General features: G+C 55.0%; 63 protein-coding genes and 2 tRNA genes (2 of these 65 only partly in view). 38 read left to right on the plus strand and 27 right to left on the minus strand.

The genetic code is table 11. The features are described 5' to 3' along the window. Positions 1-212, minus strand: the 5' portion of a protein-coding gene (locus tag LB462_RS02590; protein ID WP_224505826.1) for a hypothetical protein. It extends 94 nt beyond the left edge of the window; the window shows 212 of its 306 coding nt (coding positions 1-212); the start codon lies at positions 210-212; its stop codon lies off the left edge, out of view. A gap of 58 nt (positions 213-270) precedes the next feature. On the opposite strand from LB462_RS02590, the gene LB462_RS02595 reads away from it, so the two are divergent. The 13 genes from LB462_RS02595 to LB462_RS02655 are packed head-to-tail and all read left to right on the plus strand — an operon-like array spanning position 271 to position 11684. After that, positions 271-2814, plus strand: coding sequence for a phage tail length tape measure family protein (locus LB462_RS02595; protein ID WP_224505827.1), 2544 nt, complete (start codon positions 271-273; stop codon positions 2812-2814). Further along, positions 2814-3467 (plus strand): hypothetical protein, encoded by a 654-nt coding sequence (locus tag LB462_RS02600; protein WP_370637053.1) that lies wholly within the window; start codon positions 2814-2816, stop codon positions 3465-3467. Before LB462_RS02595 ends, LB462_RS02600 begins: the two co-directional genes overlap by 1 nt. After that, positions 3464-4060, plus strand: coding sequence for a DUF2163 domain-containing protein (locus tag LB462_RS02605; protein WP_224505829.1), 597 nt, complete (start codon positions 3464-3466; stop codon positions 4058-4060). Before LB462_RS02600 ends, LB462_RS02605 begins: the two co-directional genes overlap by 4 nt. A 2-nt stretch (positions 4061-4062) precedes the next feature. Further along, positions 4063-4458 (plus strand): DUF6950 family protein, encoded by a 396-nt coding sequence (locus LB462_RS02610; RefSeq protein ID WP_224505830.1) that lies wholly within the window; start codon positions 4063-4065, stop codon positions 4456-4458. Positions 4459-4464: 6 nt separating this feature from the next. Further along, positions 4465-7050, plus strand: coding sequence for a phage tail protein (locus tag LB462_RS02615; protein ID WP_224505831.1), 2586 nt, complete (start codon positions 4465-4467; stop codon positions 7048-7050). Beyond that, the gene (locus LB462_RS02620; protein WP_224505832.1) at positions 7051-7446 is read left to right on the plus strand and encodes a hypothetical protein; all 396 of its coding nucleotides are present in this window, start codon (positions 7051-7053) and stop codon (positions 7444-7446) included. Continuing rightward, on the plus strand, positions 7447-7848 hold the full coding sequence (locus tag LB462_RS02625) for a hypothetical protein (RefSeq protein ID WP_224505833.1): 402 nt from the start codon (positions 7447-7449) through the stop codon (positions 7846-7848). A 7-nt stretch (positions 7849-7855) separates the two neighbouring features. Then, the gene (locus LB462_RS02630; RefSeq protein WP_224505834.1) at positions 7856-8308 is read left to right on the plus strand and encodes a hypothetical protein; all 453 of its coding nucleotides are present in this window, start codon (positions 7856-7858) and stop codon (positions 8306-8308) included. A 10-nt stretch (positions 8309-8318) separates the two neighbouring features. Beyond that, the gene (locus tag LB462_RS02635) at positions 8319-8798 is read left to right on the plus strand and encodes a hypothetical protein (RefSeq protein ID WP_224505835.1); all 480 of its coding nucleotides are present in this window, start codon (positions 8319-8321) and stop codon (positions 8796-8798) included. Further along, positions 8795-9094, plus strand: a complete 300-nt coding sequence (locus tag LB462_RS02640; RefSeq protein ID WP_224505836.1) for a hypothetical protein — start codon at positions 8795-8797, stop codon at positions 9092-9094. Before LB462_RS02635 ends, LB462_RS02640 begins: the two co-directional genes overlap by 4 nt. Before the next feature lie 54 nt (positions 9095-9148). After that, positions 9149-9382: a hypothetical protein gene (locus LB462_RS02645; protein WP_224505837.1), complete on the plus strand. Its 234-nt coding sequence runs from the start codon at positions 9149-9151 to the stop codon at positions 9380-9382. After that, complete coding sequence (locus tag LB462_RS02650) at positions 9382-11295, plus strand: hypothetical protein (RefSeq protein ID WP_224505838.1); 1914 nt, start codon at positions 9382-9384, stop codon at positions 11293-11295. The genes LB462_RS02645 and LB462_RS02650 overlap by 1 nt, the downstream gene beginning before the upstream one ends. Further along, positions 11292-11684: a hypothetical protein gene (locus LB462_RS02655; protein WP_224505839.1), complete on the plus strand. Its 393-nt coding sequence runs from the start codon at positions 11292-11294 to the stop codon at positions 11682-11684. Before LB462_RS02650 ends, LB462_RS02655 begins: the two co-directional genes overlap by 4 nt. Positions 11685-11695: 11 nt before the next feature. Here LB462_RS02655 and LB462_RS02660 read toward each other — a convergent pair whose 3' ends face one another. Next, entirely contained in the window at positions 11696-13225 is a 1530-nt protein-coding gene (locus LB462_RS02660) for a hypothetical protein (RefSeq protein WP_224505840.1), read from the minus strand. A gap of 133 nt (positions 13226-13358) precedes the next feature. On the opposite strand from LB462_RS02660, the gene LB462_RS02665 reads away from it, so the two are divergent. The 5 genes from LB462_RS02665 (at position 13359) to LB462_RS02690 (ending at position 15669) form a co-directional block, all read left to right on the plus strand. Continuing rightward, on the plus strand, positions 13359-13580 hold the full coding sequence (locus LB462_RS02665) for a DUF7940 domain-containing protein (RefSeq protein ID WP_224505841.1): 222 nt from the start codon (positions 13359-13361) through the stop codon (positions 13578-13580). Further along, positions 13570-14049, plus strand: a complete 480-nt coding sequence (locus LB462_RS02670; RefSeq protein ID WP_224505842.1) for a lysozyme — start codon at positions 13570-13572, stop codon at positions 14047-14049. Before LB462_RS02665 ends, LB462_RS02670 begins: the two co-directional genes overlap by 11 nt. Further along, positions 14046-14498 (plus strand): hypothetical protein, encoded by a 453-nt coding sequence (locus LB462_RS02675; protein ID WP_224505843.1) that lies wholly within the window; start codon positions 14046-14048, stop codon positions 14496-14498. Before LB462_RS02670 ends, LB462_RS02675 begins: the two co-directional genes overlap by 4 nt. Before the next feature lie 210 nt (positions 14499-14708). Beyond that, on the plus strand, positions 14709-15074 hold the full coding sequence (locus tag LB462_RS02685) for a DUF1515 family protein (RefSeq protein ID WP_224505845.1): 366 nt from the start codon (positions 14709-14711) through the stop codon (positions 15072-15074). A 391-nt stretch (positions 15075-15465) separates the two neighbouring features. Next, positions 15466-15669 carry a hypothetical protein gene (locus LB462_RS02690; RefSeq protein ID WP_224505846.1) on the plus strand — a complete coding sequence of 68 codons (204 nt, stop codon included), beginning with the start codon at positions 15466-15468 and terminating at the stop codon, positions 15667-15669. Positions 15670-15748: 79 nt separating this feature from the next. Here LB462_RS02690 and LB462_RS02695 read toward each other — a convergent pair whose 3' ends face one another. Genes LB462_RS02695 through LB462_RS02710 form a run of 4 tightly spaced genes read right to left on the minus strand, consistent with a single transcriptional unit; the run spans position 15749 to position 17138 of the window. Continuing rightward, positions 15749-16069, minus strand: coding sequence for an addiction module antidote protein (locus LB462_RS02695; RefSeq protein ID WP_224505847.1), 321 nt, complete (start codon positions 16067-16069; stop codon positions 15749-15751). A gap of 6 nt (positions 16070-16075) precedes the next feature. Beyond that, the gene (locus tag LB462_RS02700; RefSeq protein WP_224505848.1) at positions 16076-16372 is read right to left on the minus strand and encodes a type II toxin-antitoxin system RelE/ParE family toxin; all 297 of its coding nucleotides are present in this window, start codon (positions 16370-16372) and stop codon (positions 16076-16078) included. Between the two features lie 57 nt (positions 16373-16429). Next, a complete protein-coding gene (locus tag LB462_RS02705; protein WP_224505849.1) occupies positions 16430-16759 on the minus strand; it encodes a DUF982 domain-containing protein in 330 nt (109 codons plus the stop codon). Positions 16760-16817: 58 nt separating this feature from the next. Continuing rightward, complete coding sequence (locus LB462_RS02710) at positions 16818-17138, minus strand: hypothetical protein (RefSeq protein ID WP_224505850.1); 321 nt, start codon at positions 17136-17138, stop codon at positions 16818-16820. 183 nt (positions 17139-17321) lie between these two features. Here LB462_RS02710 and LB462_RS02715 point away from each other — a divergent pair. From LB462_RS02715 to LB462_RS02730, 4 genes are all read left to right on the plus strand, one after another. Beyond that, positions 17322-17398, plus strand: a tRNA-Pro gene (locus LB462_RS02715). A gap of 76 nt (positions 17399-17474) precedes the next feature. Beyond that, positions 17475-17780, plus strand: a complete 306-nt coding sequence (locus LB462_RS02720) for an ETC complex I subunit (protein ID WP_112527958.1) — start codon at positions 17475-17477, stop codon at positions 17778-17780. Between the two features lie 53 nt (positions 17781-17833). Next, positions 17834-17910 (plus strand) — tRNA-Arg (locus LB462_RS02725). Between the two features lie 181 nt (positions 17911-18091). Beyond that, a complete protein-coding gene (locus LB462_RS02730) occupies positions 18092-18961 on the plus strand; it encodes a LysR family transcriptional regulator (RefSeq protein ID WP_224505851.1) in 870 nt (289 codons plus the stop codon). A 968-nt stretch (positions 18962-19929) separates the two neighbouring features. Here the strand turns inward: LB462_RS02730 and LB462_RS02735 are convergent. Both LB462_RS02735 and LB462_RS02740 read right to left on the minus strand, forming a co-directional pair. Further along, on the minus strand, positions 19930-20139 hold the full coding sequence (locus tag LB462_RS02735) for a hypothetical protein (RefSeq protein ID WP_224505852.1): 210 nt from the start codon (positions 20137-20139) through the stop codon (positions 19930-19932). A gap of 137 nt (positions 20140-20276) precedes the next feature. Next, complete coding sequence (locus LB462_RS02740; protein ID WP_224505853.1) at positions 20277-20516, minus strand: hypothetical protein; 240 nt, start codon at positions 20514-20516, stop codon at positions 20277-20279. A gap of 221 nt (positions 20517-20737) precedes the next feature. Here LB462_RS02740 and LB462_RS02745 point away from each other — a divergent pair, with 221 nt between their 5' ends. Continuing rightward, positions 20738-21391, plus strand: coding sequence for a phytochelatin synthase family protein (locus LB462_RS02745; RefSeq protein ID WP_224505854.1), 654 nt, complete (start codon positions 20738-20740; stop codon positions 21389-21391). Positions 21392-21403: 12 nt separating this feature from the next. On the opposite strand, the gene LB462_RS02750 is transcribed toward LB462_RS02745, so the two are convergent. Further along, a complete protein-coding gene (locus LB462_RS02750; protein ID WP_112530790.1) occupies positions 21404-21913 on the minus strand; it encodes a GNAT family N-acetyltransferase in 510 nt (169 codons plus the stop codon). 87 nt (positions 21914-22000) lie between these two features. Beyond that, positions 22001-22633 carry a LysE family translocator gene (locus LB462_RS02755; RefSeq protein WP_224505855.1) on the minus strand — a complete coding sequence of 211 codons (633 nt, stop codon included), beginning with the start codon at positions 22631-22633 and terminating at the stop codon, positions 22001-22003. A gap of 178 nt (positions 22634-22811) precedes the next feature. Between LB462_RS02755 and LB462_RS02760 the strand changes: the two genes are divergently transcribed. After that, positions 22812-23798: an MlaD family protein gene (locus LB462_RS02760; RefSeq protein WP_224505856.1), complete on the plus strand. Its 987-nt coding sequence runs from the start codon at positions 22812-22814 to the stop codon at positions 23796-23798. A 1056-nt stretch (positions 23799-24854) separates the two neighbouring features. Here LB462_RS02760 and LB462_RS02765 read toward each other — a convergent pair. The 3 genes from LB462_RS02765 to LB462_RS02775 form a co-directional block, all read right to left on the minus strand. Beyond that, positions 24855-25370, minus strand: a complete 516-nt coding sequence (locus tag LB462_RS02765; RefSeq protein ID WP_224505857.1) for a hypothetical protein — start codon at positions 25368-25370, stop codon at positions 24855-24857. Between the two features lie 122 nt (positions 25371-25492). Further along, positions 25493-25819 carry a hypothetical protein gene (locus LB462_RS02770; RefSeq protein ID WP_112530792.1) on the minus strand — a complete coding sequence of 109 codons (327 nt, stop codon included), beginning with the start codon at positions 25817-25819 and terminating at the stop codon, positions 25493-25495. A gap of 102 nt (positions 25820-25921) precedes the next feature. Further along, positions 25922-26764 carry an FkbM family methyltransferase gene (locus tag LB462_RS02775; protein WP_224505858.1) on the minus strand — a complete coding sequence of 281 codons (843 nt, stop codon included), beginning with the start codon at positions 26762-26764 and terminating at the stop codon, positions 25922-25924. Between the two features lie 335 nt (positions 26765-27099). Here LB462_RS02775 and LB462_RS02780 point away from each other — a divergent pair, with 335 nt between their 5' ends. Continuing rightward, a complete protein-coding gene (locus tag LB462_RS02780; RefSeq protein ID WP_210002175.1) occupies positions 27100-27438 on the plus strand; it encodes a BRA0787 family protein in 339 nt (112 codons plus the stop codon). A gap of 62 nt (positions 27439-27500) precedes the next feature. Here LB462_RS02780 and copM read toward each other — a convergent pair whose 3' ends face one another. The 3 genes from copM to LB462_RS02795 form a co-directional block, all read right to left on the minus strand. Next, on the minus strand, positions 27501-27887 hold the full coding sequence (gene copM, locus LB462_RS02785) for a CopM family metallochaperone (RefSeq protein WP_224505859.1): 387 nt from the start codon (positions 27885-27887) through the stop codon (positions 27501-27503). A gap of 81 nt (positions 27888-27968) precedes the next feature. Beyond that, positions 27969-28322: a hypothetical protein gene (locus LB462_RS02790; protein WP_224505860.1), complete on the minus strand. Its 354-nt coding sequence runs from the start codon at positions 28320-28322 to the stop codon at positions 27969-27971. Positions 28323-28378: 56 nt separating this feature from the next. After that, positions 28379-29554: a cystathionine beta-lyase gene (locus LB462_RS02795; RefSeq protein ID WP_224505861.1), complete on the minus strand. Its 1176-nt coding sequence runs from the start codon at positions 29552-29554 to the stop codon at positions 28379-28381. A 244-nt stretch (positions 29555-29798) separates the two neighbouring features. Between LB462_RS02795 and LB462_RS02800 the strand changes: the two genes are divergently transcribed. From LB462_RS02800 to LB462_RS02830, 7 genes are all read left to right on the plus strand, one after another. Further along, a complete protein-coding gene (locus LB462_RS02800) occupies positions 29799-30593 on the plus strand; it encodes a phosphatase PAP2 family protein (RefSeq protein ID WP_224505862.1) in 795 nt (264 codons plus the stop codon). 238 nt (positions 30594-30831) lie between these two features. Beyond that, entirely contained in the window at positions 30832-31860 is a 1029-nt protein-coding gene (locus tag LB462_RS02805) for an amino acid ABC transporter substrate-binding protein (protein ID WP_112530963.1), read from the plus strand. Between the two features lie 102 nt (positions 31861-31962). Continuing rightward, the gene (locus tag LB462_RS02810; RefSeq protein WP_224505863.1) at positions 31963-33159 is read left to right on the plus strand and encodes an amino acid ABC transporter permease; all 1197 of its coding nucleotides are present in this window, start codon (positions 31963-31965) and stop codon (positions 33157-33159) included. Positions 33160-33161: 2 nt separating this feature from the next. Beyond that, positions 33162-34319 (plus strand): amino acid ABC transporter permease, encoded by a 1158-nt coding sequence (locus LB462_RS02815; RefSeq protein WP_112530800.1) that lies wholly within the window; start codon positions 33162-33164, stop codon positions 34317-34319. Between the two features lie 12 nt (positions 34320-34331). Further along, complete coding sequence (locus LB462_RS02820) at positions 34332-35135, plus strand: amino acid ABC transporter ATP-binding protein (RefSeq protein ID WP_304610438.1); 804 nt, start codon at positions 34332-34334, stop codon at positions 35133-35135. Positions 35136-35243: 108 nt separating this feature from the next. Next, positions 35244-35537, plus strand: coding sequence for a hypothetical protein (locus LB462_RS02825; protein ID WP_114429193.1), 294 nt, complete (start codon positions 35244-35246; stop codon positions 35535-35537). Beyond that, entirely contained in the window at positions 35537-35698 is a 162-nt protein-coding gene (locus LB462_RS02830; protein WP_181872376.1) for a hypothetical protein, read from the plus strand. Before LB462_RS02825 ends, LB462_RS02830 begins: the two co-directional genes overlap by 1 nt. A 3-nt stretch (positions 35699-35701) precedes the next feature. Here LB462_RS02830 and LB462_RS02835 read toward each other — a convergent pair whose 3' ends face one another. From LB462_RS02835 to LB462_RS02845, 3 genes are all read right to left on the minus strand, one after another. Further along, positions 35702-36979, minus strand: a complete 1278-nt coding sequence (locus LB462_RS02835; RefSeq protein ID WP_224505864.1) for an FAD-dependent monooxygenase — start codon at positions 36977-36979, stop codon at positions 35702-35704. Continuing rightward, positions 36976-37221, minus strand: coding sequence for a zinc-finger domain-containing protein (locus LB462_RS02840; RefSeq protein ID WP_224505865.1), 246 nt, complete (start codon positions 37219-37221; stop codon positions 36976-36978). Before LB462_RS02840 ends, LB462_RS02835 begins: the two co-directional genes overlap by 4 nt. Before the next feature lie 185 nt (positions 37222-37406). Beyond that, a complete protein-coding gene (locus tag LB462_RS02845) occupies positions 37407-37658 on the minus strand; it encodes a hypothetical protein (RefSeq protein WP_224505866.1) in 252 nt (83 codons plus the stop codon). Positions 37659-38149: 491 nt separating this feature from the next. Here LB462_RS02845 and LB462_RS02850 point away from each other — a divergent pair, with 491 nt between their 5' ends. Both LB462_RS02850 and ppx read left to right on the plus strand, forming a co-directional pair. Beyond that, the gene (locus LB462_RS02850; RefSeq protein ID WP_224505867.1) at positions 38150-40381 is read left to right on the plus strand and encodes an RNA degradosome polyphosphate kinase; all 2232 of its coding nucleotides are present in this window, start codon (positions 38150-38152) and stop codon (positions 40379-40381) included. Continuing rightward, complete coding sequence (gene ppx / locus LB462_RS02855; RefSeq protein WP_224505868.1) at positions 40378-41886, plus strand: exopolyphosphatase; 1509 nt, start codon at positions 40378-40380, stop codon at positions 41884-41886. Before LB462_RS02850 ends, ppx begins: the two co-directional genes overlap by 4 nt. Before the next feature lie 197 nt (positions 41887-42083). Here ppx and purQ read toward each other — a convergent pair whose 3' ends face one another. From purQ to purC, 4 genes are read right to left on the minus strand one after another with little or no spacing between them, the layout of a single operon-like run. Beyond that, a complete protein-coding gene (gene purQ, locus LB462_RS02860; protein WP_112530808.1) occupies positions 42084-42752 on the minus strand; it encodes a phosphoribosylformylglycinamidine synthase subunit PurQ in 669 nt (222 codons plus the stop codon). Further along, entirely contained in the window at positions 42749-43006 is a 258-nt protein-coding gene (locus tag LB462_RS02865; RefSeq protein WP_224505869.1) for a hypothetical protein, read from the minus strand. Before LB462_RS02865 ends, purQ begins: the two co-directional genes overlap by 4 nt. A gap of 20 nt (positions 43007-43026) precedes the next feature. Further along, positions 43027-43266, minus strand: a complete 240-nt coding sequence (purS, locus tag LB462_RS02870) for a phosphoribosylformylglycinamidine synthase subunit PurS (protein ID WP_106716990.1) — start codon at positions 43264-43266, stop codon at positions 43027-43029. A gap of 19 nt (positions 43267-43285) precedes the next feature. Then, entirely contained in the window at positions 43286-44050 is a 765-nt protein-coding gene (gene purC / locus LB462_RS02875) for a phosphoribosylaminoimidazolesuccinocarboxamide synthase (RefSeq protein ID WP_112530810.1), read from the minus strand. Positions 44051-44359: 309 nt separating this feature from the next. Between purC and LB462_RS02880 the strand changes: the two genes are divergently transcribed. After that, the gene (locus tag LB462_RS02880; RefSeq protein ID WP_224505870.1) at positions 44360-44683 is read left to right on the plus strand and encodes a DUF1476 domain-containing protein; all 324 of its coding nucleotides are present in this window, start codon (positions 44360-44362) and stop codon (positions 44681-44683) included. Positions 44684-44749: 66 nt separating this feature from the next. On the opposite strand, the gene LB462_RS02885 is transcribed toward LB462_RS02880, so the two are convergent. Continuing rightward, complete coding sequence (locus LB462_RS02885; protein ID WP_370637054.1) at positions 44750-45709, minus strand: GGDEF domain-containing protein; 960 nt, start codon at positions 45707-45709, stop codon at positions 44750-44752. A gap of 331 nt (positions 45710-46040) precedes the next feature. Here LB462_RS02885 and LB462_RS02890 point away from each other — a divergent pair, with 331 nt between their 5' ends. Next, on the plus strand, positions 46041-46805 hold the full coding sequence (locus LB462_RS02890) for an HpcH/HpaI aldolase family protein (protein ID WP_224505872.1): 765 nt from the start codon (positions 46041-46043) through the stop codon (positions 46803-46805). 279 nt (positions 46806-47084) lie between these two features. On the opposite strand, the gene LB462_RS02895 is transcribed toward LB462_RS02890, so the two are convergent. Further along, a complete protein-coding gene (locus LB462_RS02895) occupies positions 47085-49298 on the minus strand; it encodes a family 20 glycosylhydrolase (RefSeq protein ID WP_224505873.1) in 2214 nt (737 codons plus the stop codon). A 547-nt stretch (positions 49299-49845) separates the two neighbouring features. Here LB462_RS02895 and LB462_RS02900 point away from each other — a divergent pair. Beyond that, positions 49846-50859: a serine hydrolase domain-containing protein gene (locus tag LB462_RS02900; protein ID WP_224505874.1), complete on the plus strand. Its 1014-nt coding sequence runs from the start codon at positions 49846-49848 to the stop codon at positions 50857-50859. Positions 50860-50862: 3 nt separating this feature from the next. On the opposite strand, the gene LB462_RS02905 is transcribed toward LB462_RS02900, so the two are convergent. Continuing rightward, a complete protein-coding gene (locus LB462_RS02905; protein ID WP_224505875.1) occupies positions 50863-51783 on the minus strand; it encodes a DMT family transporter in 921 nt (306 codons plus the stop codon). Positions 51784-52106: 323 nt separating this feature from the next. Then, the gene (gene rnd / locus LB462_RS02910) at positions 52107-53306 is read right to left on the minus strand and encodes a ribonuclease D (protein ID WP_224505876.1); all 1200 of its coding nucleotides are present in this window, start codon (positions 53304-53306) and stop codon (positions 52107-52109) included. A 149-nt stretch (positions 53307-53455) separates the two neighbouring features. Between rnd and aspS the strand changes: the two genes are divergently transcribed. Next, positions 53456-54202, plus strand: the 5' portion of a protein-coding gene (gene aspS, locus LB462_RS02915) for an aspartate--tRNA ligase (RefSeq protein WP_224506036.1). The gene runs 1044 nt beyond the window's last position; only the first 747 of its 1791 coding nucleotides appear in the window; the start codon lies at positions 53456-53458; its stop codon lies beyond the right edge, outside the window.

Below are 54202 nucleotides of genomic sequence, written 5' to 3' on the forward strand. Positions count from 1 at the left end.
TTCACCTGACCGCAAAGAGCACCGTCTGGCTTTTTGACCAGTCGCCGAAACTGAGTTGAAACAGGGTCGGTGAAAGCATCAGAAACAGCATTCACGGCATGAATGACCAATATCTCGTCAATGCCGGTTGCGGAATCATCCACAACGGTCTGACCCATCGCCGGTAGCGTTGCGACCAGCAGCGCCAAAGCAGCATACCGAACCTGTTTCATGCAAACCCCCGGTGAAAATCGGGCGGACGATAGCTTGCGGCCTTCAAAGGATCAATAGATGACGATTGCTAATCTAGGCATTGCCGTTGATAGCGGCCCGGCCGCGCGTGCCGCCGTCGACCTGGACAAGCTTGTCATCAGTTCAGCAAGCGCAGATGCTGCCGTAACCAAGCTTGGCACGTCCAGCACGGTTGCCTTTGCTAAGGTCGGGACCGGTGCGGGTGCTATCTCTCAGCAGCTCCGGCAGGCTGCCAATGATGCCGAGAGCCTTGCAGGTCGCATCAACAAGGCTTTGAACGTCAGGACAGACTTCGGCGGCTTGGGCAGGGGTGCTGATATCGCGGCTTACGGCATGGAACTGGACAAGCTGCGCGGCAAGTTCAATCCGTTGTTCACGACCATTACACAGTACAAAGCGGTGCAGGCTGAAATCCGGCAGGCGCATGCCATTGGTGCGATATCCGTCAACGAAATGACGGCTGCGCTCGATCGGGAACGTACCGCTGCCCTTGCCAGCATTGCCGCATTGCGAGGCCGCCAAAGCGCTATGGGAACGGCTCGCCCTGGTGGCACTGGCGCTTTCCAGACAGCCAATATCGGCGCGCAGTTTCAGGACATCGCCGTCACGGCGGCTATGGGGCAGGGTATAGGCACGATTGCGCTTCAGCAGGGAACGCAGCTCGCAGCCGTCCTGAACACGATGGGCGGTGCGCGTGGCGCGATTACTGGCCTTGCGACTGCTTTCACGTCCATCATCAATCCGGTATCTCTGCTCACGATCGGCCTCGTAGCCGGCAGTGCCGCACTGATTCAATATTTCATGACGTGGAAGTCCGATGCTCCCACGATGGAAGATGCATTGAAGCGTCACGCCGAACTGATCGAGAAGATAGAGGCACAATGGCCCGGTGCGACTGATGCCCTTAAGCGATATAGCGCAGAAAGCGCCGCTGTTCTTGAAGCATCCGCGCGAACCAACATCGCCACGTTTCAGACGCTGGCTGATGAGGCCAACAAGGCGCTGCTTGATGTATTCGGCAGCGGTGGAACCGGCACACGTCGCGGCCTTCAGGTCGATGATGAGTTCAAAGCCTTTGCCGCTCCTATCCTTGAGCTTCGCAATCAGATCAAGGCCGGCAATCCCGACTTTGCAGCGTTCCAGCAGCAAATTGCCGAGATCGGGCGCTCCGATCCAACCAACTTGCAGAAGACTGCCGACGCTATCCTGAAGGCAGGGACCGAATCCTTTACCGCAGATGGCAAGCTGAAAGAGGTCAAAGCCACTCTCAGCACCATTGGCGGCACGGCAGCGGCACAGCTTGAAGGATTGTCGCAGTTCACGGCAGCCATGCGCGAACTCTCGGGCATCGGCTTGCCTGACATTTCTGACCAGCAAAAGGCTCTGGATCAATACACGATCGCATCCAATCGCGCGACGAACCGAGAAGATAAGGACAGCGCGTTCTTGAACTATCAGGATGCCTTGGCACGTCTAGATGAGCAGACGCGTCTCAAGAATATTCCGAAGCCAGACGACAAGCCGAACCTTGAGAGCCAGGCGCTTCCCAAGGACAAAGACGCAGCAAAGGCTGCATCCGAAGCGACCCGCACTGCCAATGCTTACCGGGATCTCATCAAGTCAGTCGATGACCGTATCGGCCAAATGGAGCTTGAGGCTCAACTGGTCGGAAAAACCGGTGTCGAAGCAGATGCTTACCGGCTGAAGCTGGAGTTGTTGCAGAAGGCCGAAGACAAAGGCCGTCATGCCAGCCCCGCCCAGGTGGCAGAGATCGAGAGCAAGGTTGCTGCTTATCAGAAGCTTGCCGAGGCCACTGCAAAGGCCACGCTACAGGCTGATCTTCAGTTCGAACGCGATCAGATGTTCCGGTCGCAGACCGACCAGACCATTGCGAACACGCTCAAGGGCGCAGGATTGCCCGTTGACTTCGATTCTTACGAAGCCGGTCTGATCCGGACCAATGAGCAGTTGAAGGAAGCGCGTGAACTTGCCGGTGACTTCGCCAGCACGTTCATTCAGGGCATTGAGCAGGGAAAATCCGTGTTCGAATCCTTGGGTGACGCGGCATTGTCAGTCCTCGACAAGATCACTGACAAGCTGCTGAACGAGGTTCTCGACGCCATGTTCCAAGTCGGCGGTGCATCAGGCGGCAGTGGCGGGGGACTGCTTGGTTCTCTCTTTGGCATGGGCGGTGGATCATCGTTCAAGGTCACGCCTGGCGCAGGATTGTTTGCCAAGGGTGACGCCTTCGCGGATGGCGTCAGCGGTTTCAGCAACTCGATCGTGAACACGCCGACTTTGTTCAAGTTCGCAAAGGGCGCCGGAATGATGGGAGAAGCCGGTCCTGAAGCTATCATGCCGCTCAAGCGTGACAGCTCCGGCCGGTTGGGCGTCTCAGCCGGCGGAACGGGTAGCGCCGCGGCTAATTCCAACCAGCCACAAGAGGTGACACTTCGCGTCATCACTGAGGAGGGCCCGATGTTCCGGACCACGATCCGAGCCGAGAGCCAGGACGTGTCGGTCCAAGTGGTTCAACAGAACAACGAAGATCAGAAGAACTTCAAGCAGAACGGCGGGGAATGATGGTCACAGTTGTCCCACTTCCCGCCGTTGGCTTCACACAGTGCGATTTCGATCCTATCCGGCCTCGCGACACCAATCGCATGGAAAGCCGCCGTACGGAGGCGCAAAGCTTCGGTACGCCCTATTGGGTGGCGAAGTACACCGCAGCCCGAATGAGCTATGTGGAGTTTGGTCTACTCGACGCCTTCATGATGTCGGCCGGAGATGATGGCGAGGTGTTTACCGCTTATGACGTGTTCCGTCCGCGTCCGGTCTTGATGGATACAGGCGCTCCGCTGTCCGGCACAAAGGCAGCCGGCGGCGCGTTCAACGGTGATGGCGGGCTGCAGTCGATAACGGATGCACTGACAATCGTCGTCAACGGTTTACCAGCCGGGTTTCAGCTATCGCCGGGTGACTATGTCGAGATCCGCAAGTCTGCTTCGATCCGTTCGCTGCACCGCATCAAAACGGCGGCAACGGCTAACTCAAGCGGCATTGTAACTCTGTCCATCAAGTTTGCCCTCGACCTGCAGAACTTCACGCTGCCTTGTACAGTCCATTTCGAAAAGCCGTCGTGTCTAATGCAGATCGATCCCGGCAGTTGGTCAGGTCCGAAGTCATGGGCGAACCGGTCGCCAAGCTTTTCGGCAACTGAGGTGTTCTTCTCATGAGTGTGGTTCTTGATCCGGCCGTTGACGCTGCGGTTGAATCCGGTCAAATCCGGCGGCTCGATCTTATCCGCTTCGATCTTCCTGGTAAGACTGTCGGCTATCATCGGGGAGGGCGACCGTTTACCTACAACGGTCTGGTGTATCTGCCGAACCGGTTTCTGTCTGGTGGCCAGATGAGCAGCGCGCTTGGCATCGCTGTAACGACACGAACGATCACGTTTTCCAATGTTCCGACCACTGATGTTGATGATGCTATCGCGAAGATCGAGGAATATGACTATCCCAACTCTCCCGTCATTATTGCCCATCTCTGCGGTGATCCGGCGACTGACCAGGTGTTGGGCGTTCTCGCGTCCAGCATCTATGAAATCGACAAGGTGAGCTATAACAAGGGTGCGATCACTGAAGGTGGCGAGCGTTCATTGACACTCTCGATAGACCTGCAACCGCCGGGCCGGTCTGCTCGGGGTTCGACACAGGTCAAACGCTCCCAGGAAGAACAGCAGTTTGATAATCTCCTGACCGATACCTGTCTTGAATTTGCGTCGGTTGTTGGAAGTCAGCCCATCGAATGGGGCCAACGGACGGGTTGACCATGACACGATTTCAGATTGTTGAGGCTACGCTCACCGCGGAGCTTGCAAAGCCATATGAGTATGGCATCGCCGATTGCTTCTTTCTCGGTATCGCCATGATTGATGCTCTGTCCTGTTCCGATCTGCGGAAGAAGTATTCCAAGGATTATCGCACGATCCTCGGCGCACAGAAGGCGCTACGCAAGCGCGGGCATAAATCGCTCGTCACGTTCTTCGAAACGATTGCAGAGCCTTGTGCGCCCGCGCAGGCCCGTCTCGGCGATATCGTCATTCTTCAGCTTGGCCCGCATGAGCATGTCGGCATCTGTCTCGGTACCCGGTTCGTCACCAAGACTGACGCCGGCAAGTCCTATCACCCGTTAAGCGACTGCATCGCAGCGTTCCGCGCAGGATAATCATTCATGCCCATTTTCACGGCCATCGGCACTGCGATTGCGGGCGCGCTCTTCGCTGGCTCTACGATTGCGGCTTCGCTCATCTCTGCGGGTCTCGCATTCGGCGCGCGACTAGCTGTCAGCTACCTTAATCGCCCCAAGAAGCGCAAATATTCAGCCGTTCAGGGTGAGGTGCAGTACGGCGCCGATATTCCCGTCGGCGCGATGTTCGGCACCGGTATGACCAAGGGCCATCGGGCTTTCTATGGCAAATGGGGCAAGGGCAACAAGTTCAATGCCGATGTTTTCCTGCTTGCGAACGGCTGGTGTGATGGCCTTGAAGCACTGTTTTTCTATGGCGAGCAGCAGACACTTGTTCCGGTCGCAACAATCGGCGGTGAAGCTGCCCGGTTTGAAACAACAGGGTTCGGCAACAATCTCACGATCCGATTTTATGATGGACGTCCGGGGCAGACTGTCGACGCCAAGCTCGTCGCCGATACCGCCGGTTCCGGCCGGACATGGAAGTCAACGAGCCGTTGCGCCGGGATTTGCTACGTCATTGTCGAGCGTGAGTATGATTCACGTTTTGCAAAGGGCACGCCTGAGTTCAGTTTCGTGCTGCGCGGCCTTCGTCTTTATGATCCTCGCAAGGACAGCACGATAGCCGGTGGCTCGGGCGCTCATCGCCTGGACAACCCTGCAACCTGGGAATACAGCGGTAACCCTGCATTGCAGCGGCTGAATTATCAGATCGGCCTTAAAGGCTTGATTTCCGGACGGACCTTAATCGGTGAAGGCAAGTCGATCGGTCAACTCGATCTATCTTCCTACTTCGCTGCCATGAATGTCTGCGATACCATCAAGAACGGCAAGCCGACATACCAGAGTGCAATGTATGTTGAGAGTGAGGATGATCACACCGAGATCCTCAAAGAGTTCGATGATGCGATGGCAGGCTATGGCCTAAACCGTCGTGGCCTGTCCGGTGTCATTCCCGGCGCTCCGCAAATACCCGTTCTTGAAATTACCTCTGCGGACATCCCCGTTGACCGCGCCCAAGATGTGAGCCTGCGCAAATCCGCCTTCGACATGTACAATATGATGTCGGGGCAATTCACCTCTATCGAGAGCCAATGGGGCGCCGAAAGTCTCAAGCCCATCATTGTCAATCAGGACATTGAGGATGACGGCCGCCGCCGGCAGACTTCGAACGATTTCCTGCAGGTGTCAGACCCGGACATCGCGCAGTACCTACTGAACATCCGCTATCGGCAAAACCGCAAGGGCGGTCAGGCGACCGTTCCTGTTAGTCGTCGTGTCGGGCTTAAGGTTCAGGAGGGAGAGTGGGTAAGCTTTCAGGGCAAGACATGGCTGGTCACCGAATGGCGTTGTGATGAGCAGTTCCGGTTTACGCTGGTTCTCTCGGAAACAGGAGCAGATATCTATTCGGATGGCGATATCGAGCCAGGTCCGGTCATTGTTCCGCCGTCGCCGCCGATCAACCCATCCATCCTTTCCACGATTCAGGATTTTAAGGTTGAGGTCGGATTAATAACCGGGTCCGCCGGGTTTGAAAGGCCCGCCCTTCGCTTCGACTGGCTTGCGCCGGATGATCCAACCATCACGGAAGTTCGGGTATTCTATCGCAAGGCTGGAACATTCGAGGAGTTTGAGGACAAGTCATCACAGCCAGAGGCTGCCCTTCACGGATCGACTGAGCCGGGCAGGGCTGGATTCATCACTGGTAAGAATGTCCAATCCGGCGCGTTTTACGAAGCGCGGGCAACGATCACAACCGTTCCGGACAGGTTCAAGACGTTCACGCCTTGGCTGACGACGCTCAATGAGACCGGCTTTGAAACGATCTACAACCCCGGCATCGTCGATGAAATTAACCAAGCCATCGGCGACCACCTCGAATGGGGCGGCGGCACAACGAGATGGTTGACTGAGCAAATCGAACGGATCAACGCGCTTGTCGCGGCTACGGGCTCTCAGTCGTCTCAAGACAAAGTTGAGCTAAAAGCTGTTGTCGGCAACGTCTCTGCACGTTTCTCAAGAGAGATCACGGTCGTTGCAAACGCCACTGAAGCCGCCGTTATTCGTGTAGAGACGCTCGAAGCCACGGTTAACAACCCGGTCACAGGTGTTATTGCTACCGCCACTGCTGTTGATAGTTTGTCGACCACGGTCAGCACGCTGAACGGTGTCGTCACAGCGCAAGCCACAGCGATAACAAACCTGACCTCATCGGTCGGGGCCGTCTCTGCCAACGGACTGTTCCGCGTTGAAACTGTTGCCACTGAGGCAGGCGCTTTGTCCACGATCGGTCTTTCAGCTTCGACCACTTCCGGATCCGGCACCAACACGGCGGCGCTCTTTTTGAGTTCACAGTCTGGCGGACTGTCTTCGGTAACCATCATCGCTGACCGGCTCGTTATCTCAAACCCTGGTGAGACGGCGCAGTTCCCGTTCATCTTCCAATCGGGAATTCTCACCATGAACGCTACTCGCGTTAACACGATCACAGCAGGAATGCTGCGATCTACGGATAGCAAGATGCAGGTCGATCTAAGCAACCGGCGCATTCTGGTTGCGGATAACACCTAAATGGCAAACAGAACGCTCATTGGCGACTTTGGCAGCGGTGACTATCGACTTCGGGTGTCAAAACCTGGCTTCGATGTCACCGCCGCGCTAGACCGAGAACGGCTGGCATTTGACAGCAGTTGGCCGGATGCAGCTGTTGTCTACAAGACGGGGATTATAAACGTCACCTCCTCGCCTGTAACCGTACCCTTCGGAGAGACATTGCCGACTGTCCCGTTTTGCGTGGTTTTCCGTGTCATAGACGCCAACAATTACATGATGGGGCAGACATTCAATCAAGGCCCTAACAGCTTCAATTGGATGGCGGAATGCACCACGACTTACCTGCGCTTCTTTGAGTTTCACGGTGGGGGTGGATACTTAGGTGGGTATGTCATTCTTCGGGGGCCGCTATAAATGGTCAATCGAATCCTTATCGGTAATCACCCAACCCACGGTTTGGGTGGCTTTGTTTCAGTGCCAGGCGTTGATGTACTCAGCGCCAACAAGTTTCAGATGATGTGGTCGTCGCAGCAGGAGCAATTGCAGATCGTTTCGTCTGGATCGTTTTTGGTGACTGCAGGCGGCCCAGGAACCGATGACGGTGGCGCGTTCGTCCCGATCAGTTGGACGCCTTTGGGTTTCACGCCGATGATACTCTTGGGATGCGATCAATTCGAACTCTATCTGAATTATACGTCCGCGAATTCAGCACAGGTCAGAAGCTGTTCGTACAACGAATCGAGGTTCCCTGTGAACTACCCGACCGGCAATACAACCGGATATTACATGGTGACGAGAACGCCAAAGCCGTTTTGAGGACTTCATGGTAAATCGCATACATATTTCACCTGGTGTCTTTGACGTGTCCAGACCGGGGGTCGATGTCCTTGTGGCCTCGCAAGTAAACCTTCTTTTCAGCGCTGACAGGGGAACTCCTGCTCGCTTTATACGCGGTTCCTTTTCCAGCAGCGTTGGCGGTGGTGGCGGCGGCAGTAGCGACAGCCGCACGATCATGTTCGGTAAGACGTTCTCTGTCGTGCCGTTCGTTATGACGCAATGGTTCGAAGGTACGGGCGCATCGCGACCGGGTAACTGGGTGCCTCAACGGGGTTTTGGAGGTGGACGCACCAGCTATGGCGATTTCGCCTTTAACTTTGTCGCAATCAACGTCGATGTGTACACCGATCGCATCTTTCTCGAAATTAAAAACGCAGGGTCTCCAGGGTTCGATTACGCCGTCGATTATCTGGTGTTCGATTACAGATTGGGATTTTAGGAGAGACAGCATGACGATCATCAACCACGATGGGCGCGGCTTCATCTATCACATTTGCAGTGAGCCTGGCGATGCAGAAACGCTGGCCAACTTATTGGCAATGGAGGGTGCGCTGCATCTGCCTGGCGTACCTTTGCCGTTTGTTCCAGTCCGCGATGTGGACGGAAAACTCGTAATCGAGGATGGCAAAGTTAAGAAAGAAAGTCCTGGCTTTACACAGCCAGAAGTTTCCCACGATCGCCACATGGTTGTAGACGGCGCCGTAGTACTGCGCCCCACGTTGCCCTCTGGTGACGTTGAGATAAAGGCTGATGGAATTGACGCCTATGTCATTGACGGCCTTCCCACAGGCAGCGTGCTGCGGCTGGATGGCGCCGAGATTGTTATTGACGACGGCACGTTGGAATTTACGACAGACGAGCCTGGCATCTATGTCTTCGAGGCGAGCTTCCCGTTCGTCGACTGGCAAGTGAAAGTGACGGCGCGATGAAGATTGAAGGCAAAAAAGACATTGCGGCCGAACGGTTGCGCGGCAGGGCGGCTGTCGATGCTGTTTATGTGCCGCGGATTAACGCTGCGATGGGTCCGAAGTTCGCGCTGTACATCGTAAAGGGCATGGATTCATCCCGCTTTGGTGGCGAGGACGAGGCACTTGAGATAGAGAAGAACTATCGAACGATGATTGATCGTCTAGCCACCATCGAATCCGAACGCCAAGCACTACAAGCACGCATCGACGCAGCCACCACGGCAGCCGAAATCGACGCCATCATAGCCTCGATCTAGCTTAACCCATCACATCCCAATCGTTATCACCCGCCTCGGCGGTGAGGAGAACCTATGTCCGATCAGCCAGCACAACAGTCCGAACCGAAGACGATCAACGTGCACCCGCAAGCCGCGTTGGGCGAGTATGCCGCTATCAAGGTGTTCTACGAGAACCGCGTCATGCTTCTTGCTCAAGAGGTGTTCAAAGTCACGTCAGAGAACGAAACCCTGCGTGCGGAGATCCTTAGCATTCGCGCTGCGCTGGAGGCTGAACTTGCGCCCAAGGCTCCCGAGGAGACTGCATAATGGCTATCAAACCAGACTATCAGGCTGGCACGGTCTCCCTAACTGCAGGTGCCACGGCGCTTGTTGGTGCGGGCGGTGCTAATTGGCTCGCTGCGGACATCCAGCCAGGCGACACGTTCAAGGTGCAAAACCTTGACGCCGTCGTCGCTTCGGTAACTGACGCAACGCATATTGTTTTGGCCGAACCATGGACCGGAACGACCCTTGCTGCAGCTCCTTACCGTCTGCGTTATCAGCCAGACGGGTCGCGACTGTCAGCTGCTACCCGCGCTCTGATTGATTTGCTCGGCAACGGCAATTTGCAAGCATTCGCCGCTCTTGCTGGCGAGCTCGATATGATTCCCGTCTTCACGGGTGCCGGCGCACTTGTGCTGATTAGCAAGACCGACCTCACCAACGGTGTGCAGACTGACGAGAAGGTTGAGACGATAGCAGACCGCGCTGCCTTTGACGGGCAGGCGGAGGGCTTTTCCGTACTCGTTGCTGATGTTGGCGACGGGCGATCGGCTATCTACTTCAAGCTCTCTTCGTCGCTTGCTGACTGGTCTGATCCTGCGTTCCTGACTGGTGCTAACGGCACCTTCCAATCGAAGGGCGCATACAGCGGAGCGACTTCTTATGTTGTAGGTGATGTTGTCCTGCAAAACGGCTCATCGTGGATTGCTCGCGTCAACACGACGGGCAATGCGCCTCCGACACTTCCAACAACATCGAACACTCAATGGTTCCTGCTGTCCGCTGCTGGCAATGGCTTCGTGTTCAAGGGCGCTTATTCCGGCGCGACGGCCTACGTCAAAGATGATGTGGTTCTCTATAACAACTCGTCTTGGATCGCTCTTATATCCACGACAGGGAACACTCCTCCCGCACTTCCGACGACGGTCAACACTCAATGGCAGTTGCTTGCAGCGCGCGGTGCCGGCGATGTGAGCGGGCCTGCGTCAAGTGGTGCTGGGCGTCCCGCTGTGTTTGCCGATGCGACCGGCAAAGTAATTGGCGTCGCTGCCACAGATCGAAACATATTGTCAAATGGCGCAATGCAAGTTAGCCAAGAAAATGGCAACACGCTTGGCAGTACCAGCGGTTATTACGCCGTCGATCAGTGGCTGCAAGGATTCGTTGGTCCTGTTGTTTCTTTTCAACAAATTGCATCTGTAACCCCCAAGAAATCGGCAAATCGTATTCGACAAATCATCACGACCGCTGATGCCTCGCTCACAGGAACAGAGTTTTTTGGTATCGTTCAGACCGTAGAGGGGCTTAGGATATCAAGCCTCGGCTTTGGTTCGGCGGGAGCGATTCCGGTGCTCTTGAGTTTTGGCCTTAAAGCGCCGATCGGCACTTATTCTATTTGCATTCGGAATGCCGCGCTGAACCGATCTTACGTGAAGACCTTCGCTGTAACAGTCGCAAACGTGGATACTTATTACAGCATACCAATCCCCGGCGACGTGACGGGAACATGGGTGTCGTCTTCTGCGCTTGGAATGTTTATTGGATTTTTCTTTGGCCTAGGGCCGACATTTCACGGCACCGATGGCGCGTGGCAAGCGGGTGACATTCGTGGGACGGTAGCAAATACAAATGGTGCCGCTACACTCGGGAACACATTCGATCTATTCGACGTAGCGCTCAATGCTGACCCGTACAGCACAGGCATCGCACCAGAATGGAAAGCACCTGATTTCGGCGATGATTTGCGCGATTGCCAGCGTTATTTTCAGCGTCATCAAGTGGTAGTCGAGACGGGCGCGTTGTTTCAATCATGGGCATATCCAGTACAGTTCAGGCTGTCTCCTACAATATCAGGGGGTGGCGCTGGTTTTTCCGTGCAAGTTGCGAATCCCGATGTATGCAACGTGAGTCAAACCGCAAGATCGTTTCAAACTCTAATGTTCAATGCGAGACCATGATGAAATTTGTCAGCGCACAATATGTCGGTGTCGACAAGATCAAGGCTGTTGACGAGCAGGGCGTTGAATATTTCATTCCCGCCCAAAGCGATGTCTCACCGTGGCCGGAATATATTGCTAGTGGTGGCGCAGTCGATCCATACATTGCGCCCGAACCGGTCATTCCTGATGTCGTATCCAGTCGACAGTTCTTCCTGCAGTTAGCAATTGCTGGCATATCAGAGCAGGTCGAAGAATGGATAGCGCAACAGGATGCGCTCGTGCAGATCGCATTCAACAAGTCAGCGACGTTCCGCCGCTCGGATGAAATGCTTCAGCACGGGTTCACCGGCCTCGGTTTCACGGTCGAGCAGGTTGATGGCTTCTTTGCCCAGGCGTCGTTGCTTTGATTCTGCGCACTTTATCTGTCGAATGGGCCAGGGACAACTTTCGCAGGAACTCCAAGGCAGACAACAGCTAAATCGTCTTTGCCGAACACCGATCCTTGATCTGGCCACCTATGCCCGTCGCACGACACCTCAGCCCATGCTTGTTGTTCTCGGGTGGCTACGAAGACTGTTAGGCCAGTAACTTCATTATATAACTGCGCAAGATAGCCTGGCCACCAAACAGCGAAGATCGAAAGTGTCGTGCCGTACGTATGCCATCCGGTGGAAAAATCCGCGCCAGTATGGATGTTGGCGAGGCTTGAAACTGTCGTTCCTATGAATGCGATTTTTCGGATTTTATCTTGGTTATCAAGATGCCCGATATCTTGGGCTATCCGGTTCATCATCAACAGGTCGCGCCGGTTGACGCGCTGTTGATCGCTGAGAACTTCATTGTTAGATCCAATAAATCCCAAGAGTATCAAAGCGACGGCTGAAACTGCTATCCTCCTGTACACTCCGGTGGCAAGAGAAACAGAAACTGCGGCAATGCCAGCCCAAATAACTTCTACTGATAGCAAGTTTCTGAACGCAGGCATCCACGACAAAGGCACGATAGTGAGTGAGATTGCGAACACAAAGGCCGCTGCAACGGAGACGGCAAGAAGAATGACCAGCAGCACTCTATCACGCACACTAAACTCAGTTCTCCTTGCAATCCCGAAAACGCCAAAGATCGCCAAACCGATAAACAGAACTCTGGTCAACCATCCGGTTAGCGGATCTTGAAGCGAAACCACAGAAAGTAGTTCCCGCGCACGAGAAAAAACAAGTCCCGGATCAGAAAGCAAGATGATCGATTCTCTGCCGAGAGACTCCAGATGTGTGGTGTAAGAGATCGCAAACTTTGCGGCCACCACGTACAAGGCAGTAGCAACGCCAAGAGCGAGACCTCGCATCACCCATTCGCGTAGGTCAAACCGGTTCCTCAAGATTGTTACGATAGGCTCAAACGCGAGCACGCATGCCGCCATCTCCAAAGGGATTTGGTGTATCGCTAACGCAAGTACGATCACTGCTGCTGAAAGCGCAAACCATGCCGCGCTTCTGCTGCAAACGAGTAGCGCCCAAAACGTCATTACGAACGGTACGCCACCAGGAAACTGCGCAATTTTCCACGTCGAAATGTCGGCTTGATACGGATGGAGCACCAACACTGCGACAACAACTGCGGAAATACGCCAGTCATCGTTCACCTTCCACAGCCGACAGACCATTAACGCGCCAATAGACTGACATAGTAGAAGCGCAACGGCGGAGAGCGTGAAAGTTCGAGCAACATTGATTCCGAGTGCCGTCAGGACCTCAACTATCACCGGACCAAAGAACCTGCCCTCTCTAAGAGCAGTATTTCCGAGTGTTTGGAAATCGAATTTTCCCGGCCAGAACCAAAGATCATCGACGTTGAATGTTGCGGTGTAAAGTGATGACCCGCGTGCAATCAAACATAGAACTACCGCGAAAACGAATAATCGCGCCTCGTCTCTCTCCCAATATTTCATGCCGCTCAACTATTTCTTAGAAGTACATCGATCAGCGACATTCGCCTCACCCCAATGAATTCTCGACGCCAGCAGTAATTGATGACGAGATTCATGTCCATATCGCACCCATCCTACAAACAAGGAAATGACCATGCGTCTCATAGACGACTGGCGATCTGTGCTGCGCAAAGCGTGGTCAGTGCGCTTGATCCTGCTCGCCGGCCTACTGGAGGCGCTCGGATCACTGATGCCTTACCTCGGCGTCGTTCTACCAATTCCAGAAGGTGTTTTCAACGTTTTGTCCTCGCTCACCCTCGGAGGCGCGGTCGTTGCCCGCCTCATCGTTCAGAAGGAAATCTCAGATGGCAAGTAGAATACGGAACGCGCTCGTTGGCGTGACTGCCCTTGGCGTGGTTGCTGTCGGGTATGTCGGCGGCAAGGAAGGGCTCAAGCTGGTCACCTATCCGGACATCATCGGTGTCTGGACCGGGTGCTATGGCGAAACCAAAGGCATGCACAAAGGCATGAAGTTCACCAAAGGCCAGTGCGATTCGATGCTGGTCGATAGCCTTGTCGACCATGAAACCGGAATGCGGAAGTGTCTGAAAAATCCCGATGCGATCCCGGACAAATCGTATCTCGCCTTTCTCTCCGGAACCTACAACATCGGGGTAGGGGCGTTCTGCCGGTCGAGCATGGCGCGCCTGGCGAACCTCGGGGATCTTCGCGGCGCATGCAATGCGCTGATGCTCTACGTCAATGCGGGCGCAAAGAAAAACGTGCGCGGTTTGGTGCTCCGCCGAACCGATGAAAAGGCAATGTGCCTCGAAGGTCTGAAATGAACATCCTCATTGCGATCCTTCGCGCGCTCGGCATTCCGCTCTGCATATTCCTCTTCATGCTCGGCTATTACGAGGGCGTGCCGGTCCTTCGTGACATTCCTTATATCGATCATATCCCGGTCGCACGCGAACTGATCGCCGGACGTGTTCCGACGGAACGTGCGAAAGCGGCTGATGCCGCTCGATCGGGGTATGTACTCGAAGCCGAAAAGAAAACTGCAGAAGCCAAAGCGGCGAAGATGGAGAAGGATCGCGCCGCCGCTCAAATCGTCATCGACGCGTACCAGGTCCAATTATTGAATCGCCAAACACTCGACGCTCTGGAGAACGAACAGCATGAACAGGAGATTGCTGATTATGAAAAGAAGTTATCGGCTGCTGGCCGTACCTGTCATGTTACTGATGCTGACCGGAGCTTCCTGCTCAACCCTTCAGGATCGGCTCGATAAAGCCGCTACGACGCAAGGGGAATTGCAAGCCGGGCTCAATCTTCCAGATTTGCCGCCGGACTGTCGTGTCATGGAGCCTCATGCTCCGGTTGTAGTGGGTGGCGAGGCGATGTCAGGATGGAAGCGCGAGCGTGGCGCGACAGACAGAGCAAACGCCCGCGTAGGACGCTGTGCGGGGTTTTATGACCACGCAACAGGAAAGACTCGATAATGGCCGCGACAAGTCTCAATGACATCTACAGGGCCATAGGAACACTTTCCGAACAGGTAACCAGCCTTCGCCGCGATATTGATGCGTCAGAGCGACGGGCGGGCGCTGAGAACCGGGAAGCGGACGAAAAGCGCGCGCAAGTGCATCGCCGCATGGATGATCTTATTTCCGAGGTTGGCGACATCAAAACCGACATCGCGATCATCAAGGATGACGTTGGTGACGCCAAGGCTGTCACCGATGACGTAAAAAAGTGGAAGTTGATGGGGATTGGCGCTCTTGGCGTCGTGGGTATCGGTGGCGCTGCGCTTGGGGTCAGCCTTGCCAATTCATTCGAATGGCTCGCTCGCTTTCTGCACAAATAGCAATCGCCCTGCCGGTCAGGGCTGCCGGGAAAGGGGCTTGTTTCATCACTGCCCGAGTAGAAAGCTTGTCTCGACTATAGGAAGCCTTACACCCTTATTTTGACATTCAATTTCGCGCCGTGCTGTCCTTCGGGATGGTACGGCGCTTTTTTTGCGTTTTTGGGGTGATGCCCAATGCCTCTCATCACCGCCTAAAACAGGCCAAAACGCCAGCAACTACGGGCTTCCGGAGGTGATCGCTTTGCGATAGGTCACCGCCTCAGTAATGTGCAAAAAGTTCACATTACTATGACCCTCGCTTGGGCTTGCCTAGGGTGAATTCTACAATTGACGGACGAAGGTTTGGTGGTGATGACTTTCCGCTTAAGCAAAGGAAAGGATGCCACGGAGCATGAATATCCAAGTAGAGATCATCGACAAGATCAACCTCGTTCGAACTCAATTGAGCCTGGTCTCTATGGCAGTACAGTCGATAGAGGATCGAGAACAGAGCGCTGCGCTCGACGAAGGGATTTGCATCGTGCAAGCCTCTCTCAAAGAGCTCAAAGATCTGGCAAAGGATGCATTAGCGTCAGAGGATGCATCCAGCGAGTAGTGGACATCGGCAGATGATATAGGCCCGCCGCCGGTTCTCCGGTTGGCGGGCTTTTTTGCGTTTAGGGATTCAAAAGCGCTTAGGCGCACTCTTCCAAATGGGAGTCGTTTTCCCCGTGGGAAGGCTCCGCTTTTAGCTGGATGCCAAGAACATGAAGAACTTTAAGTACGGTTGCGAATTCAGGATTGCCACCAACGCCTAGCGCACGATAAAGGCTCTCACGTGAAAGTCCGGCCTCTCTCGCGATTTTAGTCATGCCTCTAGCTCTGGCAACGTCGCCAATAGCGGCCGCGATGAGGGATGGATCACCATCTTCAAAAGCAGCGTTCATATAGGAGAAGATGGCCTCTTCGCTTTCGAGATGTTCGGTGACATCCCATTTGTTGATTACTACAGCCATTTTCAGTCACTCCTTGATTTCAGATGCCATCTGCTTTGCGGTTTTTATGTCGTCGTCTTGTGTGGATTTATCGCCGCCGCATAGCAGGATGATAACTGTATTCCCCCGGTTAATATAATATACCCGATAGCCAGGTCCGTAGTTCACTCTGATCTCGCTAACGCCTTCCCCAACGGCTCTAACGTCTCCCTGGTTCCCTAACTCCAGCCGACGCAGCCGAACGAGTATCCTCGATTGAGCGTTTTGGTCTTTGAGTTTTGAGAACCATGTAGAGTAAACATCGGATTGTCTTACCTCAGGCATGTGTCATACGTATCTTATAGGCTACAGCTTTACAAGGTGTGAATTTGGATTACTCGATCACGCTTTGCGGCGCGGCTTGCTCTTGCGCCATCTCGGGGAGGGCCTTCCAGCCGTAACCGGATCTATCTCTGCCGGCGGAACATAGATATTCGCCTGTCGCGCCGCTTCGATAAACGCCACCCGCGCGATCGCTGGAGCAAGCTGGCCCGCAAGGCAATCGTGAAGGGCCTGCATAGCGACAAGCACGAGAGGACCTCCGCGCTCCGGTGGCCACTCTTCCAACAGGAACTTTGCAGCATCGTATGCGGTGCCGATGTTGATCATCTGACCGGGTCTGCGGCTCATAACGGTGACGGGCGAGAACGCTCTATAGGTTTCATATTCCATCGCAGGCTAACGACTCTCTTTGCTACTCAGTTCCGCGCGTCCGGATAATCAAATTTCATTATCCGCCCTTTGCTTTGACATAGGCGTTTGGCTCGGGCCTCAATCCAAGTCCGCCGCCTTTGTCAGCGGGATATTCAAGATAGCGCGCGTAGGCTGCCTTGATCTTGTCGGCTGCCTGCTGCTTGTGGTCCTCGATACCATCCGTATCGCCGTGCCGGAAATCGCTATGGCCAAGCAGGAACGACCATTCCCATTTTCCCTTCTGCGGTCCACCGTCGATCTTCTTCACCCGGCCAATGGTCACGCCTTCAGCCTCGGCAACAAAGTCGCCGGGTGCAGTCTCTCCGCCGATGACGGTCTTTTTCCATGTAATGTTCATTGGGGAATGATAATCACAGCCAATCCGGAACGTCTAGAGAACATCCGGTGGGACAAATGGTGGGACTTTTGGTGGCGAAGGGTCCCACCGGATGCCTAATTTTCCATATTTGTTCTTTTTGTTGATTTAGGCCCTTGCGTTTGCAGAGCGAAAACAATAGTGAAACCAACGTCTAACAAAGGACGGAGCGTAGCGCAGCCTGGTAGCGCATCTGGTTTGGGACCAGAGGGTCGCAGGTTCGAATCCTGCCGCTCCGACCACTTTCCCAAGCAAATGCTGCTGGAACTGAATTGAAGCCTGTAATATATCGGGATTGCAGACAAAGGAATCTCTTCAATGGCAGCACGCATCTTCCGCCCGGCAAAGACCGCAATGCAATCCGGCAAGGCAAAGACCGATACCTGGACGCTTGAGTTCGAGCCGGAGCAGCCGCGCAAGATTGAACCGCTGATGGGCTATACCTCATCGCGCGACATGAAGAGCCAGATCCGCCTGACTTTCGAGACGAAGGAAGAGGCGATCGCTTATGCGCAGAAAAATGCCATTGACTATGTCGTGCTGGAGCCCAAGGAAACACGCCGGCGTATCGTGTCTTATTCGGAAAACTTCCGCTTCGACCGCAAGCAGCCCTGGACGCACTAAAATAGCGTTTTCGATTTTTCCCGGGAAGATCGCTCTCCACGGGAACTCATATTGGTCCCGTAGCTCAGCTGGATAGAGCACCGGCCTTCTAAGCCGACGGTCACTGGTTCGAATCCAGTCGGGATCGCCACTACCCTACTTAACTAATTGATTTCATTACTAGGTGCGACGCACTCATTTGTAGGGTGCGACGTTATCGTGTTCGCTATGCGTTCGGCTGCGCCTCTTGCGAGCTTAGCTTTGTCAGCCTCCGGCTATCTTATGCAGCTACTCCACTTCCGTGGCATGTTGGCACGTTCACGCGGCCCGTGATGTGGCGGGCGGCGCGAGGCAAGCGCCTTCAGTTCCGTCATACAGCAGATCGCCTGTATGAACACAAGAATGCTGCTTCCAGCATCCAGCTTGAAGACCGGCTGGGTGTTCGCCTGCTCCTGCGCTCGACTCACGGTCTGACGCCGACAGAAGCCGGACGGAGCTTCTATGAACACGCGAGGCGCTCTATCGCGGCGGCGGACGAAGCCGATATGGCGGCCCGCGGCGCGGGCGCTAATTTGTCGGGCCGCATCCGCATCTGTGCGGCCGTGACCTTTGCGCGGCTGCATGTGGTGCCGCGCCTTGGCGCTTTCCTGGCCGAGTATCCGTCCCTCGACGTCGACATTATCCTCGACGATCGGAACACCGATCTGATCGAGGGTGGCATAGACATAGCCTTGCGTATGGGACAACTCACGGATTCGAGCCTGACCGCCAGGAAACTGGCCCAGTGCAAAAGATTGGTTCTTGGCGCGCCGTCTTATTTAGAAGCAGCAGGCGAGCCGCTTATACCGGCAGATCTCGCCGGGCATCAGACGATCGTCTACGACCAGCGCGGGGGCGGGGCAGCCTGGACGTTCCAGCAAAACGGCAGGCAGGCATCCGTTACAGTGGGCGGCCGTGTCCGCGTCAACGCGGCAGAGGGCATCCGGGAAGCCGTGCTTTCCGGACTTGGGCTCGCCATCGCATCCGAGTGGATGTTCTCGCCGGAGCTCGAATCCGGACGGGTACGGCCTGTGCTTCAGGATTGGTCATTGCCCCTGCTTGACCTGTGGGCAGTATTTCCAACCGGGCGGCAGGCAAGCGCCAAGGCCCGGGCCTTTGTCGACTTCATCGAAAGGCAGCTGGTGGAAGCTGCACCCCTGTAGCCAGACGTTGTCTCACGACGATCCAACGCCAAGCTCACTCAGCAATAATCCATCAGTTGAGTCTTAATTTCTGCATCAGACCGCACCAATGATTGGGGGTGACAAGGTCTCTTCCGGACTGATGCAGAACGGCCATGCCTCGGCCGACATTTCACCCGCTGCGATGCTTAAAAAAGAGGCTCGGCGGAGTACATTCTGGTCGCACACTTCAACGCCGAGCCTCATGCCACTTAGGGTGGATGGCACAAGCGAATTATGTAATGATTTCCAAAAGATAACAATTAATCCGGGGCTCGACAAATTTGATTATGACCAAAGACCTGAAGGATAAGTGACCTTCGACTATATCCGCCGTTCGGCCATTGCGCTTGGACTGGATTACGTCAGGCCGTTGATTTGCAACTGAACAAAGCCCGACCCTCCGGAACGCAAATAACCGGAGGATCGAGCGTCGGTTTGGTCTGCTGTGAAAAAGAAGCGGTATCCTTTAGCAGGCCTTGCCGGCCCGGGGGAGGTGCCGGCGCTCCTAAAATACTCTCAAAATGGCAGTGGCAATATGGACCAAATGCCTACGAGTGATCAGACTAAGGTCCGGTTTTGCACATTCTAAGGTCTGACGCTGATCGGGGGCTGGTGAGGCCCGGCGCCCTCCTTGGGCTCGGATGATGGACGCCGGGTCCTCTGTCGACTTGGCGGTCGACTCCCCTACACAACACATCATTCAGGGATCGGTTCTACAGGAAAAGCGATGTGATTTGTTACTGTAGCGGACGGTCTCGGGGCCAGTGAGGCTCGGCCCTCGAAGTGTGCCACATACGACCGAACCTCACCTGCGGATCTGTGACCCGACGATGAATTGTCCGCCCGCAGACAATACGTGTCAAGCTGGGTCTGGCGGAGAGATCACTAGCCCCTTGGAGTGATTAGCGCCCGGCTACTAGCCAGAGAGATAATTGAACAAGATGAAGTTATTTGATCGCCGACTTGGTGCTGGTTTCGACGCCCTGTGCCGCCAACTGCTCATGAGCGCTGGGCTTGAAGCGGGCTTCAATATCCAGGTAAGTCGAGTAGCCGACGCCGATCAACAACATTATGGCCACGCCATAGTCGCAGACCTTTACCAGGAATGACCGCGTGCGTCTTTCTTCAAAATCATAATAGTTTCGAGCTCTTCTCATGGCCCCACCCGGTCTTTTTCTTATTATTGGGCGAGGATTCTACTCCTGAGGATAGTCCCAAGCAATTCACCACCGGCTAATCAGTTGGAATGACGATCCTGCTGACCGAGAGCTATAAAAAGAGTTTTAGGCTGCAATCAATGATATGTGGCTTTGCGATCCAGGACGATTTCGTGATGGGCCGCAATCGTCGCAATAATCTCAAAGTCGCGCACGCCCGCATCGAACAGTTTCATGATGTGGCGTGCCAAGCGATCCGCATTTTTGTATGACACCGGCGGCTCGCCGAGAAGGTCGCAAGCCCTGATGTGAGCGTCCTCCAAAATGCACCAATCGTCTTCGTCATAGGTGAGTTTTTCAAAGAGATGCAGGGACATGATGGCTCCTCCTCTCACCATCAATGGCGGGAGCACTTGTGCGTCTCTCAATCGCTGGTGTGCCGTTGACAGACCCCTCGACGGACACATTAAAAAACTCGCTTGAGCCGGCGTCAATAGTATGTCTGCCGGTAGACAATTACATCAGCAGCGCTGGTGACGTTGCTGCGTCGGGCTCCATGCGGTAACCTTCATCCTTGCTCAATCTGCGAGTGCCGGTGATGAAACGTGGCCTCATTTTCGGTTTAGCCCTGTGCGGCGGTCTGCTGGGCGGCGCTGTTTTTATTGCCGGCCAATCCAGTGTTTCACCCAAGGCAATAGAGACATCGGTCAATCGTACACCGGAACTTCTAGGGCGTGCATGGCGCCTTCCGGTCGCCGCTACATTCAACTCAGACGTCACCTGGCAGACCAATGGTTCCCGCTGTGGCCCGGCAAGCATCGCAAATGCCTTCCGCTCCATCGGCGAGGAGGAAACCACGGAAGCGCAGGTCCTCGAAGGCACGGGCAAATGCTGGACAGGCTTCTGCATCATCGGGCTCACGCTGGACGAGCTCGCCGAAGTCGCGCGCGCCCATACCGAGCGAAAAGTCTCGGTCATTCGCGACCTGACCGCCGAGCAGTTTCACGAGCATATGAAACACGCCAATGATCCGGATCGCCGCTACATCATAAACTTTACCCGGGAAGAGATTTTCGGCGGCGGCGGTGGTCATCATTCGCCCATCGGTGGATATCTGGAGGCGGAGGACACGGTTTTCGTTCTCGACGTGAACGAAAATTATAAGCCTTGGCTGGTCAAGAGAGAACGTTTGTTCAAGGCAATGGATACGTTCGATGGCGACAGGAAACGCGGGCTGCTACTGATACAATAAACAAAACTTGCTCTATGCCCATTCAACCCACAGCGTTTCGCGTTTCGACATGTCGAGAACCGTTGCGTGACGGTCGAGTATTGCCCGCAGACAAGGACCGATCCGCTCTTCCGGCATAGGTTCAAAGCCATATTTACGAAACCACGGGCCGTTCCAGCGCGGTGCCCGGAAGGTTGTCAGCATAACGCCGGATAGTTTTAACTCCCTGGCTCTGGATTTGGCCATATCGAGGAATGCTGCGCCGATGCCGTGCCCGGAGAAATCGGCAGCCACCATGATATTGGCAATGTACATCATGCCGTCCAGCGGTTGCATCAGGACATAGCCAACACATTCACCGTCAACTTCGGCGACGACTGTTTCACCACTCAGAAAACGTTCTGCGGCGATAGACGGAGCGTCCACCACCATCTCGAGACCGTCCCATCCGGCATAACGCAAGCGCGCGGATTTCTCGATCGATCGCAACGTTTCGATCTCTTCAAAGCGAAATGGTCGCAGGTTGAGGTCGTGATGGTCCATTGTTGAATTTCCCGACGCGCAGAATCATCGGAATCATAGGACTCGTTCATGACAGCTGCGCGTCGGGTAATTATTTTGGTGTAAGTTCTATGCGTTCGCCCGTCGATAGAACGCGAGCGAACCGGCGAGGGCAAGCAATGCACCGCCGCAGATCCTGTCGAGCCAGAGCGCGCCGGATTTCTTCAGCAGGCGCACTGCACGCGAACCCAGAACGGCGTAACCGAACATGACGGCGAAATCGATCAGCGCGAAGGTCACCGCCAGTGCCAAGTACTGCGGAAACTGCGGCAATTCCGGCCTGACGAACTGCGGAAGAAACGCCGAGAAAAACAGATATCCCTTCGGATTTGTCACGGCGACAAAGAAACTCTTCAGAAATATTGCTCGCAATGACGAGCCTGCGCTGCTGCGTCCCGTATGCAAGACATCGAGCGTTCCCTTGGACCGCAACAGCATGATACCGAGGAAGGTGAGGTAGCCGACGCCGATCCACTTGACGATGGTGAACCAGAATTCCGATGCGGCAAGGAGTGCGCCGAGCCCCAGCGCCACCGCACCGATGAGGACGAAATCCGACAGCACCGCACCGGCCATACCGAGACAAGCGGCCTTGATTCCGAAACGCGAGCCGTTCGTCAGCGCCAGCAGCACGGTCGGCCCCGGTGTCGCAATGCCGATGAATGACACCAATGCAAATGCCAAAATCGTCAAGTTCGTCATGACCCGCTCCCGATCAAGTGCTGTTTGCCAGTCCACTAGCGTCAAACATCATTCTCTTTTTTCAGTTGTCAACTCAAGGCGGTGGTCGCGGATTATTGGTTCGCCATTGATTTGCCGTCCCTTGAGGCGGTAATGAATGGATCACTCATACAATCGCGGAGTCGCCTCAAAAGAATCGATGGAAACCAAAGCCAACTATCTTCTCGTTACGGTTTTCAGCCTTGTGGTCTGCGCGCTGGCGTTTGGTTTCTTTTACTGGGTCGGTCGTTATGGCGATACGCGGGAAACGTCGACGCTGGAAATCAGGGTTCCAGGTTCCGTCACGGGTCTGGCCGCGAACAGCCCGGTATTCTTCAACGGCCTGAAGGTCGGTGAGGTGAAGCGTCTCTTTATCGATTCGACCAATCCGGACGCCGTTATCGTTCAGACCGCGATTGACTCGACTACGCCGATCACGCGCTCGACCGTGGCAACGCTTGCCTTCGAAATATTGGCCGGACAGGCGCGTATCGAGTTGACGGGCGGTAAGGCCTATGAGCCCAGGCTTTTGGAAGAGGCGGACAAGGAGGACACAATCGCGCGTATGGACGTCGATCCATCGTCGCTGAAGACGCTGGTACAGACTGCGCAGGACTGGATCGACCGTGTCGACAAGGCGACGACCGCCACCGAGGAATATGTCGCGAAAACGCGTGGGCCGCTGCTTGCGAGCATCCAGCAGGCCAAGGAATTTACCGACGGCCTTGCCGGCAAAACCGAAATGATAAACGAGTATGGCCAAAAGGCTCGCAGCGTCGGAGAACTCATGAATGACGCGCGCGACGTCATCTCGCGGGTGAACAAGTCCTCTGTGCGCGTCGATGAAACACTGGCCAAGGTCGACAAGCAGCTTTCGGACGACAAGGACAGCACGGCCAGCGAAATACGCTCCAAGCTTCAATCCTATCAGCAGCAAGCCAAGAACTTGAATACCCAGCTCGTCGCCGTCCTCAACAATCTCGGCAATTTGACGGGTCAACCGCTAAAAAATGCGCAGCGCTTCATCTCGAATAGCCGGCGCACGGTCGAAGGCATTGATCGCAGCGTTTCCGAAATCGCGGAGGATCCGCACAATTATTTCTTCGGGCCCACCCGTACTGCCCCCGAATACGAAGCACCGCGATAGGAATTTTAGGAAAAATACATTCCCACAGCATAGCTGCCGACGGCCAGGAGAACCATGATCATCGCTGGCGGCCAGTACAGATAGAACTTCATTCCATTGTCGGCTGCGTACCCGTTTTCATCATTCGATGGGGCATATGTCATTGTTGCAGGGGACTTCGCCCTCTTATTGAAGCTCGTTAACGACACAAGAATTCACCTTCCGAACTGACGGCCTAAATACAAGACAATTGGTATGATGATCAAAAAGATTATGAGATAGCCCCAGATGGACGTCATGTAGGGCGCATAATCCTCCTTTTCTTTTTTTTCATCCTCTTCCATTGGTGCCTCCCACATCTGCCAATGAAAACAGTGATTAAGAGGACTTCGAGCCGCGATAAACTACGGCTTTGGTCGCATCAGGCCATAGCGGCGGTGCGAAAACAACTTAGTAATAATGGCTATATAACTAGCTCGAAAGCACTTCATAGGATCAATCCCCATCGATGAGCCTCGATAATGATGCGGCGAGTCCGCCATACAGGCAAGCCGTATGAACTGATGCGTCCTTCAGCAGACAAAAGTGACAAGGTAAACACAGAAAGATCGCTGTAGCCCGGCCACGGCGATCTTCATGTCAATTCTACCGTGACTTCCGTCGTGGGCTATTTAGTATGCTGCTTAAAACGCCGATGCGCAAAACCGCCTTTGGCTCGTCTCAAAATATCCGAAAGCCTGTTGGGGCTGGTAGGCTTGTTTGGCATTTCTTCGCGGACTTTTTGTAGAATCTGCGGTGTAGCGCAGCAGGCATTGTGGGGGGTATGAAGCGTCACGTCTCCCATTTGTCACTCCCTTAGAAGAACAATTGACCTAGCGGGCTTATCCGAAAGGCTGAAAGCAAACTATTCGCTTAAGCTAATAGGTGTACGCTTAGTTTTGCGGTTATTCAACTGGATTTGCAGCGTCGGGTGATCGTGTCTGCGTTTGCAGATCATCAACATGCTGTGAAACAAGCGGCGTTGCTTGAAAAGGGCGCCGCTTGCACCTGTTTTCGCAGGTCTGAAGGCTTCAGCTCTTAGGCGTAAATCGGGCGAAACCGTCGCAACGAAAGAAAGCCCGCGATGACGAACAACACCAGCAAAATACCCTGCGCAATCGCGAACGGAGGTTCTGACCCTGTCGGAGCAAGTGCGTTGAGTGCGGGTATTTTCTGGAAAGACTGTGCAATGAGAACAAAGCAATTCAGATAGAGCGACACAATGGCGCTGACCACATAGACCCAGCGCCAGGAACCGGCGAGACGGTAAACATAGAGCGCAGCGATCGCCGCGATGAGGAAGATCATAGATATGATACCCACCCCTATGGCCGGCGTGAAGCCGCTATAGGGAAACAGGAAGCCGGTTACGCTCGTGGCTACTGTCGTTATCAGGAAGATCAACGTCCAGCTTTCCTTCCTGTCGGAGCCAATAAGACCCGCCAGAACAACCAGCCCTGAAACAATACCGATCAGGCTTAGAATCACATGGAAAAGTGTAAACGGCGTCATACCGAAGATCATGATCGTGCCCCCAAGTTGCGATCCGTCCATATGTTCAATCCGGACGTGGCAACACGAAACAACGTTTGCGGCCGATTGTAAATCCGTCTGCCAGATGAGAAAATATGAGAAAATTATTCAATAATTCTTCAAGCAAATCAACGAATGGTGGGTTATCCGGTGCATTTGCGGCGATCTATAGACCGCGTCATTGAATCGGCCTGTCCCTGCAAGGCGCCGGCCTGTTTCTGGTTGGCCGTGCGATAATCGGGCAGGAAGGGACCGAAGCCGGTGACCACGTTCGGGTCCTGGTAGCCGCGGCCATTGGTAAGCCGGCTGATCTCGGCCACAGCCTGGTTGCGCTGCGCCACAAGTGCGGGGCAGGCGACATTGTCATAACGCAGGGATGAAATTTTTTCATTATCAAGCTGGCTTTGAATGCCTGCGCAGCCCGAGAGCAGTGCGGAAAGAATGATCACCTGAAGGTGCCTTGTCGTCATGTGCCAATATCCTCGATAACGAATAGGGGACATGAATGCGGCAATGGCGCCAGTTTGGCAAGATGGATGCGAAAAATGCAGCATCCACTTAGTGATTCGACGTCAGTCGATCAGCAGGACGCGCACGCTTCCCTGGTCGAGGGGGATGTCCAATACGTTGACGATTCGTGGCTCGGCGTCAGTCAGCAAGACGCAGCGGCGATAATATGTGGCGAGATAGCGGACGAAGCTCGAACCATGATCGCGGTGATAGAGTTCCGGCGAAAGCACTGCATAAATTGGAATATTGCGCTCCATGAGCCCGGTCATGGACAGGCAGGCGATCGCCTCATAGCCTTCGATATCGATCCATACGAGACCGATCTGTTCCAGCGGAACGCATGCGTCCTGCAGGATGGTTTCGACCGTACTGATCGGAGTTCTGGTCTTGGTATCGTTGGGCCGTTGCTGTTTCATGCCGCTTCGCTGCCTGTCGTCGCGGCCCACGTAGAAATTGGTCATTCCATCTATGACGCCAGCTGCACATGGATAGCAGGAAACCGTGTCCCGCAGATCATTGTCGTCGACATTACGTTTCAAGGCCGCAAAATTGCCCGCCTCCGGTTCGACGGCGAGTACGCGCGCAAATACGCCGCATGTTGCCATCTCGACGGTCTGCACTCCGGATCCGGCACCGAGTTCCAGCAATGTCGCATTATCGCGAAATGTGCCCGTTGTGCTCAGGATATGACAAACTTTCGCGACTTCGCTTTCGGGGAGCTCACCAAAGTCGATACGCCTGTCCGAGGCACTGCTGAGCTCGCTCCATGCGGCTGCTTTGAAAGAACGAAAACGCCCCGCAAGCGGCTGGATGCGAGCGGTCAAATAACCACCGAGACGTTGTACGAAATTACCCGAAAAGTCTGGTCGCGGCTCAAATGCCGCTGTGCGTTGGAAATAGGTCATTGAAAAAGTCCAGTTCAAAACAATGATCGATAAAAGCAATATGTGGTTCTTGTTAACGTTACAGGTCGTGTCAGTCAAACCAGCGCAGCTCAATAATTAGAGCTATATGAAAAATTCTAACAAAAAATACAGTATATTCAACGGTATGGCCGACTATTCGCAGTTCTTGGTTGAATGAAAGAGCTTAAAACTGTAGCGAAAACTCGATTTAATCAAGAATGACTAGTAAAATGGTATGGTATAGCAGTTTAGGCTTGCGATAAGTGCCTACTCGCCCTTATGATTCCACTTCCGGGAGCCCCCGGCAGTTGCAACACAAGAGTGAGGAGACAGGAATGCCTGGTTTGCTGCACCCACTTCATGAGGGCCATGCGCCCATCATATTGCACAATGCCTTTCAGGATGCGATTGACGCCTTGGAGGATTGGGAACTCGGCAGTGACGAGCCCCAGATTGACGTCAACGAGAAACGGGTCCCGATCAGTGCTGTGTTCCGGCGTCTATGGACCTGCACGGATATCCTTCCCGCACGCACGCTTGCCGTCGTGGAGGATTTGTTGCCTTTGCGTTCAGCCGAATTCAGAATCGGATCATCGACCTATGCCGATGCCGCCCATAGTCTTTGGCAGTTGAGCATGCAGAAACGCGCTGCAACTAACGAGATACGCCAGTAAACTGGAAAATGGTTTTGTGAAAATCACCCGCCGGCCAAAACCGGCGGGTGATTCTTGTTTGTTTAGCCGCCGTTCTTGGCCAGCCAGGCTTTCATTTGTTTGATCTCGCTTTCCTGTGCTGCGATGATCGTTTCGGCCAGTTTGCGGATCTCCGGATCCTTGCCGTATTCCAGCTCGACCTTGGCCATGTCGATGGCGCCTTGATGATGCGCGATCATACCCGACACAAAATCCTTGTCGGCATTGCCGGTAAAGGGAATTGCCATGTCCTTGTGCATTTTCGCATTGGCCTCGGCAAACGCCTTGGAGGATGCGCTTTGATCGCCTTTGGGCATCGCCATCATGTCATGCTGTTTGGTCTTGTGCGTTGTGTGATCCTGCGCCAGCACCGGTGAGGTAAAGGCGAGGGCGCAGACCAGCACCGCACTGTGAATATATGTGATTTTCATCGTTGATCTTTCCATGGGCCAGTCAAACCGGCGCAGGCTGTGGCCCGCTCACCTGCGCGTAAAAACGAAAGGAATGATCAATTATATGCGGGGAGGACGCGGGAGCGGCGCATTGTCGAGCGCGACAAGCGGCAATTCTCCGGCTCGCGGAATGACGATCTTGGGTTGCGGGATAACCGGGACCACAAACGAGATTGCCGGTACGCCGATACAGGCCGCACACACCGCTGGATGCTGTTGTTTGGCGTCCCCCGGGCAATGATGTTTGCCGGCGCAGTCATTGGAATGATCAACATGGCCAGACGCCTGCGAGGACTCGGTCGCAACATCCTGCGAACCCAGTTCTGCAGCCAGACGGGCGGGCGCCGCAAACACCGGAACCCAGCCAATGCTGAGCGCGGTCAGAAGAGCGAGGATTGCGGCGAGCCTTTTCATTTGCCCCTTATAGCGGTCAAGTCACCGGGATTGAAATCACCTTGTATTTATCCGCGTCAAACCGTCTTTGCTGCGGCCAGTCCGTTTTCAATGTCGGCAATAAGATCGGCCTTGTCTTCAAGTCCGATCTGCAGCCGGATGACCGGTCCTGCATAGTTCTTGCCCGTAATCTCCCGGCCGCCGAGATGGACATGCAATGCGAGACTTTCATATCCACCCCAGGAATAGCCCAGGCCGAAAATCCTCAATGCGTTGAGGAAGGCTTGTGCCTGTGCAACTCCGCCCTGGATGACAATCGAAAACACGCCGCCCGCACCACAAAAATCGCGTTTGAACAAGGCGTTTCCCGCATGGCTCTCAAGACCGGGATGCAGCACCTCGATGACACCGTCCCGCGCCTCGAGCCATCTGGCGATTTCCAGCGCGCTCTCCGCATGCCGCTCCATGCGCACGCCCATGGTGCGCAGCCCGCGCAAAACCTGATAGGCATCGTCACCGCTCACGCAAAGCCCGAGTGCGGAATGCGCCGCATCCAATGTCTTGAAGCATTTCTCATTGGCCGAAATGGTTCCCATCAGGATGTCGGAATGACCGGCAGGATATTTGGTCGCCGCATGGATCGAGATGTCGACGCCATAGTCCAGCGCCTTGAAATAGATCGGCGTCGCCCAGGTATTGTCCATCATGGCGATGGCATCTGCCGCATGGGCCTTTTCAACGATGGCCGGGATGTCCTGGATTTCGAACGTGTTGGAGCCCGGTGATTCGGTGAAGACGACACGGGTGTTCGGCTTGATCAGTTTCTCGATGCCAGCGCCAACCAGCGGGTCATAGAATTCGACCTCGATACCCAATCGCTTCAACATGGTTTTGCAGAAATGGCGGGTATTGCCGTAGCAGCTGTCGACCATCAGCAGATGATCACCCGGCGAGAGGAAAGCCAGAAGCGGTACCGTCACTGCCGCAAGACCCGAGGGAACGAGAACTGTTCCGGCAGAGCCCTCCAGTTCATCGATCGCGCGGCACAAAGCATCGGTGGTCGGTGTTCCATGCGTGGCATAGGTATATTGCTGGCTGTGATTAGCCATGGTTTGCGCATCCGGAAACAGCACAGTCGACGCATGCACGACCGGCGGATTGACGAAGCCGTGATAGTCGCGTGGATCATAGCCACCATGGGCAAGCCTCGTATTGATTCCGGCTTGCGCCACCTTGCCCGGTTGCTTCTCCATGAGATCGTCTCCATATTTTGTGTGCCTTGTCAGAGACCGTTTGAAAATTCATCCCTGATGTGTCAGCTGAGGTGGTTTTCGAGAACCGGAGCGCAGCGTACACATCGTACGTCAGCACCGGAAGCGCAGAAAATCGTATCAGATGATCGTCGGGGGTGAATTTGCAGACGGTGTCGCAGACGTCGATAATGCCACCGCGTGCTTGTTGCAACAGGAGAGCAGGCTGATTGACTGGAAAGACAAGATGACGAAGCCACGCAATCAGCGGCAAACGCAATCCGCCTTGGGCCGGGTCGGTCAGTCCGTTGTCCGCTTTCTGCGCCGCATCAATTCTCCCGCTTATCCGGGTTCTCCGCCCGCGTGGACGAACGGCATGTTTATGGCTGTCGTTCTCATCTTCTTCCTCATTCTGCTGATTCATCCCTATGACGCGCTCCTGTCGCGCACGCTGTCGACCTATGAGCCCCTTAATGGTGTGCGGCATCTGACTGATATCGGCCTGTCGCAATGGTATCTCATTCCGGCTTTCGTCATCGGCGTGTGCCTGATCGGCATCGATTGGGGGAATATTGCCCGAGACCGGCGTATCCGCTTTGGCCTCGTCTATGCACAGGCGACCTTCGCTTTCTGGGCCATCGCTTTATCGGGGATCCTGACCAATATTGCGAAGTTTCTTATCGGCCGGGCGCGCCCAAAATTCATCGATACGCTGGGGGCCAATAGTTTTTCACCGTTCGAAGCCGGATATAATTTTGCGAGTTTTCCATCTGGTCATTCAACCACGATGGGCGCGGTTGGTGGTGTACTGGCTCTGTGGTTCCCGCGCTGGCGCATACCAATCATCCTGGCGACGATGTTCATCGCCTTGACCCGCGTCTTTGCCCGCGCTCATTATCCGACAGACGTCGTGGCCGGTTATACACTCGGCTTTCTGTTCACGATTGTGCTCGCCAGATTCCTGGCCGGACGCCGTACAGCCTTCGTCTTCGGGAAAAGCCAATTCTGGCCGGATATGCGGTTCAGCGAGCGTTTTTGGTAACAAAACGCAGGTCTGAACAACAAATGATCCAAAAATCTCTTCGAGAGCAGTCGAAAGTCTAACATTGCTATAATATTGAGCAAAGATTACCGCTTGACCAAAGCGTCAGAATGGCCTTCGATAGCTGCGTGAATGGGAGACATATTGGGCCCTTTTTTTGGGGGCGTGGGGAGCGATCCGCCAATATGATTTTTCCTCTGTGGGAACTATGGGCACCAACCTAAAGGGTCAAATCGTTATGAAAAATCTTGTTTTGAAGGGCGCTCTGGCAGCCTCGGCGTTCGTCCTTCTGGCGAATGCGGCCTCGGCTGCCACACTGGACGACGTCAAGAAGAAGGGCTTCCTCCAATGCGGCGTAAATACCGGCCTTCCAGGCTTCGCTTCGCCTAATGATAAAGGCGAGTGGTCGGGTTTTGACGTCGACTATTGCCGCGCAGTTGCTGCTGCCGTTTTTGGCGATGCGACAAAGGTCAAATTTACGCCACTGTCCGCGAAAGACCGCCTTCCCGCGTTGCAGTCAGGCGAGATCGACGTTCTCATCCGCAACACAACCTGGACTCTCAGCCGCGATACGCAGGGCTTTGATTTCACTGGCGTCAACTATTATGACGGCCAAGGGTTCATGATCAACTCCAAGAAGCTTTCCGGTATCAATTCCGCGCTTCAGCTCTCTGGCGCGTCTGTTTGTGTGCAGGCTGGCACGACGACAGAGCTCAACCTTGCCGATTATTTCAAGGCCAACAAGATGGAATATAATCCCGTCGTGTTCGAGAAAGTTGAAGAGGTCAACGCGGCGTATGATTCAGGACGTTGCGATGCCTACACGACCGATCAGTCAGGTCTATATGCATACCGCCTTGCGCTCACGGCGCCGGATGATCACATTGTTTTGCCTGAGATCATTTCAAAGGAGCCACTGGGACCTGTCGTACGCCAGGGTGATCCGCAATGGGCTGACATTATTCGCTGGACTCACTATGCCATGCTGACAGCCGAGGAACTTGGCATTACTCAAGCCAACGTTGATGAAGTCAAGAACGGCGATAATCCGGAAATCAAGCGTGTTCTTGGCCAGGAAGCCAATACCAAGCTTGGCACCGATCTTGGTTTGACCAATGATTGGGTTGTCAACATCATCAAGGCCGTCGGCAATTACGGTGAGGTTTTCGAAAAGAACCTCGGTTCCGGAAGCCCGTTGAAGATTGCACGTGGTATCAATGCTCAATGGAGCAAGGGTGGTCTGCAGTACGCAATGCCGATCCGCTGATCGGCCCCGCTAAATTTTGAAAATCGGGTGAGGAGGCTTGGCCTCCTCACCTACCATAATAAAAAATAATAAGAACAAGCATTTAAAAGAAATGAGGGGTCAATGGCATCGCAGGATATTACGCCTGTCGGCAAAGACAGCGCCAAAGTATCACTTTTAAACGATCCGAAAGTCCGCGGTTACATCTTTCAGGCGGTGGCAGTGCTTGCAATAGCAGGTCTCGGCTATTGGATCGTCGACAACACAATTGCCAATCTTCAACGTGCTCGCCTGGCAACGGGGTTTGGATTTCTCGATGGCCGCTCAGGCTTCGATATCAGCAGTAGCCCATTTCTGGCCTATTCGAGTGACTCGACCTATCTAAAGGCTTTGATGGTCGGCTTTCTCAATACGCTGACCGTTGCTTTCGCCGGGATCATCACTGCGACGATCCTCGGCTTCATCATCGGCATCGGTCGCCTTTCGCACAATTGGCTCATCCGCAAGCTTTGCACCGTCTACGTGGAAGTTTTCCGTAACATTCCGCCATTGCTGGTCATTTTCTTCTGGTATTTGGGTGTTCTGTCGGTGCTTCCGCAGGCTCGGCAAAGCATCACGCTGCCATTCAACATGTATCTGAACAATCGAGGCTTCTTTTTCCCGGCACCGGTGTTCGGGGACGGCGCTTGGCTTGCCGGTGTTGGTCTCATTGCCGGCATCGTCGGGGCGCTTCTTGTTCGGCGCTGGGCACATAAGCGGCAGATGGCGACTGGCCAGCAATTTCCAGTCGGTTTGACCGCATTGGCTCTCATTGTTGGTTTTCCGCTGCTAGCCTTGGCCATCAAGGGTTTTCCGCTGTCATTCGACTACCCGGTTCTCGGCGCCTTCAATCTGAGGGGAGGCTCTCAGATTGGTCCTGAGTTCATGTCGCTCTTTCTGGCCTTGTCCTTTTACACTGCTGCCTTCATCGCCGAGATCGTCCGCGCCGGCATTCGTGGTGTCGGCAAGGGGCAAAGCGAGGCATCTCATGCACTTGGACTGCGGGCTGGTCCGACCACTCGCCTGGTGGTGGTGCCGCAAGCGATGCGCATCATCATTCCGCCGCTGACAAGCCAATATCTCAACCTGACCAAGAACTCGTCCCTGGCTGTCGCGATCGGATATCCCGATCTCGTCGCAGTCGGTGGAACGATCCTCAACCAAACTGGCCGCTCCATCGAAGTGGTGGCTATCTTCATGATCGTATATCTCAGCCTTAGCGTGCTGACTTCGCTCTTCATGAATTGGTTCAACGCCAAAATGGCACTGGTGGAGCGCTGATCATGGTGGATAGCAATTTAAGCTTTGTCCGTACCGAGATGCTTCAGGGACAGACACCGCCTCTGGCAGAGAGAGGCATCGTCCGATGGATGCGTATCAATCTCTTTGCCACGCCGATTGACGCCGCCCTGACCATTTTCGCCCTTCTGCTCATTGCGTGGTACCTGCCCCCGGTAATCAACTGGATGTTTGTCCAGGCGGCATGGGTGGGACCCGATCGGTCCGTTTGCGCGACAGTGGCGCAGGGCGGTATCCAACCGGAAGGATGGTCAGGCGCCTGCTGGGCCTATGTGAATGCCAACTTCAAACAGTTCATGTATGGGCCCTATCCGCAGGACCAGATTTGGCGGGTCAATCTCGTCGGCATCATGTTCGTACTGCTGCTCATCCCGCTGCTGATTCCCAAAGCACCATACAAAGTGGCGAATGCGATCACGTTCTTCTTCATATTCCCCATCGTCGGTTTTTTCCTGCTCGTGGGCGGCTGGTTCGGTCTTACCTACGTCGAGACACCATTATGGGGCGGATTGCTGGTTACGCTGGTCATATCTTTCGTGGGTATCTGTGTCTCCTTGCCGCTTGGAATCATTCTGGCGCTGGGGCGGCGTTCGCAGCTGCCAGTCATCAAGATGTTTTGCGTCATCTTCATCGAGACAATCCGCGGTATTCCGCTGATAACGGTCCTGTTCATGGCGAGCTACATGCTGCCGCTGTTTTTGCCGCCTGGCGTAACATTCGACAAGCTGCTGCGTGCCCTTATCGGTGTGGCGCTGTTCGCATCGGCCTACATGGCGGAAGTGGTGCGCGGCGGTCTGCAGGCGATCCCCAAGGGTCAATATGAAGGTGCCGATTCCCTTGGCCTTGGTTACTGGCAGAAGACGAGGCTGATCATCCTGCCACAAGCGCTGAAGCTGGTGATACCGAGCATCGTCAATACGTTCATCGGCCTGTTCAAGGATACGAGCCTCGTTTCCGTCATCAGCATGTTCGATTTGCTCGGAACCGTGAAACAGCACTTTTCCGATGCCAATTGGGCATCTCCGCAAACACCTATATCTGGCCTGATCTTCGCCGGATTTGTCTTCTGGATTTTCTGTTTCGGCATGTCGCGTTATTCCATATTCATGGAAAACCGGCTCGATACAGGACACAAACGCTAAGGAGCTATGCTTATGACCACTGAAAACATCATCGACCCGGAAGAAATCCATGTCGACCACTCGCTCCTCCATGTTTCAAAGACGGACGTAGCTGTTGAAATCATCAACATGAACAAGTGGTATGGCGACTTTCACGTTCTGAAGGACATCAACCTCAAGGTGATGCGCGGCGAGCGCATTGTCATTGCGGGTCCGTCCGGTTCGGGCAAGTCCACCATGATCCGCTGTATCAACCGCCTGGAAGAGCATCAAAGCGGTAAAATCCTTGTCGACGGTATCGAGCTCACCAGCGATCTGAAAAAGATCGACGAGGTGCGCCGCGAAGTCGGCATGGTGTTCCAGCACTTCAATCTTTTCCCGCATCTGACGATCCTCGAAAACTGCACGCTTGCACCGATCTGGGTGCGCAAGATGCCGAAGAAAAAGGCCGACGAGGTGGCAATGCATTTTCTGGAACGCGTCAAGATCCCGGAACAGGCCAATAAATATCCGGGCCAGCTCTCCGGGGGTCAGCAGCAGCGTGTGGCAATCGCCCGGTCGCTCTGCATGAATCCGCGGATCATGCTGTTCGATGAACCGACTTCGGCACTCGATCCGGAGATGATCAAGGAAGTGTTGGATACGATGGTCCAGTTAGCCGAAGAAGGCATGACGATGGTTTGCGTCACGCATGAGATGGGCTTTGCCCGTCAGGTCGCAAACCGCGTGATCTTCATGGATCAGGGTCAGATCGTCGAGCAGAATGAACCGATAGCGTTTTTCGACAACCCGCAGCACGAGCGCACGAAACTGTTCCTCAGCCAGATCCTGCACTAGCAGTCCTGGAACGAAATTTCCCGATTTATTGCGGCGGCCAAACCGGCCGCCGTCTCTTTACGATTTTCAATTCCAGATTTTTGACAAATCCATTTCATCGGAATTTTTATGACCGACGACGATCAAGAGACCGCCAGAGGTGAACTTAAAGAGCTCATTGCAATTGAAAAAATGCGCAATAATGAGATTCGCAAATACGTTGCTGCGGCGATTGACAGGCTTTCTACTGCAACTGCCGTGGTTGGCATTCTTGGACCGATTGTCAGCGTGGTCACAAATGGCGCGAGCGATCACACGTCATTCTTCTTGGTGTCGCAATCGGTTATTATTGTCAGCGGCGGGGTACTCTCGTACGGACTTCATCTTTATGGTAAAACGATATTGAGGCGGGGGTTACGATAATGCTGGCAAATACTATCTTCATTATATTCTGGATGACTGTTATCAGCGTTGGCGCGATTCTTGTTGCCAGACATGAGGTCAATCAGAGCCAGAAAGAAACCGATGATCGCATCGCCGAAATTACCCGCGAGTTGAAACGGCGTGGCACTCCGGCCGAATAGCACTCAAACCTGTTCTTTTCGTTCTTCCGCATCAAATCCGTACAGCCAGTCAAATCCCTCGATGAACTTTTCCACCGGACGGTTGCGCAGCAGGATATTGCGCGCAACGGCCACCGGTCCCTTTGCATGATAGGCCAGGTGGTTGAGCGCTCCGCGCCTGACAACTGCGCTGATACGTTTCGTCCGGGCTCTGCTGAACCGGGCGAGGGCAGATGGCCAGGCGGCACGATCCACGCTCAACGCGTCAGCCAGTGCGCAGGCATCTTCGATGGCCATCGCCGCACCCTGCGCCGCATAAGGTGTCATGGCATGCGCAGCATCGCCAATCAGCACCACACGCTCCTCGGTCAGGAACCGGCACTTCTTCATCTCGAACAGCCGCCACGGTGTCCAGGGACGACCCGCTCGCATGACATCGCGTAGTCCCACATGCCAACCGGCGAATTCCCGGATGAAATTCTGGCTCGGGCTCTCCGGATCGACAGGAACCGGCCATCGGTTGCCAGCTTGGCGGTCGGGCGCAACCGCTACGAAATTGAACATCTGGCCCGAACGGATAGGATAGGCGATCAGATGCGCGTTGGAGCCAGTCCAGGCGACGACGTTGACCCCTGGTGGCAACAATGTCTTGAACGATTCCGGCAGCTGATCGACCCCTAGTGATGATCGCCATGCAACCATGCCGGTATAACGCGCACGGTCCGCGTCGGAGACAGCGGTGCGCAGGTTCGACCACACGCCGTCTGCGCCGACCAGCAGCGCGCCGCGGTGTTCCTCGATGCGGTCATGATATTGCACGCGGACGAGCATGCCCTGGCTGTCTGCCTTGCGCTGCGTCACGGTCGACTGCAACTGTATGGCGATGTTGGGCCGGCTGCGCGCGAGGGTGAGCAAAGTGTTCTGCAAATCGGCGCGGTGACAAACGATATAGGGCGCACCCCAGCGTTCCGTCGCTTGTTCGCCAATCGGCAACCGCAGCAACTCGCCGCCGCTCGTTCCATCCTGCAAGCAGACGGCTTGCGGTTCGACGGATGCGTATTGCAGCTGTTCCATCGCGCCGAGCCGACCGAGAAGCCGTGTCGCGTTGGGGGAAAGCTGCAATCCGGCACCGATTTCGGCGAGCGCCGCGCTTTTCTCGAATATCTGGACATGAAAGCCCTTGGCGCTCAATGCAAGGGCAAGAGTGAGGCCAGCAATACCTGCACCGGCAATGATGATCTGATCAGGATTTGGTATTCGCCTGTTTCGTTCTGTTTTCAGATCGATGAGTGCTGCTTTCAAGCGGCCTTATCCACATAGGTGCAGCCCTCGGGAACGGTCACATCGGCGGCAAGTGATCCGTCATATCGATAAAGCGTAGAGCAATAGGGACACACCTTCTCATTGTCGTCGCCGAGATCGAGGAAAACATGCGGGTGGTCGAAAGGCGAATTGGCGCCGACGCACATGAATTCCTTCACTCCGATGGCAATGCTCGCATGTCCTGCGCTGTTCTGGAAATGAGGGATGCTGTGTCCAGCCATTATTCGCTCCTGAAATCTTCGCCAAGCGCGCATAGCGCCCATTCGTTTTGTCTTAAAACAAAAGGCGCGCAAAGGAAACGAGTTCTATGTCGCAGTATTTGTTTCTGCATTCGCGAAACAGTGCGAATCCCGGAGGCATCCCATCGGGAGGTCAATTATCCTCTCAAGTCGAGCTGCTTGAATGGTTATTTCAAAGTTAAGGCAGATCCCTTTTGCCGGGACTTTGGAATGGCTGCGTAGCCCGGGGAGACATATTCCACAATGCGAACATGACCATTGCGTTTGTTGTCGGGCCTTCGGGCCGCGTCTGTTACGACGGCGCGATCTGCGGGCACAATTGTCAGGCCGACGTTTAATGTTTGGGCATGCGCCGAAGGGATGCCAAAAGATGTTGCGATAAGGACGAAGGCACGAAGAACGGAAATAAATTTTTCCATAGCCGCTCCAGTGAAGTTCATGCATTCAAGCAAGAATTCCAATAGGTTAACGCCGATACGTTATCAAAAGTCCAATCAAAGGTTTGGGCATCGGATTAAACATTGCCCCCGGCCGGTCCCGGCCACGGGCATTCATTGCCCCGCTAATAAATGACCATGATCTCTGCGTATTGTCGAGTTAATCTGTCAGTTATTGTTAATGTGCTCGGGGCAAATTAGTTTAAATTTGATAACTATTTTAGCAGCTAAATAAGTTCAGAGAAGATCTATCGGTTCTGCTTTCTGCCGATGGATTTGGCCGAATTCCCCCCGCAGAACGATTCCATTCGGATGTTTTTCACTCTAGAGTGCGATTCAGCGGTATGATGACGATTTCAAGACGCTTGCTATCAAACTGTCAAAAGACTTGTCTACGGTGAGCGCCTTAAGGCCATTGCCAAAGGCGCCGAGGGGCTCCCATTTCAACAGGACATTTTTGTCGGAGAATACCAATGAACGAACAATCATCCGCGATTCCGGAAGCCCTGGAAAAAGTGGATACGACTGCGATTCCACAAGCCCTGGAAAAAGTGGATCTGGCGAATTTGCACACAAGCGTCGATCGCTTCGTTAACCGCGAGTTTTCCTGGTTGCAGTTCAATCGCCGCGTTCTGGAAGAAGCCGAGAACACGCATCAGCCATTGCTTGAACGTTTGCGTTTCCTCTCCATCTCGGCGGCCAATCTCGATGAATTCTTCATGGTGCGTATCGCCGGTCTTGCAGGGCAGGTGCGCGCTGGCGTTTCAGACCGCAGCGACGATGGGCGCACCCCCCAGGAACAGCTTGAATTCGTTCTCGATGAGGTCGTGAAGCTGCAGATTGCCCAGCAGCACCGGTTTGATGATTTGCGCGCGGAAATGCTGAAGGAAAACATCGAGATCGTTCGTCCGGACAGGTTGACCGCCAATGAGCAGTCCTGGCTGGAAGATCACTTCCTTGAAACCATCTATCCGGTTCTGACGCCGCTTGCCATCGATCCGGCGCATCCTTTTCCATTCATTCCCAATCTCGGTTTCTCGATCGCCATGCTCCTCAACCGGAGCACCGACAATCGTCCAATGACAGCCTTGCTGCGTCTGCCTCAGGCACTGAAGCGTTTCATCCAAATTCCGGACGACAGGGGACGTTTCCGTTTCCTCACGCTTGAGGATGCGATCAGCCTGTTTACCGGCCGGCTTTTCCCCGGCTACGAGGTTAAAGGTGCCGGTACTTTCCGCATCATCCGCGACAGTGATATCGAGGTCGAGGAAGAGGCCGAGGATTTGGTGCGCCTGTTCGAAACCGCGCTCAAGCGCCGCCGTCGTGGTCAGGTTATTCGCATCGAATTCGATGATGAAATGCCGGAATCACTGCGCAGTTTCGTCGCCACCGAGCTCGGTGTTCCCGATAATCGCATCAGCGTTCTCGATGGACTGCTTGCGCTCAACATGATTTCGGAAATCGTCAGCATCCCGCGTGCCGATCTGAAGTTCGTGCCCTATAATCCACGTTTCCCCGAGCGCGTGCGCGAGCATGGCGGTGATTGTTTTGCAGCTATTCGCGAAAAAGATATCGTCGTGCACCACCCTTACGAATCGTTCGACGTGGTCGTCCAGTTCCTGCGACAGGCTGCAGCAGATCCGGACGTCGTGGCGATCAAGCAGACCCTCTATCGTACCTCGAACGACAGCCCGATCGTGCGTGCGCTGATCGATGCCGCCGATGCCGGCAAGTCGGTGACGGCGCTTATCGAACTCAAGGCCCGCTTCGACGAGGAAGCCAATATTCGCTGGGCCCGCGATCTGGAACGTGCCGGTGTACAGGTCGTCTTTGGCTTCATCGAATGGAAGACCCACGCTAAAATGTCTCTGGTCGTGCGCCGTGAAGAGGCGAAGTTGCGCAGCTACGTGCATCTGGGGACGGGAAATTATCACCCGATCACCGCGAAGATCTATACCGACCTGTCATTCTTTACTTGCGAGCCGTCAATCGGCCGCGATGTGGCGCAGATATTCAACTTCATCACCGGCTATACGCCACCTTCCGGCGAGATGGGCATTGCCGTTTCGCCGATCTCGCTTCGCCCGCGCATCATGCAGCACATTGCCGAGGAAATCGCTCATGCCAAAGCCGGGCGGCCTGCTTCGATCTGGATGAAGATGAACTCTCTGGTCGACGCGGAAATCATCGACGCGCTCTATGACGCGGGCCGGCAAGGGGTAGAGGTCGATCTCGTCGTGCGCGGCATTTGCTGTCTGCGCCCGCAGCTTCCAGGCCTTTCCGACAATATCCGCGCAAAATCCATCGTTGGCCGCTTTCTCGAACACAGCCGCATTTTCTGCTTTGGCAATGGCGAAGCGATGCCGTCGGAAAAGGCACTGGTTTATTTCGGCTCCGCCGACATGATGACCCGCAATCTCGATCGCCGCGTCGAGACGCTGGTGCCGATCACCAATCCAACAGTGCATCAACAGGTTCTTTCACAGATTATGTTGGCGAACCTTCTCGACAATCAGCAGAGTTACGAGTTACTAGCAGACGGAACGTCACGCCGGATCACACCTGCTGACGGGGAAGAAGCTTTTAACGCACAGGAATATTTCATGACAAATCCCAGCCTTTCAGGCCGTGGCAAGTCGCTGAAGTCTTCAGCACCGCGATTGATTGCGCATCGCAAGCGGTCAAAGAGAAATAAGGCTGCATGATATCGGCTGCACAAGGACGCGTGCAGGGGCGTCAACCAGCTGCTGTCATCGATATCGGTTCGAACTCTGTACGTTTGGTGGTGTATGAAGGCGTAAACCGGTCTCCCACCGTTCTATTCAACGAGAAGATACTCTGCGGCCTTGGCAAGGGGCTGGCGAAAACCGGCAAGCTGAATGCGAAGGCCGTACAAAGCGCGCTGCGTGCTTTGCGTCGTTTTCGCGCGCTGGCCGATCAGGCCGGGGCAGTTTCGCTCGACGTTCTGGCGACAGCTGCGGCGCGCGAGGCCGAGAACGGCTCACAATTTATCCGGGAAGCCGAGGCGCTACTCAAGGAGCCGATAAAGGTTCTTTCGGGCAGGGAAGAGGCCTATTTCTCCGCGCTTGGCATTATTTCTGGCTTCCATGATCCGGACGGCATTGCCGGCGATCTTGGCGGCGGCAGTCTTGAGCTTGTCGATGTCAAGGGCAGGAAGATTGGTGATGGCATCACGCTGCCGCTCGGCGGATTGCGCCTGCAGGACATGTCCGACGGCGATCTGAACAAGGCTGTGGAGATTGCAAGGAAACATCTCGCCTCGGCCAAGCTGCTCGGCAATGGCAAGGGCAGGGCTTTTTATGCAGTTGGCGGCACATGGCGAAATCTCGCCAAGCTGCACATGAGCGCAAAACACTACCCGCTCCATGTCATGCATCATTATGAGATCCCGTTTGATGAAGCCCAACGCTTCCTCAAGCTCGTTGCGGCAGGCGATCTCGATTATATGCGCGGCATCGAGGACGTTTCCAAAAACCGCCGTTCGCTCCTGTCTTACGGTGCCATAGCCCTTCTCGAAACCATCCGGTTGATGCGGCCTTCCAAGGTCGTCTTCTCGGCGATTGGCGTGCGCGAGGGTTTTCTCTACTCGCTCCTGTCGGAGAGTGAGCAACTCGAAGACCCGCTGATCTCGGCAGCAGACGAATTGGCTATTCTACGTGCCCGGTCTCCGTCCTACGCACGGGAGCTGGCAGACTGGAGTGGGGAGGCATTTGCCGCCCTTGGCTATGAAGAAACCGAGGATGAAAAACGCTATCGTCGCGCCGCCTGTCTGGTTGCGGATATCAGCTGGCGCGCGCATCCGGATTATCGCGGAAGCCAGGCGCTGAACATGATTTCAAACGCTTCCTTCATCGGCATCGATCATCCCGGACGCGCCTATATCGCGCTCGCCAATTTCTTCCGGCACGAGGGCGTTTCCACTAGTGTTGCCGATCCGGAACTTTCTGCCATAGCCACGCCCCGATTGCTGGAATATTCGAAGATTCTTGCCGGGATCATGCGTATCACCTATCCATTTTCCGCATCCATGTCAGGTGTGGTCCCGAAGCTTTCCTGGAAGACGACGGCGGAAGGGCTCGAGCTTGTGATCGACAAGAGCAAGGCTGACCTGATCGGCGATGTGCCGGAAGGCCGTCTCCAGCAGCTGGCGCGGCTGACAGGCAAGAATATCAGGATGGTTATCAGCTAAAACGCTGACGGGAAGCGATGAGCATATAGCTACAACATCGCCTTTAGAGCCCGTTTGGAAAGTCGCTGCAGCGAGACATATGGCGTGGTTTTTGGGGTCGCCCTTGCGACGAGCGCAGCGTACTTTAAGGTACGTAAGCACCGGAAGCGCAGAAAATCGCGTCAGATGACCGCTGCAGTAGAGTTTACAGACGGCTCTTAGGCGGCGATCCCCAGCACGCCCGTGAACAGTGCACGGCCGTCGGTGCCGCCGTGAGCCGCTTCGATCAGGTTTTCGGGATGCGGCATCAGCCCCAGCACGTTACCATTCTTGTTGATGATACCCGCGATGTCGTTCATCGAGCCGTTCGGGTTGGTGCCTTCGGCATAGCGGAAGACCACCTGGCCATCGCCCTCGATGCGGGCCAGCGTCTCGGCATCGGCAAAATAGTTGCCATCATGATGCGCGACAGGGCACTGGATGATCTGGCCATGGGAATAGCCGCGGGTGAACGGCGTATTGGCATTGGTGACTTCGAGTTTCACCTGGCGGCAAACGAATTTCAGCGAGGCATTGCGCATCAGCGCACCGGGCAGGAGACCGGCTTCCACGAGAATCTGGAAGCCATTGCATACGCCCATCACCATGACGCCCTTGTTCGCCTTCTCGCGGATCGCTTCCATCACGGGCATGCGCGCTGCGATGGCGCCGCAGCGCAGGTAATCGCCATAGGAAAAGCCGCCGGGGATAACAATCAGATCGACATCGGGAATTTCCGTATCCGTCTGCCACACCGTATGCGGTGCAACGCCGGAAATCTTCGTCAACGCCGCAATCATGTCGCGGTCACGGTTAAGGCCGGGAAGGAGTACGACTGCTGATTTCATGGGTGCGGTTCAAACCTTGCTTGTGCTTCTGCGAATTCCCGAAGGTCGAGACGATTTTCAATGCGTTCGAGACGGTCGACGATCTGGCCGACAGTGCCGTGCAGATTATTCACGTCGCCCTGCAACATATGAAGATGGTTACGGATGCTAACGTTATCCTGTCGCAACTCGCGCACATTATCCTTTAAAGAGGATACGTCCGTCTGCACCTTCCTCAACACTTCGTAAATCAAATCTTGCGTCACTTCGACCATGGCGAATCCTTGAAAAGTCATCAATCAATAGCGAAACTATAATCCTCGATCACCGTATTGGCGAGGAGCTTTTCGCACATTGCCTTGAGATTCGCCTCGGCCTTTGCCTTGTCGCTCGTATCAAGTTCGACGTCGAAAACCTTGCCCTGGCGAACCGAGCCGACACCCTCGAAACCGAGGCTGCCGAGTGCACCGACGATCGCCTTGCCCTGCGGGTCAAGAACGCCATTCTTCAAGGTTACAGTGACACGTGCCTTCATCGATCTGTCTTCTCCGGTGTTACTTGACCAATACGGGCCCCGCAGGCCGCGTCGGTTCGTTTTCATTCATGATGCCGAGACGGCGCGCGACTTCCTGATAGGCCTCGATCAGGCCGCCCATATCACGGCGAAACCGGTCCTTGTCCATCTTCTCGCTCGTCTGCGCGTCCCACAGCCGGGCGCTGTCCGGCGAGAATTCGTCGGCAAGAACGATGCGCATCATTTCGCCTTCGTAAAGCCGGCCGCACTCAATCTTGAAATCGACGAGCTGGATGCCGACGCCAAGAAACAGTCCGCTCAAAAAGTCGTTGATGCGAATGGCGAGTGCCATGATGTCATCGATTTCCTGCGGTGCAGCCCAGCCGAAAGCCGTGATGTGCTCCTCGGAGACCATCGGGTCATCGAGCTCATCGTTCTTGTAGTAGAACTCGATGATCGAGCGTGGCAGCACGGTGCCTTCCTCGATGCCGAGGCGCTTTGCCAGCGAGCCGGCCGCGATATTGCGCACGACGACCTGCAGCGGAATAATCTCGACTTCCTTGATCAGCTGCTCGCGCATGTTCATGCGGCGTATAAAGTGCGTCGGGATGCCCATGCGATTGAGCTGGGTGAAGATATATTCGGAAATGCGGTTGTTGAGGACGCCTTTGCCGTCGATTACTTGCGTTTTCTTGGGGTGAAGCACAGTTGTGTCGTCTTTGAAATGCTGGACGAGTGTGCCTGGTTCTGGTCCTTCGTAAAGGATCTTTGCTTTGCCTTCGTAGACACGGCGGCGACGGTTCATTGCGGATTCTCTGGTATTGGAGTTATCGGTCGGCCTTGGGTCTTGGCCGTCATGTTGGCGCGCTAACTATCGCAAAAGCAAGCATTCTACAATGATCCTTTATGGAGCTCCCCCGTTTTATGGGTTATATGCTGGTTCTACGACAATATGAAACTAGTCGATGCAGGGATGGTCGATTGAGCCTTTTGATTTTGCACGGAATGGTTATATGGGAATCGACAAAGACAAAAACATCGGGACCTGCCTGAAAAACGCCTGATACATGACTGTATTACTAGTTAACGACACAATTTGCGGGAGCAAGAGAGGATGACAATGCAAGATCGCGAAAACGCCTTTGAAAACAAGTATGCGCATGACGCAGAAGTGCGTTTCAGGGCGGAGGCCCGGCGTAACAAGCTTCTCGGCATCTGGGCGGCGGAAAAGCTCGGCAAGGCTGATGAAGCCGCCGACGCCTATGTGAAAGAGGTCATAAAGGCGGATTTCCAGGAAGCCGGCGACGACGATGTCTTCCGCAAGATCCGTGCCGATTTCGATGCCGCCGGAATAGACACCTCCGACCATCGCATCCGCCGCAAGATGGAAGAGCTGATGATCGAGGCCATACAGCAAATCGAAGGACCTGCTGCCTAGAGCCAGAAGCCCCGACTTATTTAAAAGCGCGCGTGGCAGGTTCTGTCGCGCGCGCTTTTTGCCACGTCAAATTACGCTGATTTGGTTTCGCCCACCGAGCTTTGCCTCATAGAGCGCAAGGTCAGCGCGGGCGAAAAGGTCTTGTGCCGTATCGTCCGCCCGCAATGCCGTGATCCCGACCGAACAAGTATAAGCAAGGTCCGGCCAGTTCTGCAAAGGGCGGGCCATTCTGATCCGCTCCAGCACGCGCTCAAGAATGCCAATGCCGGTTTCGAGCGGCGTATCGGGCAGGATCAGCATGAATTCCTCACCGCCGATTCGTCCGAAACAATCGAGCCGCCGCACGAAACTGTGCGCGTGCCGGGCGAAATCGAGCAAAACCTGGTCACCCGCCTGATGCCCGTAACGATCGTTGATCGCCTTGAAGTGGTCGATATCGAGCACCGCAACACAGCCTTTGACGACCCCGTCAGCTGGCAATTCGCGCCGTGTCAGTTCTTCAAGCCTGGTCATGATGAAACGCCGGTTGCCAACGCCGGTCAATTCGTCCGTCTGCGAAGCACGCAATGCGAGATCGCGGTCCTGCCGCAAGCGGCGGTCATCCGTGCGCAACGGCGTAATATCGCTGGCAATACAAAGCATCCAGCCGTTCTGCTGGACTGTTTCCGTCATCCAGAGCCAGCGGCCATCGACCACATCTGTCTCAAAAGCGCGAAACGGCACCTTTCCCCGGCGCGACTGGGTCGATATCAGCCACTCATCGAAATTTTTGGTTGCGAGGACCGTCCCGAGCCCGGCCTCGAAATTCCGACGCATCAGGACACCCCAAGCCACCTCTTCGCCGGGTGCGATATGATATGCCGCCCGCCAGCTCTTGTTGGCGTAGCGCAAGACATCATTCTGGTCGTAGAGAGCGATGAGAACCTGGCTCTCATCCTGCGATAGCAGGAGGTTGTAGAGAATTTCGTCTCTTAGCCCAGTCTCTTCTATGAATTTTGGATCGTTTCCATCATGGAAAGCTGTCATCTGCGCCATAGTTGCATTGGTAATCGGACTCACCTCGCTGTTAGTTTACACGATTTCACCCTTACAATCGATTCTGTCGCCCATTCGTTCCGAGCGCCTTGTGGCAAATGAGAATTTCACCATCGCCCTTGACCAGTCTGGTCCCGCGTTCCCATACTCACCCCAGGATGTGTTGAGATTCATGTCAGGGCTAGCCGGAAACGGTGGTTTTCGAGTACCGGAGCGCAGCGTACATTTAGGTACGTGAGCACCGGAGCACAGAAAGACACCGTTTGCAGGCAGCCAAGGCGTGAATCTCAACACATCCTGATCACCACACGAGGAATCTCCCATGTCGCTCGCATCGCGTCTGAAATCCGGCGAAATCATCTATTCTGGCTGGTCGCATCTGACCGATCCGTTTGCCATGGAGGCGCTCGCCCGCACGCCGCTCGATGCCGTGCTGTTCGACATGCAGCACGGCCCGCATGATACGGCGAGCGTCGCCGCGCTCACCGGGATCCTGCGCAGCGCCCAAAAGCATGCGCTGGTACGCATTCCCGTCGGTCGTTTCGACATGGCGAGCCGCGCGCTGGATTTCGGTGTCGAAGGCGTCGTCGCGCCGATGATCAACAGTGTCCATGATGCCAAGCTTTTCGCAGCCGCGATGAAATATCCGCCGCTCGGCGAACGCTCCTGGGGCCAGATGCGCGGTCGTCCCGCGAGCTATGGCGCCGGCGGTTCCGGCGGCTATTTGCGCGAAGTGAATGATGAGACGCTCTCCTTCGCCATGATCGAGACCCGCGCCGCCTATGAGGCGCTGGATTACATTCTTGAGGTGGATGGTATAGATGGCGTGTTCGTCGGCCCGTCGGATTTCTCCATTGCCTGGAGCGACGGTCAGGAAGTGGATGCCGCTTCCGAAGCCATCATCGAGCCGCTGATGCAGATTGCCGCGAAGGCCAAGGCGGCAGGCAAGCTCTGCGCCATCTATGCTGCGACTCCAGCTCTGGCGAAGCGCTTCGCTGGTCTCGGCTATACGTATATTCCCCTGAGCGTCGATACGGCCTATCTGACCCTTGGCGTGCAGACATTCCTTGATGCGATCGAGGGGTAGCTCTCATGACATTGGTACGCGATCTGCATCATCCCGTTCCCAAACCTCTCCGTCATCCTCGGGCTTGACCCGAGGACCCACGTTTTCTTGAAGCAACACGAGCCCAGCGCTGCGATTTGGATAGCCAGATGGGTCCTCGGGTCAAGCCCGAGGATGACGGAGAGGGAGGTGTGTTTTCAACAAAACCTGGCACACCTAGTTCTTTGCCGTTGATTTCCTGCGGCGTGAGGCCGGAACACTATTATGATGTCCGGCCTCAAAATGTATAAGCCCTTTCTTTTATTCCACGACCAACAAGCCGCCATTGCGCATGACTTTGTAAGGTTTTTTAGCCAGATCTGAATTCTTGGGTACGATCAGCGTGCCCTCATCAAGCCGGACGCGGCCTTTCAAAGTGATATTGCCGGAAAGCTTGAGCGTGCCAGCGCCGGATTTCTCAAGATCGCCCAATTCTTCGCCTGAAAGCCAGTTTGGCCATTCATCCTTATCGCAGGCCGATGTCTGCCGCTCTTTCAGGGCAAAGCCGATGTCCCGGCAAATCCAGTCCGGCCGATCGGTCATCGCTTTGCCTTCGCCGGGAAGATCGGCAACGAAGGTGCCTTTGTGCAGAAAGACCGGTCCGTTAAAGGTAGCAGCAAGGTCTTGTGTATCCCAAGCCATCCAGTCCTTGTCGGCATCGCTCTCCTTTAGATAGTCAAAGGGAGCAGGCAATGGAATGAACAGGGCCCAAGCCGTCGTGATCTGGCGGTGCCGCGAAAATTGCATCAGCAGCTGGAGCGCCTGTTCGCCGTCGAAATAGGGAAAGCGATCGCGCACCCAATAGGACGACATTTCCTGCGAAACACCGATCAGGCCGTCATAGCCCGTGTCCTTGTATGGCTTCACCTTGCTGTCCTTGTCATAGACCAGTCCACTCCATGAGATGAAGCCCATGCCGGCAATGCTTTCCGAGAGGCCCGCATTGATATAATCGACGCCGATATTCAAGAGTTTCGACACATCGTTCCATTGGGACAATTGCAGTCCGGACGGGATCGTCTTGTAGGCTTCATAGCGCTGCAGCTGCCCTTCATAGGCGAGATATGCTTGCTCCGGGCCGATTCCGCGCGAACTGAATCCAATCGGTGTTTTTGGGACAAAGTAAAATTTCGACCCTTCCCCATCGATCCACTTGCTCTTGATCGAACTCAGTTCGGTCAAATCCGACGCTGTTGGAAGACCTCGCGTGGATAGCCAGTAGGCAATATTGATATCCTTGTTGAAATCGCCGACCGATTCGGCAAATTTGCCGCCCCAAAGATCGCGCTTGGCTTCGTACCAGATCCAGACGTTCTTGAAACCTGCCGGATTGCCCGGCGACCTTGCCAGTCTGTCATAGAGCTTGTTGATATATTTGACCGTGTCCTCATGGGAGTTCCCCCAGGCTTCATCGCCGCCAATATGAATCGTATCGGATTTGAACCAGGGTTTGAATTCGCCGATCAGATCAGCGAAATAGGTGACGGCTTTGTCAGGGTCTTTGGTGATGATCGTATCGCCATTCGACGCATAGGTAAGCTTTGGATTGTCCTTGGCAAAGGCAAGCGCGTGACCGGGCGTATCGAACTCCGGCACGAGCTTGATGCCATAACGGTATGCGGCAGCCTCCAGCCGCTCCCAATCCTTTCTAGTGTAGACATCGCCATCGGTCGGGATCAGTTTGAAGCGGGGCTTGTCTTCATTATAGAGCCGGAAATAGCCCTTTTTGGGAAGAAAACCCTCAGCAGACAGGATTGTACCATCCATTGCACTATCGTTGAGATGCAGATGCAGCTCATTGAGCTTGTGCAGGCTCATTTTGTCCATATAGCCGATCAGCTGATCGACCGGCATGTAATAGCGGGCGACATCGAGCATGATGCGGCGGTTTTCAAAAAGCGGATAATCCATGCCTTCAGCCCCGGCAATCCGCTTGTGCTTGCCGGCAGGATTGCTGTCGCTCATGGCCATGAGCGTCAGAGACTGGAAACCGCGCAGGGCGCCGATGGTTTCCTTGTAGCCTATGACGACACCCTTGCGGCTGATATTGAACTGATAGCCTTCGGCGAGCACATTTTGCTCAATGGTCTTTGTGTAATTGCCGCTTTTGCCGGGGCTGGTGTTCACCTTTGCGGATTTGGCAGCATCAAGGAAGCTTTGATCCGGAATATTGGTGAGGACGATATCGTTCGCTGTCGGATTGGTGTCCATTATGATTTCAAGCGGCAAACCGGTGGCATAACGCAGCTTTTGCGCCCAGCCGCGCGGCGCATCGAGCAGTGCAGCGAGATCGGGGTTGGCTTCCTTCAGGACGATGCGAGTGTCTTTGGTCAAAGCAAAATCACTGTCGAGCCGCTTTTTCTGCTGCAATGTTGAAAGAGGGCCCTTGGCCGCGGAGAATGCACTGTGTGGCTGCGCAAACAGTGCTGCCAGACAGAGGGACAGAGCCGTGGTGGCCGAAAATATTTGTCGCATCAATTGAACCCCTTGAAATTATTGTTCTTGAAATGGTGCTTTGTTGAAATTTCCGCCTGCCACGTGCTTGACGGGCAAGTGGCATCAAATTGGTGTTTGAGCACAACTCAGCACAATTCGACGAAAGTGGAAGTCCGGCGCGTTATGTGACGGATTTATGAAAAAGATCGGCGAAGATGCAATTTGACAACAGACCAATTAGTGCAAGAGCGATACCAATTTATTGGGAGGGGTTTATTGCAAGCAATGACGATTTGATGACGATTATCTCTCCCCTTGTGGGAGAGAAAGCGATTTCAGCATCTTAGCCCTTGCTAAGTGCTAGAAATCGCAAGAGAGGGGATTTGCTTCACTGAACTACCCCTCACTTGGATTTTCTAAGGATTTAGCGAAGAGGCTAAATCCAGGAAAATCTGTTCTCCCCCACAAGGGGGGAGATAACCGGCGATCACATGCATGTGACAGCTTGTGTGTTGATGCGGCTCGCGCCTTTCATCAATCTCGGCGAATGAAAAACGTATCTCCAATCGGCCGCCGTGCATTTCTGATGACGTCTTTCGCTGCCGTCGCATTTGCATCGCGCGCGGCCATGTCCCAGCCTGCCGCCGCCAAGTTGGACAAGGCTACCATCGATACCATCATGGAGGCGGCAAACGGCTTTCCGTCCCTCCATGCACTGATCATCTCGCGGCATGGCGATCTTGAGCTGGAACACGTCTTTCGCGGGCCAACCGCCGATCGGCCGGTGAATGTGAAATCCGTTTCCAAGACCATTATCGCCACGCTCGTCGGGATTGCTATCGATCGCCGCGTGTTCGAGGGGCTGGATCAACCCATTGCGCCGATGCTCGCAGACAAGTTGCCGCGCGACGCCGACCCGAGATTGCAGGTCGTGACAATTGGCAATCTGTTGTCGATGCAATCGGGTCTCGATCGCACCTCGGGGCCAAATTATGGCCGCTGGGTCGGAAGCAATGATTGGGTCCGCTATGCCCTGTCGCGCGAGTTCGTCGATGAGCCCGGCGGCGGCATGCTCTATTCCACCGGCAACTCCCACCTTCTTTCGGCGCTGTTGACGCGCAAGACCGGACGCTCAACGTTGGAGAACGCCCGGGAGTGGCTGGGCAAACCGCTTGAAATCAATATCCCGCCTTGGCCGCGCGATCCGCAAGGGATCTATTTCGGCGGCAACGACATGCTGCTTTCGCCCCGTGCCATGCGTGCATTCGGTGAAATGTTTTTGGCATCTGGCGCAAGCGGCGGCAGGCAGATCGTACCGAAGGCATGGGTCGAGGAATCCTGGAAGCCAAGAACGAGTTCGCCGTTTACGGGCGACGCCTACGGACTTGGCTGGTTCGTGTCTGAAGTCGCCAGTGGCAAGCCGGTTTACTACGCCTGGGGCTATGGCGGTCAGATGATCTATGTGGTTCCGCACGTCTCGCTTGTGGTTGTGATGACATCCGACCCCGCAACACCATCCGGACGCTCCGGCTATGTGCGGCAGCTGCACGATATGGTGCGCGAGCGAATCGTACCCGCCGCTGAAGCGCTCGACAGCTAGTTCTCAACCTGTCGTGGCGGCAATTTTCCGGCGTGTCGGCAGCGTCATGGCGGCAACGCCCGCAATGACGCAGACAAGGCCAATCCATGCGGTCGGATTCAGGCTCTCGCCAAGGAAGAGCACACCGATGCCGACGCCGATGGGTACGCGCAGATAAGCTTGCGATGTCGTGCTGACAGAACCCAGCGTGTGGATCAGCCGGAAATAGATCACGAAGGCGAGGGCGGTCGAAAAAATCGACAGGCCAAGAAGCGCCAGGATCGAGTGTGTCGATGGTACGATGGTCCAGGGCTGGTCGATGACGAGGCTGACCGGAATGAGCAGCACCGCGCCGCAGAGGAGCGAACCGGCTGCCGGCATCATTGGATCGAGCCCCTTGAAGCCTCGCCCGAAGATTGCCGCCGCGGCATAGGAGATCGTGGCGGCCACAATCGCCAGTTGCGCAATCACTTCCTTGCCCACGCCGTGAAACGCCTCAAGACCGATGATGAGGCTGATGCCGATAACGCCGGCGACCACGCCGAAGAGCTTGCGGGCTGTCACGGCTTCATGCCGCGTGATCAGCACTGTCAAAAGGAAGGTGAAGATCGGTGTGGTCGAATTGAGGATCGTTGCAAGCCCGGCATTCACCGTCAGCTCCGCCCAGGCGATGAGAGTGAATGGAACGACGCTGTTGATGCAGGCCTGGATAAAGAAGCGCTTCCAGATGACAGGGTCGCGTGGCAGCGATAATCCGCGCAGCTTGATGATCGCCAGAAGCAACCCGCCGGCGATGAGCGTCCGCGCCGCGATGAAGGTGACCGGCGGAATGGTTTCGACACCGATCTTGATGAAAGTATAGGACGCGCCCCAGAGCGTTGCGAGGACAGCGAGGAGGGCAATTTCTTTGGCGAGCGACGGAGCGGGGAGCGTCGATGTGGTCATGATGGCTTACTCAATTTTTTGCTGCGTGAATATTGTGCGTGGTTCGACAAGCTCACCATGAGGGAGTGAGTGAGTTGCAAGAGCCGAGAACAGCAACCTTAACGATTATTACTGCAATCAACCCTTCTCCCTCATGGTGAGCTTGTCGAACCACGCACATGATCAATGCAAGAAATCGGTGGCTCGATGCTTCGATCACGACCGAACTATAAGTTTCGAGCAAACCTGTTTTCGTCCGGGATAGAAATCACACAAGAGTTTGCGAATCCTGCACAGGAATGATCGATTCCCATGCAAGAATCATTGAATCCGGCGCAAGAATTTCAATCGGCGGTAGAAATTTGGTTGTTTGCGGTTGCGGTTTTGGCGTCCGGCCATTCCACGGCGCGTATTTTCTTGTTCTCGAATTTGAGGCAGAGCTCGCCATTGATGAGCTGCAGCGCCTTCTCGCCGAACACCTCGCGCCGCCATCCCTGCAGCGCCGGAATGTCATCAGCATCGCCTTCAGCCGCGATCCTGTCGATCTCATCGGTCGTCGCGACGACCTTTGCGGCAACGCCGTGCTCCTCGGTAACGAGCCGCAACAACACCTTCAAAAGCTCGGCCGCAGCACCTGCACCTTCGGGCGATTGCACCGATTTCGGCAGGCGCGGCATGTCTTCCTTCGGTAGATCAAGCGCGAGATTGACGGCGTTGAGCAGGCCCGTCGCCATGCTCGAACGCTCCCAACCCTTTGGAATCGTTCGCAAACGCGACATCGCTTCCGCATCGCGTGGCTGCTGCTGGGCGATTTCATAGATGGCGTCATCCTTGATGACACGGCCGCGCGGCACATTGCGTTCGCGCGCTTCACGCTCGCGCCAGGCGGCAACACTGCGCAGGACGGCGAGTTCCACCGGCTTGCGCAGGCGCATCTTCAGCCGTTTCCAGGCATCGTCCGGGTGCATGTCATAGGTCTCGCGCGCGGTGAGGATCTTCATCTCGTCGAGAACCCACTCCGTGCGGCCTTCCGCTTCGAGACTGCTCTTCAGATGCAGGTAAATGTCGCGCAGATGGGTGACATCGGCGAGCGCATAGTCCAGCTGCTTTTCCGAGAGCGGACGCCGTCGCCAGTCGGTGAATCGCGACGATTTATCGATCTGCGCTCCAACGATCCGTTGCACCAACTGGTCGTAAGCGATTGCATCGCCGAAGCCGCAGACCATCGCCGCGACCTGTGTGTCGAACACCGGATGCGGGATCAGATTGCCGAGGTGAAAGATGATTTCGATGTCCTGCCGCGCGGCATGGAAAACCTTGACGATTTTTTCGTCGGCCATCAGCTTGAAAAACGCAGCAAGATCAAGGCCCGGCGCCAAAGCATCGACGATCGCCGTGTGGTCAGGCGAGGCGAGCTGTATAACGCAAAGCTCCGGCCAGAACGTGGTCTCCCGGATAAATTCCGTATCGACTGTCACGAAATCGGATTGGGTGAGGGCGGCAACAGCCTGTTCAAGCTGATCAGTGGTTGTAATCATGGTCATGAAATTTCTATAGCGAATGGATATGCGTTTGTCTCCGTCCCAATCCTGATCTTGACAAATCACCCTCAAAATGCGCTTGTCCGCGCAAATTCCTGGACCGCTTGCGGGGCTTTCCACGCATGTCCATCCCACTATCAGAGGCACTCATCATGCACCGTTACCGCAGCCATACCTGCGCCGCCTTGCGTAAAGCAGACGTAGGTTCAACTGTTCGTCTTTCCGGCTGGGTTCACCGCGTCCGCGACCATGGCGGCATTCTCTTCATCGATATCCGCGATCACTATGGCCTGACGCAGATCGTCGCCAATCCGGATTCACCAGCATTCAAACTGGCAGAAACCGTGCGTGGTGAATGGGTTATCCGTGTTGACGGCGAGGTCAAGGCTCGTACGGACGACACGATCAACCCCAATATGCCGACTGGCGAGGTCGAGGTTTTTGCCCGTGAAATCGAGGTGCTGTCTGCCGCAAAGGAACTGCCTTTGCCGGTGTTCGGCGAGCTCGACTATCCGGAAGACATTCGCCTGAAATATCGCTTCCTCGATCTGCGTCGCGATAGCTTGCACAAGAACATCATGTCGCGCACCAAGATCATTGCCGCCATGCGCCGCCGCATGACCGATGTCGGGTTCACCGAGTTTTCGACACCGATCCTCACTGCTTCGTCCCCGGAGGGAGCGCGCGATTTCCTCGTGCCGAGCCGAATCCATCCCGGCAAGTTCTACGCACTGCCGCAGGCACCGCAGCAGTACAAGCAGTTGATCATGATGTCCGGTTTCGATCGCTACTTCCAGATCGCGCCGTGCTTCCGCGATGAAGATCCACGCGCGGATCGTCTTCCAGGCGAATTCTACCAGCTCGATATCGAGATGAGTTTCGTCGAACAGAATGACGTG

This window comes from Phyllobacterium chamaecytisi (genome assembly GCF_020164455.1).
GTDB classification, from domain to species: Bacteria; Pseudomonadota; Alphaproteobacteria; order Rhizobiales; family Rhizobiaceae; genus Phyllobacterium; species Phyllobacterium chamaecytisi.

What these genes read in the sequence shown, in the direction of transcription:
- LB462_RS02750 (WP_112530790.1), bottom strand. Translation starts at nt 21,913, where the DNA reads ATGGACCATCACGACCTCAACCTGCGACCATTTCGCTTTGAAGAGATC.
- LB462_RS02685 (WP_224505845.1), top strand. Translation starts at nt 14,709, where the DNA reads ATGGCCGCGACAAGTCTCAATGACATCTACAGGGCCATAGGAACACTT.
- copM (WP_224505859.1), bottom strand. Translation starts at nt 27,887, where the DNA reads ATGAAAATCACATATATTCACAGTGCGGTGCTGGTCTGCGCCCTCGCC.
- LB462_RS02675 (WP_224505843.1), top strand. Translation starts at nt 14,046, where the DNA reads ATGAACATCCTCATTGCGATCCTTCGCGCGCTCGGCATTCCGCTCTGC.
- rnd (WP_224505876.1), bottom strand. Translation starts at nt 53,306, where the DNA reads ATGACCATGATTACAACCACTGATCAGCTTGAACAGGCTGTTGCCGCC.
- LB462_RS02620 (WP_224505832.1), top strand. Translation starts at nt 7,051, where the DNA reads ATGGCAAACAGAACGCTCATTGGCGACTTTGGCAGCGGTGACTATCGA.
- LB462_RS02775 (WP_224505858.1), bottom strand. Translation starts at nt 26,764, where the DNA reads ATGACCTATTTCCAACGCACAGCGGCATTTGAGCCGCGACCAGACTTT.
- LB462_RS02865 (WP_224505869.1), bottom strand. Translation starts at nt 43,006, where the DNA reads ATGGTCGAAGTGACGCAAGATTTGATTTACGAAGTGTTGAGGAAGGTG.
- LB462_RS02805 (WP_112530963.1), top strand. Translation starts at nt 30,832, where the DNA reads ATGAAAAATCTTGTTTTGAAGGGCGCTCTGGCAGCCTCGGCGTTCGTC.
- LB462_RS02795 (WP_224505861.1), bottom strand. Translation starts at nt 29,554, where the DNA reads ATGGAGAAGCAACCGGGCAAGGTGGCGCAAGCCGGAATCAATACGAGG.
- LB462_RS02840 (WP_224505865.1), bottom strand. Translation starts at nt 37,221, where the DNA reads ATGGCTGGACACAGCATCCCTCATTTCCAGAACAGCGCAGGACATGCG.
- LB462_RS02610 (WP_224505830.1), top strand. Translation starts at nt 4,063, where the DNA reads ATGACACGATTTCAGATTGTTGAGGCTACGCTCACCGCGGAGCTTGCA.
- LB462_RS02755 (WP_224505855.1), bottom strand. Translation starts at nt 22,633, where the DNA reads ATGACGAACTTGACGATTTTGGCATTTGCATTGGTGTCATTCATCGGC.
- LB462_RS02905 (WP_224505875.1), bottom strand. Translation starts at nt 51,783, where the DNA reads ATGACCACATCGACGCTCCCCGCTCCGTCGCTCGCCAAAGAAATTGCC.
- LB462_RS02790 (WP_224505860.1), bottom strand. Translation starts at nt 28,322, where the DNA reads ATGAAAAGGCTCGCCGCAATCCTCGCTCTTCTGACCGCGCTCAGCATT.
- LB462_RS02600 (WP_370637053.1), top strand. Translation starts at nt 2,814, where the DNA reads ATGGTCACAGTTGTCCCACTTCCCGCCGTTGGCTTCACACAGTGCGAT.
- LB462_RS02830 (WP_181872376.1), top strand. Translation starts at nt 35,537, where the DNA reads ATGCTGGCAAATACTATCTTCATTATATTCTGGATGACTGTTATCAGC.
- LB462_RS02760 (WP_224505856.1), top strand. Translation starts at nt 22,812, where the DNA reads ATGGAAACCAAAGCCAACTATCTTCTCGTTACGGTTTTCAGCCTTGTG.
- LB462_RS02690 (WP_224505846.1), top strand. Translation starts at nt 15,466, where the DNA reads ATGAATATCCAAGTAGAGATCATCGACAAGATCAACCTCGTTCGAACT.
- LB462_RS02820 (WP_304610438.1), top strand. Translation starts at nt 34,332, where the DNA reads ATGACCACTGAAAACATCATCGACCCGGAAGAAATCCATGTCGACCAC.
- LB462_RS02900 (WP_224505874.1), top strand. Translation starts at nt 49,846, where the DNA reads ATGACGTCTTTCGCTGCCGTCGCATTTGCATCGCGCGCGGCCATGTCC.
- LB462_RS02885 (WP_370637054.1), bottom strand. Translation starts at nt 45,709, where the DNA reads ATGACAGCTTTCCATGATGGAAACGATCCAAAATTCATAGAAGAGACT.
- LB462_RS02655 (WP_224505839.1), top strand. Translation starts at nt 11,292, where the DNA reads ATGATGAAATTTGTCAGCGCACAATATGTCGGTGTCGACAAGATCAAG.
- LB462_RS02595 (WP_224505827.1), top strand. Translation starts at nt 271, where the DNA reads ATGACGATTGCTAATCTAGGCATTGCCGTTGATAGCGGCCCGGCCGCG.
- LB462_RS02615 (WP_224505831.1), top strand. Translation starts at nt 4,465, where the DNA reads ATGCCCATTTTCACGGCCATCGGCACTGCGATTGCGGGCGCGCTCTTC.
- LB462_RS02800 (WP_224505862.1), top strand. Translation starts at nt 29,799, where the DNA reads ATGACGAAGCCACGCAATCAGCGGCAAACGCAATCCGCCTTGGGCCGG.
- LB462_RS02825 (WP_114429193.1), top strand. Translation starts at nt 35,244, where the DNA reads ATGACCGACGACGATCAAGAGACCGCCAGAGGTGAACTTAAAGAGCTC.
- LB462_RS02665 (WP_224505841.1), top strand. Translation starts at nt 13,359, where the DNA reads ATGCGTCTCATAGACGACTGGCGATCTGTGCTGCGCAAAGCGTGGTCA.
- LB462_RS02735 (WP_224505852.1), bottom strand. Translation starts at nt 20,139, where the DNA reads ATGAGAAGAGCTCGAAACTATTATGATTTTGAAGAAAGACGCACGCGG.
- LB462_RS02630 (WP_224505834.1), top strand. Translation starts at nt 7,856, where the DNA reads ATGGTAAATCGCATACATATTTCACCTGGTGTCTTTGACGTGTCCAGA.
- purC (WP_112530810.1), bottom strand. Translation starts at nt 44,050, where the DNA reads ATGAACCGTCGCCGCCGTGTCTACGAAGGCAAAGCAAAGATCCTTTAC.
- LB462_RS02780 (WP_210002175.1), top strand. Translation starts at nt 27,100, where the DNA reads ATGCCTGGTTTGCTGCACCCACTTCATGAGGGCCATGCGCCCATCATA.
- LB462_RS02745 (WP_224505854.1), top strand. Translation starts at nt 20,738, where the DNA reads ATGAAACGTGGCCTCATTTTCGGTTTAGCCCTGTGCGGCGGTCTGCTG.
- LB462_RS02845 (WP_224505866.1), bottom strand. Translation starts at nt 37,658, where the DNA reads ATGGAAAAATTTATTTCCGTTCTTCGTGCCTTCGTCCTTATCGCAACA.
- LB462_RS02605 (WP_224505829.1), top strand. Translation starts at nt 3,464, where the DNA reads ATGAGTGTGGTTCTTGATCCGGCCGTTGACGCTGCGGTTGAATCCGGT.
- purS (WP_106716990.1), bottom strand. Translation starts at nt 43,266, where the DNA reads ATGAAGGCACGTGTCACTGTAACCTTGAAGAATGGCGTTCTTGACCCG.
- LB462_RS02695 (WP_224505847.1), bottom strand. Translation starts at nt 16,069, where the DNA reads ATGGCTGTAGTAATCAACAAATGGGATGTCACCGAACATCTCGAAAGC.
- LB462_RS02650 (WP_224505838.1), top strand. Translation starts at nt 9,382, where the DNA reads ATGGCTATCAAACCAGACTATCAGGCTGGCACGGTCTCCCTAACTGCA.
- LB462_RS02765 (WP_224505857.1), bottom strand. Translation starts at nt 25,370, where the DNA reads ATGGACGGATCGCAACTTGGGGGCACGATCATGATCTTCGGTATGACG.
- LB462_RS02880 (WP_224505870.1), top strand. Translation starts at nt 44,360, where the DNA reads ATGACAATGCAAGATCGCGAAAACGCCTTTGAAAACAAGTATGCGCAT.
- LB462_RS02770 (WP_112530792.1), bottom strand. Translation starts at nt 25,819, where the DNA reads ATGACGACAAGGCACCTTCAGGTGATCATTCTTTCCGCACTGCTCTCG.
- LB462_RS02890 (WP_224505872.1), top strand. Translation starts at nt 46,041, where the DNA reads ATGTCGCTCGCATCGCGTCTGAAATCCGGCGAAATCATCTATTCTGGC.
- LB462_RS02700 (WP_224505848.1), bottom strand. Translation starts at nt 16,372, where the DNA reads ATGCCTGAGGTAAGACAATCCGATGTTTACTCTACATGGTTCTCAAAA.
- LB462_RS02660 (WP_224505840.1), bottom strand. Translation starts at nt 13,225, where the DNA reads ATGAAATATTGGGAGAGAGACGAGGCGCGATTATTCGTTTTCGCGGTA.
- LB462_RS02640 (WP_224505836.1), top strand. Translation starts at nt 8,795, where the DNA reads ATGAAGATTGAAGGCAAAAAAGACATTGCGGCCGAACGGTTGCGCGGC.
- purQ (WP_112530808.1), bottom strand. Translation starts at nt 42,752, where the DNA reads ATGAAATCAGCAGTCGTACTCCTTCCCGGCCTTAACCGTGACCGCGAC.
- LB462_RS02645 (WP_224505837.1), top strand. Translation starts at nt 9,149, where the DNA reads ATGTCCGATCAGCCAGCACAACAGTCCGAACCGAAGACGATCAACGTG.
- LB462_RS02815 (WP_112530800.1), top strand. Translation starts at nt 33,162, where the DNA reads ATGGTGGATAGCAATTTAAGCTTTGTCCGTACCGAGATGCTTCAGGGA.
- LB462_RS02895 (WP_224505873.1), bottom strand. Translation starts at nt 49,298, where the DNA reads ATGCGACAAATATTTTCGGCCACCACGGCTCTGTCCCTCTGTCTGGCA.
- ppx (WP_224505868.1), top strand. Translation starts at nt 40,378, where the DNA reads ATGATATCGGCTGCACAAGGACGCGTGCAGGGGCGTCAACCAGCTGCT.
- LB462_RS02705 (WP_224505849.1), bottom strand. Translation starts at nt 16,759, where the DNA reads ATGGAATATGAAACCTATAGAGCGTTCTCGCCCGTCACCGTTATGAGC.
- LB462_RS02740 (WP_224505853.1), bottom strand. Translation starts at nt 20,516, where the DNA reads ATGTCCCTGCATCTCTTTGAAAAACTCACCTATGACGAAGACGATTGG.
- LB462_RS02730 (WP_224505851.1), top strand. Translation starts at nt 18,092, where the DNA reads ATGTGGCGGGCGGCGCGAGGCAAGCGCCTTCAGTTCCGTCATACAGCA.
- LB462_RS02720 (WP_112527958.1), top strand. Translation starts at nt 17,475, where the DNA reads ATGGCAGCACGCATCTTCCGCCCGGCAAAGACCGCAATGCAATCCGGC.
- LB462_RS02635 (WP_224505835.1), top strand. Translation starts at nt 8,319, where the DNA reads ATGACGATCATCAACCACGATGGGCGCGGCTTCATCTATCACATTTGC.
- LB462_RS02850 (WP_224505867.1), top strand. Translation starts at nt 38,150, where the DNA reads ATGAACGAACAATCATCCGCGATTCCGGAAGCCCTGGAAAAAGTGGAT.
- LB462_RS02810 (WP_224505863.1), top strand. Translation starts at nt 31,963, where the DNA reads ATGGCATCGCAGGATATTACGCCTGTCGGCAAAGACAGCGCCAAAGTA.
- LB462_RS02710 (WP_224505850.1), bottom strand. Translation starts at nt 17,138, where the DNA reads ATGAACATTACATGGAAAAAGACCGTCATCGGCGGAGAGACTGCACCC.
- LB462_RS02670 (WP_224505842.1), top strand. Translation starts at nt 13,570, where the DNA reads ATGGCAAGTAGAATACGGAACGCGCTCGTTGGCGTGACTGCCCTTGGC.
- LB462_RS02625 (WP_224505833.1), top strand. Translation starts at nt 7,447, where the DNA reads ATGGTCAATCGAATCCTTATCGGTAATCACCCAACCCACGGTTTGGGT.